The organism is Burkholderia ubonensis, assembly GCF_902833085.1.
Taxonomy (GTDB): Bacteria; Pseudomonadota; Gammaproteobacteria; order Burkholderiales; family Burkholderiaceae; genus Burkholderia; species Burkholderia ubonensis.
This window is the reverse complement of sequence record NZ_CADFEB010000002.1, coordinates 563,173-619,872: the sequence shown is the minus strand read 5'-3', so window position 1 is coordinate 619,872 and position 56,700 is coordinate 563,173. Positions and strand designations below refer to the sequence as shown.

51 protein-coding genes, 2 tRNA genes and 3 pseudogenes (2 of these 56 cut by a window edge) are annotated in these 56,700 nt (G+C 64.5%); 22 read left to right on the top strand and 34 right to left on the bottom strand.

Annotated elements, in window-relative coordinates; all coding sequences use genetic code 11:
• Nucleotides 1-440 carry the beginning of an acyclic terpene utilization AtuA family protein gene (locus HWX31_RS06875; protein WP_174964009.1) on the bottom strand. The gene continues 919 nt to the left of window position 1, outside the view, so the window shows 440 of its 1,359 coding nt (coding positions 1-440); its start codon is at nt 438-440; its stop codon lies beyond the left edge, outside the window.
• Between the two features lie 24 nt (nt 441-464).
• Nucleotides 465-1,769: a CitMHS family transporter gene (locus tag HWX31_RS06870; RefSeq protein WP_174963963.1), complete on the bottom strand. Its 1,305-nt coding sequence runs from the start codon at nt 1,767-1,769 to the stop codon at nt 465-467.
• Between the two features lie 98 nt (nt 1,770-1,867).
• On the opposite strand from HWX31_RS06870, the gene HWX31_RS06865 reads away from it, so the two are divergent.
• Nucleotides 1,868-2,761, top strand: coding sequence for a LysR family transcriptional regulator (locus tag HWX31_RS06865; RefSeq protein WP_174963964.1), 894 nt, complete (start codon nt 1,868-1,870; stop codon nt 2,759-2,761).
• A 35-nt stretch (nt 2,762-2,796) separates the two neighbouring features.
• On the opposite strand, the gene HWX31_RS06860 is transcribed toward HWX31_RS06865, so the two are convergent.
• Nucleotides 2,797-3,909: a porin gene (locus HWX31_RS06860; RefSeq protein ID WP_174963965.1), complete on the bottom strand. Its 1,113-nt coding sequence runs from the start codon at nt 3,907-3,909 to the stop codon at nt 2,797-2,799.
• Nucleotides 3,910-4,108: 199 nt separating this feature from the next.
• On the opposite strand from HWX31_RS06860, the gene HWX31_RS06855 reads away from it, so the two are divergent.
• On the top strand, nt 4,109-4,816 hold the full coding sequence (locus tag HWX31_RS06855; protein WP_174963966.1) for a GntR family transcriptional regulator: 708 nt from the start codon (nt 4,109-4,111) through the stop codon (nt 4,814-4,816).
• A gap of 43 nt (nt 4,817-4,859) precedes the next feature.
• On the opposite strand, the gene HWX31_RS06850 is transcribed toward HWX31_RS06855, so the two are convergent.
• Entirely contained in the window at nt 4,860-6,170 is a 1,311-nt protein-coding gene (locus HWX31_RS06850) for an MFS transporter (protein ID WP_208456074.1), read from the bottom strand.
• A 243-nt stretch (nt 6,171-6,413) separates the two neighbouring features.
• Here HWX31_RS06850 and HWX31_RS06845 point away from each other — a divergent pair, with 243 nt between their 5' ends.
• Complete coding sequence (locus HWX31_RS06845) at nt 6,414-7,280, top strand: alpha/beta hydrolase (protein WP_174963967.1); 867 nt, start codon at nt 6,414-6,416, stop codon at nt 7,278-7,280.
• A complete protein-coding gene (locus HWX31_RS06840; protein ID WP_174963968.1) occupies nt 7,277-7,654 on the top strand; it encodes a RidA family protein in 378 nt (125 codons plus the stop codon). The genes HWX31_RS06845 and HWX31_RS06840 overlap by 4 nt, the downstream gene beginning before the upstream one ends.
• 96 nt (nt 7,655-7,750) lie before the next feature.
• Here HWX31_RS06840 and HWX31_RS06835 read toward each other — a convergent pair whose 3' ends face one another.
• From HWX31_RS06835 to HWX31_RS06815, 5 genes are all read right to left on the bottom strand, one after another.
• A complete protein-coding gene (locus HWX31_RS06835; protein WP_174963969.1) occupies nt 7,751-8,353 on the bottom strand; it encodes a flavin reductase family protein in 603 nt (200 codons plus the stop codon).
• 103 nt (nt 8,354-8,456) lie between these two features.
• On the bottom strand, nt 8,457-9,239 hold the full coding sequence (locus HWX31_RS06830; protein ID WP_174963970.1) for a hypothetical protein: 783 nt from the start codon (nt 9,237-9,239) through the stop codon (nt 8,457-8,459).
• Nucleotides 9,240-9,301: 62 nt separating this feature from the next.
• Complete coding sequence (locus HWX31_RS06825; RefSeq protein WP_174963971.1) at nt 9,302-11,860, bottom strand: TonB-dependent siderophore receptor; 2,559 nt, start codon at nt 11,858-11,860, stop codon at nt 9,302-9,304.
• Nucleotides 11,861-11,927: 67 nt separating this feature from the next.
• Nucleotides 11,928-12,923 carry a FecR domain-containing protein gene (locus HWX31_RS06820; RefSeq protein WP_174963972.1) on the bottom strand — a complete coding sequence of 332 codons (996 nt, stop codon included), beginning with the start codon at nt 12,921-12,923 and terminating at the stop codon, nt 11,928-11,930.
• Between the two features lie 3 nt (nt 12,924-12,926).
• Entirely contained in the window at nt 12,927-13,436 is a 510-nt protein-coding gene (locus HWX31_RS06815) for a sigma-70 family RNA polymerase sigma factor (RefSeq protein WP_174963973.1), read from the bottom strand.
• A 223-nt stretch (nt 13,437-13,659) separates the two neighbouring features.
• Here HWX31_RS06815 and HWX31_RS06810 point away from each other — a divergent pair, with 223 nt between their 5' ends.
• Nucleotides 13,660-14,805: a lytic transglycosylase domain-containing protein gene (locus tag HWX31_RS06810; RefSeq protein ID WP_174963974.1), complete on the top strand. Its 1,146-nt coding sequence runs from the start codon at nt 13,660-13,662 to the stop codon at nt 14,803-14,805.
• Between the two features lie 123 nt (nt 14,806-14,928).
• On the opposite strand, the gene HWX31_RS06805 is transcribed toward HWX31_RS06810, so the two are convergent.
• The 3 genes from HWX31_RS06805 to HWX31_RS06795 form a co-directional block, all read right to left on the bottom strand.
• Nucleotides 14,929-15,414 (bottom strand): hypothetical protein, encoded by a 486-nt coding sequence (locus HWX31_RS06805; RefSeq protein WP_174963975.1) that lies wholly within the window; start codon nt 15,412-15,414, stop codon nt 14,929-14,931.
• 172 nt (nt 15,415-15,586) lie between these two features.
• Nucleotides 15,587-15,910: a hypothetical protein gene (locus tag HWX31_RS06800; protein WP_174963976.1), complete on the bottom strand. Its 324-nt coding sequence runs from the start codon at nt 15,908-15,910 to the stop codon at nt 15,587-15,589.
• Nucleotides 15,911-16,210: 300 nt separating this feature from the next.
• Nucleotides 16,211-16,954 (bottom strand): MipA/OmpV family protein, encoded by a 744-nt coding sequence (locus HWX31_RS06795; RefSeq protein WP_174963977.1) that lies wholly within the window; start codon nt 16,952-16,954, stop codon nt 16,211-16,213.
• A 204-nt stretch (nt 16,955-17,158) separates the two neighbouring features.
• On the opposite strand from HWX31_RS06795, the gene HWX31_RS06790 reads away from it, so the two are divergent.
• A complete protein-coding gene (locus tag HWX31_RS06790; protein WP_174963978.1) occupies nt 17,159-17,884 on the top strand; it encodes a response regulator in 726 nt (241 codons plus the stop codon).
• Entirely contained in the window at nt 17,885-19,210 is a 1,326-nt protein-coding gene (locus HWX31_RS06785) for an ATP-binding protein (protein ID WP_174963979.1), read from the top strand. It abuts the gene before it with no gap.
• Between the two features lie 43 nt (nt 19,211-19,253).
• Here HWX31_RS06785 and HWX31_RS06780 read toward each other — a convergent pair whose 3' ends face one another.
• Nucleotides 19,254-19,877, bottom strand: a complete 624-nt coding sequence (locus tag HWX31_RS06780) for a TetR/AcrR family transcriptional regulator (protein ID WP_174963980.1) — start codon at nt 19,875-19,877, stop codon at nt 19,254-19,256.
• A 136-nt stretch (nt 19,878-20,013) separates the two neighbouring features.
• Between HWX31_RS06780 and HWX31_RS06775 the strand changes: the two genes are divergently transcribed.
• Nucleotides 20,014-21,447, top strand: a complete 1,434-nt coding sequence (locus tag HWX31_RS06775; protein ID WP_174963981.1) for a coniferyl aldehyde dehydrogenase — start codon at nt 20,014-20,016, stop codon at nt 21,445-21,447.
• 25 nt (nt 21,448-21,472) lie between these two features.
• Here HWX31_RS06775 and HWX31_RS06770 read toward each other — a convergent pair whose 3' ends face one another.
• From HWX31_RS06770 to HWX31_RS06755, 4 genes are all read right to left on the bottom strand, one after another.
• On the bottom strand, nt 21,473-22,078 hold the full coding sequence (locus tag HWX31_RS06770) for a hypothetical protein (RefSeq protein WP_174963982.1): 606 nt from the start codon (nt 22,076-22,078) through the stop codon (nt 21,473-21,475).
• Nucleotides 22,079-22,211: 133 nt separating this feature from the next.
• Nucleotides 22,212-22,517, bottom strand: a complete 306-nt coding sequence (locus HWX31_RS06765; protein ID WP_174963983.1) for an H-NS histone family protein — start codon at nt 22,515-22,517, stop codon at nt 22,212-22,214.
• Between the two features lie 91 nt (nt 22,518-22,608).
• Nucleotides 22,609-24,087, bottom strand: coding sequence for a M81 family metallopeptidase (locus HWX31_RS06760; protein ID WP_174963984.1), 1,479 nt, complete (start codon nt 24,085-24,087; stop codon nt 22,609-22,611).
• Complete coding sequence (locus HWX31_RS06755; protein ID WP_174963985.1) at nt 24,084-25,385, bottom strand: MFS transporter; 1,302 nt, start codon at nt 25,383-25,385, stop codon at nt 24,084-24,086. The genes HWX31_RS06760 and HWX31_RS06755 overlap by 4 nt, the downstream gene beginning before the upstream one ends.
• A 164-nt stretch (nt 25,386-25,549) precedes the next feature.
• Here HWX31_RS06755 and HWX31_RS06750 point away from each other — a divergent pair, with 164 nt between their 5' ends.
• The gene (locus tag HWX31_RS06750) at nt 25,550-26,470 is read left to right on the top strand and encodes a LysR family transcriptional regulator (RefSeq protein ID WP_244143668.1); all 921 of its coding nucleotides are present in this window, start codon (nt 25,550-25,552) and stop codon (nt 26,468-26,470) included.
• 45 nt (nt 26,471-26,515) lie between these two features.
• Here HWX31_RS06750 and HWX31_RS06745 read toward each other — a convergent pair.
• Nucleotides 26,516-26,623 (bottom strand): annotated as a pseudogene (locus HWX31_RS06745) (H-NS family nucleoid-associated regulatory protein); the annotation flags it as partial.
• Nucleotides 26,624-26,706: 83 nt separating this feature from the next.
• On the opposite strand from HWX31_RS06745, the pseudogene HWX31_RS06740 reads away from it, so the two are divergent.
• Nucleotides 26,707-27,581, top strand: a pseudogene (locus HWX31_RS06740) (IS3 family transposase); the annotation flags it as partial.
• Nucleotides 27,582-27,780: 199 nt separating this feature from the next.
• On the opposite strand, the gene HWX31_RS06735 reads toward HWX31_RS06740, so the two are convergent.
• From HWX31_RS06735 to HWX31_RS06705, 7 genes and pseudogenes are all read right to left on the bottom strand, one after another.
• Nucleotides 27,781-29,541 (bottom strand): ShlB/FhaC/HecB family hemolysin secretion/activation protein, encoded by a 1,761-nt coding sequence (locus HWX31_RS06735; protein ID WP_174963986.1) that lies wholly within the window; start codon nt 29,539-29,541, stop codon nt 27,781-27,783.
• Nucleotides 29,542-29,564: 23 nt separating this feature from the next.
• The gene (gene bcpO / locus HWX31_RS06730) at nt 29,565-29,747 is read right to left on the bottom strand and encodes a CDI system lipoprotein BcpO (protein ID WP_232427321.1); all 183 of its coding nucleotides are present in this window, start codon (nt 29,745-29,747) and stop codon (nt 29,565-29,567) included.
• A 73-nt stretch (nt 29,748-29,820) separates the two neighbouring features.
• A complete protein-coding gene (bcpI, locus tag HWX31_RS06725) occupies nt 29,821-30,633 on the bottom strand; it encodes a contact-dependent inhibition immunity protein BcpI (protein WP_174963987.1) in 813 nt (270 codons plus the stop codon).
• Nucleotides 30,634-30,647: 14 nt separating this feature from the next.
• Nucleotides 30,648-31,298: pseudogene (locus tag HWX31_RS06720) on the bottom strand (POTRA domain-containing protein); the annotation flags it as partial.
• Nucleotides 31,299-31,322: 24 nt separating this feature from the next.
• Nucleotides 31,323-31,544 (bottom strand): CDI system lipoprotein BcpO, encoded by a 222-nt coding sequence (gene bcpO, locus HWX31_RS06715; RefSeq protein WP_174963988.1) that lies wholly within the window; start codon nt 31,542-31,544, stop codon nt 31,323-31,325.
• A gap of 68 nt (nt 31,545-31,612) precedes the next feature.
• The gene (locus HWX31_RS06710; protein ID WP_174963989.1) at nt 31,613-31,912 is read right to left on the bottom strand and encodes a hypothetical protein; all 300 of its coding nucleotides are present in this window, start codon (nt 31,910-31,912) and stop codon (nt 31,613-31,615) included.
• Nucleotide 31,913: 1 nt separating this feature from the next.
• Nucleotides 31,914-41,306, bottom strand: a complete 9,393-nt coding sequence (locus HWX31_RS06705; protein ID WP_174963990.1) for a hemagglutinin repeat-containing protein — start codon at nt 41,304-41,306, stop codon at nt 31,914-31,916.
• A gap of 419 nt (nt 41,307-41,725) precedes the next feature.
• Between HWX31_RS06705 and HWX31_RS34860 the strand changes: the two genes are divergently transcribed.
• From HWX31_RS34860 to HWX31_RS06685, 4 genes are all read left to right on the top strand, one after another.
• The gene (locus tag HWX31_RS34860; protein WP_232437311.1) at nt 41,726-42,106 is read left to right on the top strand and encodes a hypothetical protein; all 381 of its coding nucleotides are present in this window, start codon (nt 41,726-41,728) and stop codon (nt 42,104-42,106) included.
• A gap of 94 nt (nt 42,107-42,200) precedes the next feature.
• Nucleotides 42,201-42,845 (top strand): DUF4145 domain-containing protein, encoded by a 645-nt coding sequence (locus tag HWX31_RS06695; protein ID WP_174963991.1) that lies wholly within the window; start codon nt 42,201-42,203, stop codon nt 42,843-42,845.
• A gap of 165 nt (nt 42,846-43,010) precedes the next feature.
• Complete coding sequence (locus HWX31_RS06690) at nt 43,011-43,820, top strand: AbiJ-NTD4 domain-containing protein (protein WP_244143667.1); 810 nt, start codon at nt 43,011-43,013, stop codon at nt 43,818-43,820.
• A 48-nt stretch (nt 43,821-43,868) separates the two neighbouring features.
• Complete coding sequence (locus tag HWX31_RS06685) at nt 43,869-44,429, top strand: hypothetical protein (RefSeq protein ID WP_174963992.1); 561 nt, start codon at nt 43,869-43,871, stop codon at nt 44,427-44,429.
• 119 nt (nt 44,430-44,548) lie between these two features.
• Here the strand turns inward: HWX31_RS06685 and HWX31_RS06680 are convergent.
• From HWX31_RS06680 to HWX31_RS34855, 3 genes are all read right to left on the bottom strand, one after another.
• Nucleotides 44,549-44,625, bottom strand: a tRNA-Arg gene (locus HWX31_RS06680).
• 146 nt (nt 44,626-44,771) lie between these two features.
• Nucleotides 44,772-45,602: an undecaprenyl-diphosphate phosphatase gene (locus tag HWX31_RS06675; RefSeq protein WP_174963993.1), complete on the bottom strand. Its 831-nt coding sequence runs from the start codon at nt 45,600-45,602 to the stop codon at nt 44,772-44,774.
• A gap of 225 nt (nt 45,603-45,827) precedes the next feature.
• A complete protein-coding gene (locus HWX31_RS34855; protein ID WP_174963952.1) occupies nt 45,828-46,076 on the bottom strand; it encodes a hypothetical protein in 249 nt (82 codons plus the stop codon).
• A gap of 21 nt (nt 46,077-46,097) precedes the next feature.
• On the opposite strand from HWX31_RS34855, the gene HWX31_RS06665 reads away from it, so the two are divergent.
• On the top strand, nt 46,098-47,009 hold the full coding sequence (locus tag HWX31_RS06665; protein ID WP_174963994.1) for an aldose epimerase family protein: 912 nt from the start codon (nt 46,098-46,100) through the stop codon (nt 47,007-47,009).
• 122 nt (nt 47,010-47,131) lie between these two features.
• Complete coding sequence (locus tag HWX31_RS06660; RefSeq protein ID WP_059614343.1) at nt 47,132-47,848, top strand: peptidoglycan DD-metalloendopeptidase family protein; 717 nt, start codon at nt 47,132-47,134, stop codon at nt 47,846-47,848.
• Between the two features lie 69 nt (nt 47,849-47,917).
• On the opposite strand, the gene HWX31_RS35140 is transcribed toward HWX31_RS06660, so the two are convergent.
• Complete coding sequence (locus HWX31_RS35140; RefSeq protein ID WP_256099587.1) at nt 47,918-48,043, bottom strand: hypothetical protein; 126 nt, start codon at nt 48,041-48,043, stop codon at nt 47,918-47,920.
• Nucleotides 48,044-48,224: 181 nt separating this feature from the next.
• Here HWX31_RS35140 and HWX31_RS06655 point away from each other — a divergent pair, with 181 nt between their 5' ends.
• From HWX31_RS06655 to HWX31_RS06645, 3 genes are read left to right on the top strand one after another with little or no spacing between them, the layout of a single operon-like run.
• A complete protein-coding gene (locus HWX31_RS06655) occupies nt 48,225-49,844 on the top strand; it encodes an acyl-CoA synthetase (protein ID WP_174963996.1) in 1,620 nt (539 codons plus the stop codon).
• A gap of 53 nt (nt 49,845-49,897) precedes the next feature.
• Complete coding sequence (locus tag HWX31_RS06650) at nt 49,898-50,221, top strand: DUF2288 domain-containing protein (RefSeq protein WP_059491409.1); 324 nt, start codon at nt 49,898-49,900, stop codon at nt 50,219-50,221.
• Between the two features lie 10 nt (nt 50,222-50,231).
• On the top strand, nt 50,232-51,611 hold the full coding sequence (locus tag HWX31_RS06645) for an MATE family efflux transporter (protein WP_174963997.1): 1,380 nt from the start codon (nt 50,232-50,234) through the stop codon (nt 51,609-51,611).
• Nucleotides 51,612-51,614: 3 nt separating this feature from the next.
• Here the strand turns inward: HWX31_RS06645 and HWX31_RS06640 are convergent, their stop codons facing one another.
• A complete protein-coding gene (locus HWX31_RS06640; protein ID WP_174963953.1) occupies nt 51,615-51,791 on the bottom strand; it encodes a hypothetical protein in 177 nt (58 codons plus the stop codon).
• Nucleotides 51,792-51,925: 134 nt separating this feature from the next.
• Here HWX31_RS06640 and HWX31_RS06635 point away from each other — a divergent pair, with 134 nt between their 5' ends.
• Nucleotides 51,926-52,096 carry a hypothetical protein gene (locus tag HWX31_RS06635; protein WP_174963998.1) on the top strand — a complete coding sequence of 57 codons (171 nt, stop codon included), beginning with the start codon at nt 51,926-51,928 and terminating at the stop codon, nt 52,094-52,096.
• 226 nt (nt 52,097-52,322) lie between these two features.
• Here the strand turns inward: HWX31_RS06635 and HWX31_RS06630 are convergent, their stop codons facing one another.
• Together HWX31_RS06630 and sixA are read right to left on the bottom strand one after the other, a co-directional pair.
• Nucleotides 52,323-53,129, bottom strand: a complete 807-nt coding sequence (locus tag HWX31_RS06630) for a GNAT family N-acetyltransferase (RefSeq protein WP_010092640.1) — start codon at nt 53,127-53,129, stop codon at nt 52,323-52,325.
• A gap of 150 nt (nt 53,130-53,279) precedes the next feature.
• Nucleotides 53,280-53,741, bottom strand: coding sequence for a phosphohistidine phosphatase SixA (gene sixA / locus HWX31_RS06625; RefSeq protein WP_174963999.1), 462 nt, complete (start codon nt 53,739-53,741; stop codon nt 53,280-53,282).
• Between the two features lie 103 nt (nt 53,742-53,844).
• Here sixA and HWX31_RS06620 point away from each other — a divergent pair.
• Nucleotides 53,845-53,921 (top strand) — tRNA-Pro (locus HWX31_RS06620).
• A 146-nt stretch (nt 53,922-54,067) separates the two neighbouring features.
• On the opposite strand, the gene HWX31_RS34850 is transcribed toward HWX31_RS06620, so the two are convergent.
• Nucleotides 54,068-55,045: a hypothetical protein gene (locus HWX31_RS34850; RefSeq protein WP_244143666.1), complete on the bottom strand. Its 978-nt coding sequence runs from the start codon at nt 55,043-55,045 to the stop codon at nt 54,068-54,070.
• A gap of 2 nt (nt 55,046-55,047) precedes the next feature.
• Nucleotides 55,048-56,313: an NAD(P)/FAD-dependent oxidoreductase gene (locus HWX31_RS06610; protein ID WP_174964000.1), complete on the bottom strand. Its 1,266-nt coding sequence runs from the start codon at nt 56,311-56,313 to the stop codon at nt 55,048-55,050.
• 108 nt (nt 56,314-56,421) lie between these two features.
• On the opposite strand from HWX31_RS06610, the gene HWX31_RS06605 reads away from it, so the two are divergent.
• Nucleotides 56,422-56,700, top strand: partial view of a class I SAM-dependent methyltransferase gene (locus tag HWX31_RS06605; protein WP_174964001.1) — the 5' portion only. The gene runs 441 nt beyond the window's last position; only the first 279 of its 720 coding nucleotides appear in the window; the start codon lies at nt 56,422-56,424; the stop codon falls past the right edge of the window.

The window sequence follows — 56,700 nt, the reverse complement described above, 5'->3', positions numbered from 1 at the left end:
CGGTCGCGATACGCGGCGACGTCGTCGCCGGTTTCCTCGAAACGGAACCGCCCTTGCAGCACGACGTCGAGCACGTCGTCGCCGCCGACCGCCGCGATCTTCAGCCCGCCGAAGCCGAGCGACTGTGCGATCTGCGCGGTCCTGCGTGCGGCCGCGTGCGGATTCGCGGCGCCCATGTTCGACACGATGCGCACGCGCCTCGCCACGGCAACCGGCAGCACGGCCCGCATCCGCGCGTCGAGCAGCGGATCGTAGCCGAGCGCCGGATCCCTGCGCTTCGCCTGCTGCGCGATCGCGATCGTGCGCTCCGCGAGGCATTCGAACACCAGGTAATCGAGCCGGCCGTGTTCGGCGAGTTCGACGGCCGGTTCGATCCGGTCGCCCGAGTAGCCTGCGCCCGCGCCGATGCGTACGCGCTTTCCGGGTTGCATTGCTGACATCATTGCACCGTCATCAGGTAGGACTCACAACGAGAAGATTCCCAGCGCGACGCACGCGACCGTCATGACGATCGACGCGCCGAACAGCAGCGGGAACGTGAATTTCTGGTGCTCGGCGAGCTCGATCCCGCACAGGCCGACGACGAGGAACGTCGCGGGCGTCAGCGGACTGACGGGAAACCCCGTCGTCATCTGGCCGAGCAGCGCCGCCTGCCCGACATGCACGGCCGGCACGCCGAGCTGGCCGGCCACTTCGGCGACCACCGGCAGCACGCCGAAGTAGAACGAATCGGGATCGAACACCATGCTGAGCGGCATCGACAGCAGCCCGAGCACGACCGGGATGTGGCCGGCCATCGACGGCGGCACGAAGCCGACCGCCGCCTGCGCCATCGCCTTCAGCATCCCGCTGCCCTGCATGACGCCGGTGAACACGCCGGCCGCGAGCAAAATGCCCGCCATCATCAGCGCGGCGCGCGCATGCGCGTCGATGCGCTTCCTCTGCATGTCGACGTCCGGATAGTTGACCATCAGCGCGATGCACAACCCGACCATGAACATGATCGCCGGCGGGATCTTCTCGCCCATCACGACCATCGTGCCGAGCACGACGAGCGTCAGCGCGAGGTTGAACCAGAAGTTGCGCGGCCGGCGCAGCGCCTGTTCTTCCGGTGTCAGCTCACGCGTCGGCAGCGGAATCGACGCGTCGTGCCGCGCGATGCCGAGGCGCTTCTCCTCGCGCCGGCCGAGCCAGTACGCGGCGCCGAACACGAACACGAGGCCGATCGCCTGCACCGGAATCAGCGGATTGAACAGCGCCGACACCGGCAGGTGCAGCGACGCCGACGCGCGGATCATCGGCCCCGTCCACGGCAGGAAGTTGATGCCGGCCGCCATCGACACGGCCGCGGCCAGCACGCGCCGGTCCATCTTCAAGCGGTCATAGAGCGGCAGCACCGCCGGAATCGTCACGAGGAAGCACACGGCGCCGGAGCCGTCGAGATGGATCAGCAACGCGAGCAGCGTCGTGCCCATCACGATGCGCGTCGGCCGCGTGCCGACCGCGCGCAGGATGCGGTCGATGATCGGATCGAGCGTGCCGGCATCGGTGATCGTGCCGAAATAAAGGATCGCGAACACGAACATGCCGACGACCGGCGCGAGGTTCTTCAGCCCGTCGACGACGAACTTGCTGGTCTGCAGCCCGAAGCCGCCGATCAGCGATGCCGCGATCGGCACGACGATCAGCGCGACGAGCGGGGACATCCGCTTCGACAGGATCGCGCCGAGCAGGACGGCGATCGTGACGAGCCCGAGTAATGGCAGCATGCTTGTCTCCAACCATTGTCTTTTGTTGGAGACGAGCGTAAGGTCGGCGCAGCGATAGCACAATTGAAATGATTTGATCGCAGCAATTACGACTTGTTATGGATCTGAATCTTCGCGACATTCGTGCGTTCGTCACCGTCGCGCACGCCGGCAACTTCACGCGCGCCGCCGCGCGCCTCCATCTGTCACAGCCCGCGCTGACCGTGCAGATCCGGCGGCTGGAGGAGATCGTCGGCGCGCGGCTGTTCGACCGCAACAGCCGCAGCGTCGCGCTGACGCAGACGGGGCGCGAGCTGCTGCCGCTGCTGCAGCGTTCGCTCGACGACATGGAGCGCGTGCTGCGCGATGCGCGCGCGCTCGGTGAAGGATCGAGCGGCACCGTCCGGCTCGCGTGCCTGCCGACGTTCGCGTCGAGCGCGCTGCCGGAGCTGATCCAGGCGTTCAGGCGGGACGTGCCGCTCGCCGGCTTCGAGATTCGCGACGGCGTCGCGAGTCTCGTCACGTCGCTCGTGCGCAACGAGGAAGCGGATCTCGGCCTGACGGGCGGCGACGCGTTCGATGCGGCGCTCGAGGTGCTGTATGCGGGCTCGGACCGGCTGGTCGCCGTGTGCCCGAAGGATCACGCGCTGGCGCGCAAGCGCCGCGTCACGGCCGCCGACGTCGCGCGCGAGCCGCTCGTGCTGACCGCGCAGGGCACCAGCGTGCGCAGCGTCGTCGATGCGGCGCTCGACGCGGCCGGCTGCGAGCCGGACATCGCGTGCGAACCGACCTACATGACGACGGCCGTCGCGATGGTGCGCGGCGGGCTCGGCGTGACGATCCTGCCCGCGACGGCGCGCGAAGTGCTGACCGAACCGGCGCTCGTCGCGAAACCGATCGACGATCCCGCGTTCGTGCGCCCGATCGCGTTGATCCGCAAACGCGGACGCACGCTGCCGCGTGTCGCGGAAGCGTTCGTCGCGTTGATGTTGCGGGAATTGAAGGCGGTGTGAACGATGCGCCGCTCGCGTGATCAGCGCGTCCGTACTCAGAACTTGTGCCGTATTCCCATCGACACTGAAACCTGCTGACGCGTCGCCGACGGCGAGTTGTAGTAGATCTGCGCATGGTTCGCGTCACCCGCCGCGCGTTGAAAAATGCCCGCCAGGAAGAGATCCGTCCGCTTCGACAGGAACCAGTCGACGCCGGCATCGACCTGATGCCATTTGGGCCGCTTGCCGGCAGGTTCGGAGCGACCGTCGGTAAAGATGTAGCCGATGCCGACCAACAGCGTCGGCGACAGGTAGTCGGTCACCGTCGCCTCGTAGTTGTCGAGCGTCAGCCTCGACCGGTCGACATAGTCGAAACGGGATTGCGTGTATAGCAGCGATACTTTCGCGCTCCCCAGCGCATACGATCCGCCGATGCCGACCATCCGCTGCCGGTCGACACCCGCGCCTGCGTCGCTCGCCACGAACGGTGACGTGAATCCATAGTCGCCCGATACCGCCCCCGCGGTATTCGCCGCGTCGTTGGGGCGATTGACGACGTGATAGGCCATCGCGGCGCTGAACGGTCCGCTTGCATAGGTCAGCGCCGCGTTGAAATCGCGATTGCGGGAAAACCCCGCGGCCTGGTTCGAGATGCCATACGCGGACAACAACTGGAAACCGGCGACGTTCGCGCTCTTGTACTGGATCGTGTTGTTGATGCGGAAGGTCGGAAAGACGTTGTCGTTGTCGCCGATCGGGGGACCGTAGGTCGCGAACTGGACGGCTGCCTCGTAAGCCCCGAGGCTTTGCGCCATCGTGTCGGTCTGCCGACCGAACGTGACCTGCCCGAATCGATCGTTGGCAATCCCGACCAAGGCCTGCCGGCCGAACAGGCGCCCTCCCTGGCCGAGCACGCCGGTCGACAGGTTGAATCCGCCCTCCAGCGTGAAGATCGCGCGCGTTCCGCCGCCCAGCTCCTCCTTCCCGGTCAGGCCGAACCGCGGCGACTGCTGGATGCCGCTCGCCAGTTGCCACTGCGCGTGTCCGCCCGCATTGTTCGTATACATGACGCCTTCCGACAGAATTCCATACAGCGTCACGCTGCTTTGTGCATGAGCCACGCCGGCCAGCGCCAGCGCAAGGCCGGGCAATATCGGTTGTTTGTTCATTCGTCTCCTCGCGCCTGATGGTGGATGACGTGCGCGGCCGCGCACCGTCAGTGCACAAGCTATAATTTATAAATTATGATGTCTATATAAATATATGGGAATTTGCACAAACCATGGTTTCCCCTGACGACATCCCGAATGTGTATACTTCGCGGACGACAACAGGCAGGCCCGCAACAGCGGTTGCGGAGGCAGCACGATGGGACAACGCGCACAATCGCTACAACGGACTGAAGCGGACGCCCCGAAAGCCACGCTTTCGGAACAGGCGTACGACTATCTGCAGAGCGACCTGCTCGCCGGCGTCTTTTCCCCTGGAGAGAAGTTGCGCCCGCAAGCGCTTCAGGAACGGTATGGCGTCGGCATCAGCCCCATTCGCGAGGCGCTGATGCAGTTGAGCTGCGACGGACTCGTGGCCAACGAGGGCCAGCGCGGCTTCAGGGTCGCCGGCGTATCGAAGGAAGACCTCTTCGACATTCTCGAAACGCGCAAGAAAATCGAGAAGGACCTCCTTGCCGACGCGATCAAGCGCGGCGACGAGGAATGGGGCGCGCAGATCACGGCAGCGTTCTACAAGCTGGTCCACACGCCGCTGCCCGCAGACCACGACATCCCTGCCGCCAATCGTTGGGAGCTTGCGCACCGGCGGTTCCACGCCGCGCTGCTCAGCGCGGCCCGTTCGGAATGGTTGCATCGCATCGACGAGCAGCTCGTGCGGCATTCGGAGCGCTACCGCCGGATGCGGATCACGGGGCCGCTGCCGAAGGAAATTCTTGCGCGCGACATCGTGACCGAACATCAGGCGCTGATGGAGGCTGTGCTCGCGCGCGATACGAAGCGGGCGCAGGCATTGCTGCTCGCGCACATCGACGAAACCGCGCAAGTCGTCGCGCAATTCCTGTCCTGACGCGCCAGACGGACAACGGCCGTCTCGGCAACTGCCCGGCCCGTCACCCGATCGAACGCGATGCGGGTTCGACCCGCCCTCCCGGCGCGACCGGAAACGGCAGCACCGCTGCCAGCAACGCGGCGATGGCAACGCTCCCCGCCATGAAGAACAGCGCGTTCGCGAAATCGGGCGAATGGCCGCGAATCCAGCCGATCACGTACGGGCCGACGAACCCCGACAAGCCGCTGATCATGTTGACGAGCGCAAGACCGCCGGCCGCGGCGCGCCCCGTCAGGAACGACGACGGGATCGACCAGAACACGCTCAACGACGCGCCGATGCCCAGCATCGCCACGCATACGCACGCCATTGCGGCGACCGCCGACGGGGCAACCGCGCTCGCCGCGAGGCCGAGACTTCCGATCGCGAGCGGCAACGCAAGATGCCAGCGGCGCTCGAGCGTGCGATCCGAGTGGCGGCCGTTGACGACCATCGCCACCGCGCCGAGCAGAAACGGCACTGCGCTGAACAGGCCGACGCGCATCGTCGACATCTCCGCAATCTGCCTGACGATCTGCGGCAGCCACAACGTAATGCCGAAGAAACCAACCCCGACCATCAGGTAGAGCAAACCGAGCAGCCACACGATCGGCTCGCGCAGCGCGTCGCCGAATCGCTCGGTTCCAATCGACGCGGCCGCCGCACGATCGCGCTGCATCGCGTCGACCAGCCACGCACGCTCCGGTGCCGACAGCCACGTCGCCTGTTGCGGTTCGTCCGACAGGAAGCAATAGGTGACCACGCCCAGCGCGACTGCCGGCACCGCTTCGACGATGAACATCCACTGCCAGCCGGCCAGCCCGGCCGCATGGTCGATCGACATGATCGCCGCGGACAGCGGCGCGCCGACGACGACGGCGATCATGTTGGCCGACATCACCTGTCCGATTGCCCTCGCGCGCCGTTCGGCCGGGAACCAGCGGGTCAGGTAGTAGAGCACGCCGGGCAGAAACCCGGCCTCCGCCACGCCGAGCAGAAAGCGGATCGCAACGAAGCTCGTCGCATCGAAGATGAACGCCTGCAGCGCGGACACGATGCCCCACGTGACGATGATTCGCGTCAGCCAGACGCGCGCGCCGAACCGCTGAAGCGCCAGGTTGCTGGGGATTTCAAACAGGATGTAGCCGATGAAGAAGATGCCGGCCCCGAACCCGTAGAGCTCGGGCGTGAAGTGAAACGCCTTCGTCATGTCGAGCGCCGCGAAGCTCACGTTGACCCGGTCGAGAAAATTGACAAGCCACAGCATGAACAACAACGGCACGATCCTGAGCGTCGTCTTGCGCATGGCGTCGGCGGCCACGAACTGATTCATCGGTGTCTCCTGGTAGTCGTTCGGAACCTCGCGCCGTTCCGGTTCGCGAGGCGCGGACGAATCGCCGGCGCACGCCGCCGACCATCATCCGCTGCACGGATTGTTCAGCCGCAAAAAAACGCGGTCAATATAAATTTTCTATTTTGTATAAATTTTCAGGTTCCCCTATCATACGAATCCTTCAACCCAGCCGCGCAGGCAACCGGAATGCCGAACGCGTGGCGCGATCGACGAGGAGGTCGAATGATCGAGCCGGTTCTTCAACTGGAAAAACAGATGCCGCTCCCCACCGCAAGCGCCGAGGCCTATGCCGAGACCGTGCTGCGCTGGGCACGCGAGATCCCCGCCGACGCCGGCTTGCGCAACATTGCCTATGGGCCGCATCGCCGGCACACGTACGACGTCTTTTACCCGCATGACGCTGCCGGCGCGCCTGTCGTCATCTTCTGGCATGGCGGGGGCTGGACGAACGGTCACAAGGAATACGGCTGGTTCATGGCCGAGCACGTCACGCGCCTCGGCGCCGTGCTCGTCCTGCCCAACTATCGGCTTGCGCCGGAATCCCGCATGCCGGCCGCGCTCGACGACTGCACGCAATTGCTGCGCGCGCTTGCCGAGTCGCGCACGTTCGCGGGCGACATGCGAAACGTATACGTCGCCGGACATTCGGCCGGCGGCCATCTTGCCGCGCTGACCGCGTTGCGCGCCAACTCCCGGCGCGTGAATCCGGATGACGCATGGTCGATCCGCGGCTGTGCACCGATCAGCGGCATCATGGATATCAGCCATCCCGCCCCCGCGCCCGGCAGCCTCGAAGCGCGCGTCTATGACATGGTGCTCGAGCGCGCCGATGACGACGGCGTATGCAGTCCCGCCTGCTGGGCCGCCGGCAACGCCATCCCGTTCGCACTGCACTACGGCGAACGCGATTCGCCGCGCGTGATCCGGTCGAATCGCCGGCTGGCCGCGTTGCTCGCTTGTCAATCCGCACCGGTTTCGTGCCACGTCGCCACACGGCTCGACCATTTCGACACCCATCTGGCATTGCGCGATCCGGATTGTCAGTGGTACGAATCGTTGAATGCACTCATCGGAGGCAGACCGCAATGAAGGAAGAGATCGATACCGGGCTGCCCGCACTCGGCCAGCCGTTTTCGTGGGCCGTGCGCGCCGGAGATCTGGTATTCACGGCGCATGGGCCCGTCAGGCACGACGGCACCATCGAGACGGGCCCGATCGACGTGCAGGCGCGGCTGACCTTTGCCAATCTGCGACGCGCGCTGGAGGCCGCCGGCGGCTCGCTCGACGACGTCACACAGGTGATGATCCAGATGACCGACATCGCCGACATGCCGGCCATCGACCGCGTGTATCGCGAGTTCTTTGCGGCGCCCTATCCCAATCGCTCGAGCGTCGCCGTCCATGCGCTCGTGGTGCCGGGCATGGCGATCGAGATCGTTGCCAATGCCGTGCTCGGGAGATGAGCGAATCCCGGACGGTCTGTTGCGACGCGGCGCGTGCGGTTCGCCCGTATGCGCCGCCCTGTCCGTGTCGCCCCCAGGGCGACGCGGGCCCCGGCGCTACTGCGACGGTGCCGCGTCCCGCGCGCCGGCATCGACCGACAGCGCCTCGCCGATCGCATAGAAATTGCCGCCCGCGATGTAGTGCAGGCTGCGCAATGCCGGATCGGCCGCATCGAAATGCCAGTGGCCGTCGTTGAACACGCGCGTGTCGGACCACGCGCCGACGACCTCGCCGATGAACAGGTCGTAGGTCTGCTGGTTGTGCGGCTCGGGAATCAGCCTGCACGCGAGCCAGCCCGAGCAGCCGGCGACGAACGGCAGGTCGTGCCCTTCGACGTCGAACAGCGTCACGCCGGCTTCACGCAGCTTGTCCGGCCGCTCGGCGAGGCTGTGGCTGCCGACCGCATGCGTGAGCGTCAACTGCGCGGCGGTCGGGATCTGGATCACGAACATGCCGCTGCGCTCGACGAGCTCGCGGGTCTTCGCGCGCTTGTCGAGCACGACCGTCAGCTTCGGCGGCATGAAATCGAGCGCGCAGGCCCACGCGGCAGCCATCACGTTGTCGGTGCCGCCGTGACGCGCCGACACCAGCACGGTCGGGCCGTGATTGAGGAGACGGTAGGCCTTCTTCAGCTCCACCGGAGCGATATGACTGTCCATTCGGATTCTCTCGAAACGATGCGGTGAACGCCCGCATTCTCGCACCCAATGGACCCGGCGGATCGAATCCACCTGCTTGCTTCGCGTGTATTCGCCCGCTTCGTCAGCGCCGCCCGGCCGCCCAGTCGATCGCCGCGTCGAACAGCGCGAGGCCGGCCGGCGACAGATTGACGAACGTGTCGTTGTCGAGGAAGAACATCACGCGCCGCGCCGGCGCGAGCGCTTCGTAGTCCATCGTCGCGCCCTTTTCGTACGCGAAGATCGCGGCCTTGTCCGGCTGCCCGTACACGGTCGCGATGATGCTCGCGCCGAGCCCCGGCTTGCCCCAGCTCATCGGCGCCTGCTTGCCGTACACGTTCGTCACGCCGGCCGGCAGCCCGGCCGCGACCGGATGCGGCGCGTTGACGAGCCACACGTAGCGTTCCTTGCCGGTTTCGCCGAAGTCGACGTCATGACGCTTGCCCGTCATCGCGAGATCGTCGAGCAGATCGTTTTCCCAGGTCACGAGCGGCTTGTCGAGCGTGCGCCAGCCGGCCGCGACGTGCTTCGACGACACGGTCGACGAGATGATCACCAGATCGGCGTCGCGCGCCGCGTCGGGCGTCGCGGCCTGGTCGACGAAACGCACCGCGTAGCCGCGCGTTTCCAGATGCGCGCCGACGCGTTCGTCGACCTTCAGGTTCGGCCCGCCGAGCTGCACGAGCATCGCGACGCGCGTGACGGCGGCCTGCGTGTCGGCTGCGGCGGTCGCGCTAGTCGCGGTGGCCGGCGCAATGCCCGCGACGCTCATCCCCAGCGCGAGCGCGCCGCTCGCGATCGCGCGCAGTGCGCCGCGCCGTGCGCGCGACAGCCCGCGCACCGGTTCGTTCTTCAGGTTCGTGTTCATTGCGATGTTCTCCAGGTCCGCGCGACAAACCGCGCGGCAAGCGGGTAATACGTGGTCCGAAATCAGAACTGCAGCGTCGTCAGCAGCGACACCTGCCGCGCGTCGCCGACCGCGACGAAGTAGCGGTTCGCGCTCGACGGGTAGTACGTGCGATTGAAGAGGTTCTTCACGTTGAGCTGGAACGACAGCTTCTGCTTGCCGATGCGCGTGTCGTACGTCGCGAACGCGTCGGCGAGCACGTACGACGGCAGCGTGAAGCTGTTCGCCGAATCGCCGGGCCGCGCGCCGACGTAGCGCGCAGCGGCGCCGATGCGCAGGTCGTCGCCGCCCGTCAGCGTGCCGACGTCGTACACGGCCGCGAGCGATCCGGTGTGACGCGCGACGTTCCAGAGCCGGTTGCCCGCGTAGAGCGGGTCCTCGATCGTCTTCGCGTCGATGTACGCGTAGCTCGCGATCACGTTCCAGCGTTCGCCGAGCTTGCCCGACACGTCGAGCTCGATCCCGCGCGAGCGCGCCTTGCCGGACGTGCGCCAGTCGGTGAGCTTCGTCGCGTCGTTGAACTGCGACACCAGCACGTTCTTCTTGTCGATGTTGAACAGCGCGAGCGTGCCGGTCACGCCGCCCGGCAGGTCGAGCTTGCCGCCGACCTCCCACGCGGTCGACTCCTCCGGCGGCGTCGCGCCGTCGATCACGAAGCCGGACCCCATCGGCGCGATCGACGACGACGGCTTCAGCGACCGCGAGTAGCTGCCATACAGCGAGAACGCGTCGTTCCACTTGTAGACGACACCCGCGCGCGGCAGCCACTTCGAACCGCTCAGGTCGGTGTTCGCCTTGAACGGCCGGCCGCGGCCCGCGACCTGGTTGTACGTGATGAAGCGCATCCCGCCCGACACGATCCACTTGTCGGTCACGTGGATGCTGTCCTGGAAGAACACCGATGCATCGTGCAGCGTATCGGTCTGATCGCTGTCGCTCGCGGACACCGTGCTCGACGGCGGCAGCAGGCCGTACACGGGATTCAGGTAGCTGAACGGCGTCTTCACGGCCTGCCGCAGCATGTCCTTGCGATAGATGCGGCGGTATTCGCTGTCGACGCCGAGCTGCACGTCGTGCCGCATCCCCGCGAGCGTCAGCTTGCCGTTCACGTACGCGATCCCGTAGCTGTCGGTGCTGAGCGAGCCGTGCGTCGCATCGTTGCTGCGCGACAGCGTGCCTTTCGCGGGATCGACGCCCGTGATGCGGATCTGGTTCGCATCGTAGGTCTCGCGGTTGTAGCTGTAGCCGAAGTGCGCATTCCAGTCGGCGTCGATCCGGTGATCGACCGACAGCTGCGCGAGATGCGATTCGCCGTCCATGTTGTTGAACGGCTCGTCGAGACGGCGCCGCGCGGGAATGTCGAGCGGCGCGTTGGTGCGCGGGTCGAGTGCGGTGCCGCGATCGAACGGCGAATGGAACCGGCGATATTCGTAGGACAGCACGACCTGCGTATCGCGCCCATACCACGCGAGCGACGGCGCGACGAAGGTCTGCCGGTATTCGCCGAAGTTGCGCCAGTACTGCTGGTTCGACTGGTCGACGATCAGCCGGTACGCGAGCCGCGTGTCGCCGACGGGCCCGGTCGAATCGAACGTGACGTTGCCGCCGTTCTTGCCGTGGCCGTAGGTCGCGCCGCCGACCGACACCGCGTTGTAGCGCGTGAGCTGCGGCTGCTTGGCGACGACGTTCACGACGCCGCCCGGGTCCATCAGGCCATACAGCAGCGACGTCGGGCCCTTGAGCACCTCGACGCTGTCGACCGCGGCGTTGAATGAGCGCCCCTGCACGACCGGCATCCCGTTGTGCATGATCGAGCCGTCGCGGTTGTCGCCGAAGCCGCGCTTCATGATCGTGTCCTGCGTGCCCGCGAGCGTGTTGCCCTGCGTGATCCCGCTCACGTTGGCGAGCGCATCGTCGAGATTGCGCGGACGCTGATCGCGCAGCACCTGCGCCGGCACGATCGCGACGGCCTGCGCGGTGTCGAGCAGCGGGATCTCCGAGCGCAGCACGCCGGCCTCCTGCGGCGGACGATAGCTTTCCGCGCGGATCGCGCTGCTGCGCACCGCGATCGTCGGCAGTTCCGCGCCGACGGCGGCCGGCTGGGCCACCGCCTTGCCTGCGCGCTGCAGCGTATAGCCACCGCCCCGCTGGCGCAGCGCGACGAGCCCGGTGCCCGCGAGCAGGCGGTCGAGCGCGCCTTCGACGTCGAACCGGCCATGCACGCCGCCGCTCGTCAGGCCGGCCGTCAGATCCGCGGGAAACGCGAGCAGGATGCCCGCGTCGCGGCCGAAGCGATTGAGCGCCGCCTCGAGCGGGCCGGCCGGCACGTCGAATGGCCGGCGCGATGCGTTCTGCGCGGTTGCGGGCGCGGCGTCGGCCAGCGCGGGCACCGGCAGCAGCGCCGACAGCAGGACGGCGCCGGCCAGCCGCCGAACGAGGCTACGCGGCACAGCGGATGCGGCCGCGCGCGGGCGCGGCGGCTTGGAGCGGAGGGCTGCCGGTCGGCGGCGGGCAAAACGACGAGTGGAAGGCATGATCGAGGTGTGGATAGGCGATGGGTCGGTGCTGCTTTCATCACCCATGTCACGCGAACATCGAAAACAGCTCAGGTCGGCGGAAAATTTTTTCAGCGCGTTTTTCTCGGGCGGCTCACGAACCGGCTCGCACGACGGTCGCCCAGTAGCGGGTCGCATACGCGACGTCGATCGGCAGCGTCGCCTTCAGCGTGTCGAGCACGCGATCGGCGTCGTCGACCGGAAACGTGCCGGACACCCGCAGGTCCGCGACGGATGCGTCGCAACGCAGGCTGCCGCGCCGATAGCGGCCGAGCTCGGCGACGAGGTCGGCGAGCCGCATGCGCGACGCGACGATCATTCCGTCGGTCCATGCGGCCGCATGCGCGTCGAGCGGCGCGCTCGCGCCGATCGCGTCGCGCGTGAAGTCGGCGCCCTCGCCCGCGGCGATCACGCGCGCGCCGGCCGGCGCGCCGTACGGCTGCACGCGCACCGCGCCGGCGAACACCTCGATGCGGCTCGCGCCGTCGCGCTGGCGCACCGCGAAGCGCGTGCCGAGCGGCCGCAGTTCGCCCTCGTCGGTCGCGACGACGAGCGCACGCGCGACCGGGCGGTCGTCGTGGCCGCTCGTCACCATGATCGTGCCGCGCAGCAGGCGCAGCCGCCGTTCGGTCGCATCGAAGCGCACGTCGAGCGCGGTGTCGGTATCGAGCACGACAACGGTGCGGTCGGCCAGCGTCACCGTGCGCCGTTCGCCGACCGCGGTGCGCAGGTCGGCGTGCCGGACCGCCCAGTGCCCCCAGTGTCGATACGGATCGGCCATCCACGTGGCGCCGCCCGCGAACAGCAGTACCGCGAGCGCCTTGACGGCCGCGCGGCGGCGGCCCGGGTGCGGCGGCAGCAGCGCCGCGCGCGCGGCCGGCGCGTCGAGGCCGTCGGCCAGCCGGTTCAGCCGGCCGTGCACGGCCTCGATGTGGCGCCATGCGGCGTCGTGACTCGCGTGCGCCGCGCGCCACCGCGCGAGGTCGGTCGCGAACGCGTCGTCCGTGTTGCCGGCCTGCAGATCGACCCACCACTCGACCGCGCGCTGCGCGACCTGCGGCGCAATCGCCGGCGTTCCCGGGGCGGCCATCGGTCAGGCCGCCATCGCGAAGAAGCACTGCGTGCCGGCCTTCACGAGATAGCGCTTGACCGTCGACAGCGACACGTCGAGCTCGGCGGCGATCTCGGCCTGCGTGAGCCCGTCGAGCTGCGACAGCAGGAACGCGCGCTTGGCCGCGAGCGGCAGGCCGCCGAGCAGCCGGTCGATTTCGAGCAGCGTCTCGAGCACGACGGCGCGCTCCTCCGGTGAAGGTGCGTGAGTTTCGGGGCGCTGCGCGAGCGCGTCGAGATACGCGCGTTCGAGCTGCTCGCGGCGCCAGTGGTTGTACAGCACGCGCTGCGCGACCGTCGTCAGGAACGCGCGCGGCTCGTCGGCGCCGATCGGCTCGTCGCGCGCGAGCAGGCGCATGAACGTGTCGTGCGCGAGATCGGCCGCGTGGTGCGCGCAGCCGAGCTTCCGGCTCAGCCAGCCGCGCAGCCAAGCGTGATGGTCGACGTACAGGGCGTCGATTTCGCGGTAGAGAGGGAGCTTGTCAGCGGACATGGCCGGGTTCCGGGCGCGGGCGCGCGATCACATTTGCAAATGAGAATGATTATTATACGCAAATGCGCAGCACTGCCCGGCGCGCGACGATGGCGCGGTCGGAACCGCAGGTGGGCAAATGCAAAGGAAAGTTTGATGCGAGCCATTTGCATGCGCGCTATGGCACACTTCGCGTTTGCGTGATTTCCTTGCACCGGGTGCCCGGAATGCATCCCAACCTGCCATGCCGCGTCAGACTTACCCTTCGATCCGCAGCGCAACGCTGAAAATCGCACCGATCGTCGCGATTTCGTTCGTGATGCACGGCATTGCCCGCGCCGACTGTCTCGACGACGCCGCCGCCTTCCATCATGTCAACGTCAGCCTGGTGCGCGGCATCGCGATGGTCGAGTCCGGCATGAAGACGAACGCCGTGAACACCAACACCAACGGCACGACCGACATCGGGCTCATGCAGATCAACAGCTCGTGGCTGCCGACGCTCTCGCGCGAGGGCATCAGCGAGCAGAGCCTGTACGATCCGTGCACCAACGCGTTCGTCGGCGCGTGGATCCTGTCGCAGAACATCCGTCAGCTCGGGCCGACCTGGAACGCCATCGGGGCGTACAACTCGGCGTCGCCCGACAAGCGCCTTGCATACGCCCGCAAGGTCTATGATGCGATCCAAACCATTCCGGATACGCCGGACTCTCCCATGCCCATCCTTCCGCCGTCCTATACGCCGCCGCAGTCGTACAACCCGTTCGCGAGCCTGAGCGTCACGGCGCCGCAGGCCACGCGCCCGCGCGCCGCGGCGCCGGCCGCGGCCCCCTCCGGCCCCGCCGGCGCGTACAACTTCGGCTGGACGGTGACCGGCGCGGATCAGGCGAAGCCGATCCAGGTGTTCGACGACGGCGCGAAGGTCTATGTGCAGTTCAGCGACATGAAGCGCGTGCCGGCGATCTTTGCCGACACGCCGGGCGGGCGCGTGCTGGTGCCGTGGGAGCCGCAGTTCCCGTATGCGGTGCTCGCGCGCCCCGCGCAGGCGCTGATCTTCCAGCTCGGAGCCTATGAGGCGCGCGCGCAGCGGGGGACGCCGGGCCCGCTGATGCCGGCCGGCGCAGCCGCGCAGCGCACGGCCGCGACGGCGGCGGCGAGCGCGCCGCCGCCGGCCCAAAGGACGGCGGATACGGCCCGCAGCAACGCGTCGGCCGATGCCCTCTGGTACGTGACCAAGTCGTCGTCGGCCCCGACGCCGTTGCCCGCGGCCGTGCCTGTTGCGTCGGCGGCGCCGTCAACGGCTGCCGTCTCGGCGCCGGCGGCTGCCCCGGCGCCTGCCGCGAAGCCCACGCGCGTCAGCACGGACGCGCTTTGGTACATCTCGAAGTAATCCGCTCGCGTCCGGAACGCTAGCGGGCCGCGGGCGCCGCAGCGCCCGACGGCAGCAGCGCGTGGTACGCATCGGCGACGAAATGGCTGTACACGGCGTCGATGTCGATCTCGGCCGTGGCGCTCACTTCTCCTGCGTCGGTTTCAGTTCGGGTGCGTTCATGTCGTCCACCCACTGCAGCTCGGCGGCGCCGTTCTTCCGGAAATACACGCGCAGGTAGCGCGACGTGGGCGACTCCGGCTGCGGAATCGTCACGTCGATCGTCTTGCGCTCGGGCGGGACGCCGCGCTGGATCGCATCCAGCGGCTGTGCGAATTCCCAGAACAGTTTCACCTTGCGGCCCGGCGTCACCTTGCAGCCGCACGCGAAGCCACCGCCGCCGCCGAACGCTTCGCCCGCTTCCCGCGCTGACGGATTGCCGAAGCACCCCGACTTGTGCGCGTTGTCGAGCCAGAACTCGTGGAGCTTGCGGTCGTACTCGTTGTACCCCGTGACGCATACCGCATGCGGCTGCGCCGCCGCTGCTTCCGCGCCGCCGTGCCTGCCGCACGCCGCCAGCACGCCGAGCCCCGCCAGTGCCAGCGCGCGCCATCCCTGACTGAACTTCATCGATACCTCGCAAACTTGCATCCTTGTCCTGCTGCACCGGTGACGGCGGATCGTAGCGATTCCGCCCGGCCGCCGAAGATGTCCGGCGCTCGCATTACTGCTCGGTCGGTTCGACGGCGGGCAGCGTGTCCATCCGCGCAAATACCTTTCCCTTCATTTCGGCGGGCGACTGTCAACCGCGACGCACCCATATCACCTTGCCGGCCTTGATGCCGAGGTTTCGCCGATCTTCCCGGTAGTCCATCGTTCCCGGCAACGACCGGCCATCACGCTCGCCGACGCGCCACGCGCAACCGCCGAGCATCGCGGCCGCATCCGCTTCCGACTTGCCGACCAATGCCTCGTCAGGCGCAGCGTCGGCCTTGCAGGCAGCGGCCGCTTCGGAACCTCCACGGTTCGGCATCGCGTTTTCTTTCGTGTTCTGGCCGGTGTTCGTACAACCGGCAATCGATGCGCCTGCAACCATCGCGACGACAATCGAAATCAGGTTTTTCATGAGGGTCTCCCTTTCCGGCGCGTGCCGGATTAGACGAACGGTCCGCTCCCGTCCGGTGCGTGAACGGCGCGATGCTCGCCTGTGCGCCGTTGGGCTGCAGTGGCCAGCCGATCGAAGCCGGCCGCCATCATCGCGCATGCTGCCGCTCATGCGGATTCCACGCGAACGTTCACGGCATGACCAGCGCGCAGGACGGATCGAATCTTACAGGACGGCGGTTTTCAACGAAGCACGTGGGGCGCGCGTGCCGCGCATCCGCCGGTGAAGCCGCAGCGTGCCGCTGCGGCCGCCCCATCGCCCTCAGAACCGGTAGCTCACGCCTGCCATCCCGTAGTAGTTGGTGCGCGACTGCACGATCGGGCTGTTGCCGGCTCGGCCGAGCAGCCGCGACACGCCCGCCGTCGCGAGGATCGACCAGTGCTGCGACACCGCGCGCGTCCACGCGGCCGACATCGACACGCTGTCGATCCCGCCGCCCGCCGAGTACGGCCGGAAGCGGCTCGACGCGGCCTGCGCGTCCGTCACGCCGTAGAACGTCTGCATGTAGCGCCCCGACCCGCCGTGCACGCTGCCCGTCACGACGATCTCGTCCTTGGCCGCCTTGAACACCGGCACCGCGAGATCGACCTGCCCGGACACGCCGCGCGTCGTGTGCGTGACGGGCGCATCGAGCCTCACGCTCAGCACCGCATTGCCGTAGAGTTTCACGCCGGCGCGCACGCCGACGAGCACCGATCCGGGAATCCGGCCCATCCCCTTCAGGTAGTCGGAGCCCGGCAGGTCGAAGCGGTTTTCGTCCGCGCGGCCCGGATCGTAGCTCACCGCCGCCGACACGAACACGTCGTGCGGCAGGTTCATCCGGTAACCGACGCCGTCCTCGCCGAGGAACAGGCCGTTGTCGAACGTCGCGGAAAACGACGGCGCGACGACGCCGCGATACTGGCTGCTGCCCTGGTAGCGCGGCGCGAAGCCGCCGCCGAGCGAGATCGTGTATTCGTTCTCCGCGTGAGCGGCGGCGGCAAGGGTCAGGCCGGCAAGCGGCATGCAATAGCGGTAACGGCGGAAGGTTGGGCGCACAATATTCGGATCGAAGTCAGGGAGTCCGAAGTCTAGAAGCCGCCGCATGCCGAAACTGTCCGGAAACTGAAGCAAATCTGTGCGCAATTGTGTTCGATTGTCGTGGAGTGTCGCGGTCGCGCCCCGGCCGCCGGCACGCCGGATAAAATCCGCGTGCATTCCGAGGAGAACATGAACGAAGACCCGCTCAAATACCGCGTCCTGCTGATCGAGGACGACGACCGGCTTGCGCAGCTGGTTCGCGAATATCTCGACGGCTACGAGTTCGCGGTGACGGTCGTGCGGCGCGGCGATCTCGCCATTGCCGCAGTGCGCGAACACCAGCCGTCGCTCGTGATACTCGACCTGATGCTGCCGAATCTCGACGGCATGGAAGTCTGCCGCCGGATTCGCGCGTTCTCGAACGTGCCGGTGCTGATCATGACCGCGCGCGCCGACGTGTACGACCAGGTCGCCGGCCTCGAGACGGGCGCCGACGACTACGTGACGAAGCCGATCGAGCCGCGCGTGCTCGTCGCCCGCGCCCGCGCGCTGCTGCGCCGCGCGCGGCCCGCGATTCCGGCGGCCGCCGGCGCGGCGCCGGAATCGCTCGTGTTCGGCGAGCTGACGATCTCGCCGCCGAACCGCACGGTCACGTGGCGCGGCGAGCCGGTCGACCTGAAGACCGCCGAGTTCAACCTGCTGCTGATCCTCGCGCGCGCCGCCGGCACCGTGCTGAGTCGCGACGACATCCTGAAGCAATTGCGCGGCATCGAGTTCGACGGGCTCGACCGCTCGGTCGATTCCGGCATCTCGCGGCTGCGCCGCCGCTTCGAGGACGCATCGTCGGAGCCGCACAAGATCAAGACGATCTGGGGCCGCGGCTATCTGTTCAGCCCTTCCGCGTGGGATGCGTGAATGCTGCGCTCACTGATCAGGCTGTACCTCATCGTGATCGCGTGCGTCGCGGTCGCGATCCTGTTCATCCAGGTGTCGTTCGACCGGATCTTCTACGAACGCGGCGCGCAGGCCACGCGCGAGTCGCTGACCACCTACGCGTTCGTGCTGAACGATTACCTCGAACGCCATCCGGGCCCGCAGCGGGCGTTCGCGCTGCGCGAACTGGCGCAGCACGGCGCCACCGGCTTCGGCTTCATATCGATGGCCGACGCCCGCGCGCGGTTGAGCGGCATACCGCTGCGCGACCTCGATAGCGGCAAGATCGCGATCAGCTATGACGGCAGCGACTACTACATGCCGCTCGCGGACGGCTCCGTGCTGCACGCCCGTCCGGTCGAGGCGCCGGATCTGGACATCCGCATCTACGCTTACCTGGTGCTCGCGCTCGCGACGCTGTTCGCGGTCGTGATGTGGGTGAATTACCACTGGCGCGACCTGCGCAAGCTGCAGGACGCCGCGCGCTCGTTCGGCGCGGGCCACCTGTCGACGCGCGCCCAGCTGTCGCACAAGTCGAACATCTACGAGCTGTCGCAGCAGTTCAACGACATGGCGCAGCGGATCGAAGCGTCGATCCAGCAGCAGCGCGAGATGATGCATGGCATCTCGCATGAATTGAAGACGCCGCTCGCGCGGCTCGAATTCGGGCTCGCGCTGCTCGCGGCGCCGGACGAGACGGACCGGATGCGCGAGCAACGCGACGCGCTGCTCGGCGACGTGCGGGAACTCGACGAACTCGTCACCGAACTGCTGACGATCGGCCGGCTCGAGCAGGGGCAAAGCGAACTCGCGCCGATGCGGGTCGCCGTGGCCGACCTGATCGACAGCATCGCCGGCAGCATCGCGAACGACATCGCCGACCGCGGGCTCGCGCTCGACGTGTCGACGCGCGACGCACCGGCGAGCCACGAGTGCGACCCGAAGCTCGTCGCGCGGGCGCTGTTGAACCTGATCCGCAACGGCCTGCGCTATGCGGCGAAGACGGTTTCGCTTGCCGCGACGGCCCGCGCCGACGGTGCGCTCGTGCTGACCGTCGACGACGACGGCCCGGGGATTCCGGCGGCCGACCGCGCGCGCGTGTTCGAGCCGTTTCAGCGGCTCGATTCGAGCCGCGACCGCCAGACCGGCGGGTTCGGTCTCGGGCTGGCGATCGTGCGGCGCGTCGCGCTCGTGCACGGCGGCGACGTGCGGCTGGAGGATTCGCCGCTCGGCGGCGCGCGGTTCGTGATCACGCTGCCGGCGCGGGTGGCGGATCAGGCGTGCGGCGCGGTGAAAGCGTCGGCCTGACGCGTCGCTGCAGCAACGGTGACGCGCGACGCGCCCCGCGATTTCAACGCGGGCCGTCGAGCCAGTCGAGAATGAGCTGCTGGGCCGATGCGAGATAGCTGACGATCGGCTGCGTCCGCCCGTCCGCGTACCACTGGCAATACGCGCCATGAAACATCGCGACCATGGTCCGGGCCAGGTCGGGCGGAAACGGCCGTTCAGGCGTACTGAGGAACGACGCGATGGACATCGCATGTTCATGCCAGCCGGCCTGAATCTGCGCCCTCACCTGCTCGGGCACGCCGCCCGAGAACAGCAGCGACAGGATGATCCCCTTGGCCTCGGGATTGCGCGTGAAATACGCGGCAACCCGCTCGAACAGATCGCAGGTGCGCGCCGCGGCCGGCAGCCCCTCGGCGGCCTGAGGCAGCAACTGCGCCTCGATTTCCTGGAACAGGCTCGTCACCGCCTCGGCGAGCAACGCCTCCTTGCTGCCGAAATGCCAGAGCAGGCTGCTCTTCGCCACCCCCGCCGCGCTCGAGATCTGGTCGAGCGTCACCTCCGAGTAGCCATGCTCGCCGATCAGCGCCTTCGTCACCACGAGCACACGTTGCCTCGTCTCGAGACCACGCTTGTTCTTGACCGTCGGCGGACGCGCGCCCGTTTCGTCTGAAGCAGTTTGAGTCATGGGATGGACCGGACAGGTGATCGGCAATTCTAGCTCAGGAGTTTCCCTAGAGACCTTCGCGGCCGATTGACAGAACCGGCCGGGAACCACCATATTACAATTGTACTGAACGCTCAGTACAATTTCTGGAGCGACCATGACGCCTCTTCCCGACCCGGTGCGTAACGATTCCCTGCCGTTGCTGCTGCGCCGCCAGCGCGTCGCGTTCGACGCGCATCCTTATCCCGCGTACGGCGAGCGTCGGCACGCGCTGCTCGGCCTGAAACAGGCGATCATCGCGCACACGCCTGCCCTTGTCGCCGCGGCCGACGAGGACTTCAGCGGACGCGCGCACGCGGAAACCGCGACCGTGGACGTGCTTCCGTCCGTATTGCACATCAATCACCTGCTGCGCCATCTGAAGCGCTGGATGAAGCCTTCGCGCCGGCATACGGAGCTGCTGTTCACGACCAATCGCGCATACGTGACGTATCAGCCGAAAGGCGTCGTCGGCGTGCTGGTGCCGTGGAACTTTCCGATCTATCTCGCGCTCGGCCCGCTCGCCACCGCGCTGGCAGCCGGCAATCGCTGCCTGATCAAGACGTCCGAATTCGCGCCGGCCACGTCGCGCGCGCTGCGTGCGCTGCTGGCGGACGCCTTTTCCGAGGATCAGGTCGCGGTCGTCGAAGGCGATGCCGACGTCGCCCGGCAATTCAGCGCGTTGCCGTTCGATCATCTCGTGTTCACCGGGTCGCCGCAGGTGGGCCGTCACGTCATGCGGGCAGCCGCCGACAATCTCACGCCCGTCACGCTGGAACTGGGCGGCAAATCGCCCGCGCTGGTATCGCACAGCGCGAATCTAGAAAGTGCCGCACGCAAAATCGCGCACGGCAAGACCGTCAATGCCGGCCAGATCTGCGTTGCGCCGGACTATGCGCTGGTGCCGGAACGATCCGTCGATGCGTTCGTATCGGCGGTCGTCAGCGCTGCCAATCAATTCTTCCCGAGCGGCAGCGCCGACTACACGGCGATGATCCACGACCGTGCGCGCCAACGCATGAACGACTTGCTCGATGACGCGCGCTCGCGCGGCGCCCGGGTGATCGCCTGCGCGATGCCGAGCCACGGCAGGCATCTGCCGCTGCACGTCGTCACGGGCGTAACGCCGGACATGCGGCTCGCCCGTGAAGAGATTTTCGGGCCGATCCTGCCGGTGTTCACCTATCGGGCGTTCGACGACGCCATCGCGCACGTCCAGCGCGACACACGCCCGCTCGCGCTCTACTACTTCGGCCACGACAAGCACGAATACCGGACGCTGCTCGAGCGCACGCACTCCGGCGGCGTGACCGTCAACGACTGGGGCTGGCACGTGATCAACCACGATTTGCCGTTCGGCGGCATCGGCACGTCCGGCACCGGCAATTACCACGGTCAGGAAGGGTTCCGGGAGCTGTCGCACGCGAAAGCCGTGCTGGAAGAGCGCCGCTGGTTCCCGATCGAGTTGTTTCACCCGCCCTACGGCAAGGCGATACAGCGTCTCGCGCTGCGCCTGTTCCTTGGCCGCGTCGCCAACAGGCTCGGCGGCTGAGGCCGGCCCGACAACGTTCCGGATCTCAGTCGAAAGCTTCCGGCTCACCCGCGTCGCGCGACGTTTGCGGCGGCGCCGGCTGCAACCAGCCCGCGCGGCGGCTCGGGCGCGGCCACCATGATCGCCCGCACTTCGAGAAGCGGGATTTCTCGCGCGCTTCCGACGCGAGCGAAATGTCGAGCAGATCGCTGGCAAGCAGGCGCGCTTGCTTCGCGAGATCGGCATGGTGCCTGAGCGTTTGCGAAGTGGCGTCGAGACCGCTATCGATTCCGCTCCGAAATATCAGTACGGCGGTATCGGCATGGACCTGTGCGCGCTTCGCGTGCAGCCGTGCCTTCCTCACACGGAACCGCAGCAGTTCAACGCGGGCGTGAGCGCTTGAAAAGCATGCGATTGCCGACATCGCATACCGCCCTTCCAGTTTCTCGAGTTCCGCGGCGCATGCTTCGGCTTCGGCGGCGTCAACGATCGCCGCCTGAACGGAATCGGCGGCGATCGAGTCCGTGACATGCACACCCGACTCTCGACGGTCCGCGTACTTCCGATACCGAGCGGGGATGCACGTGCGAACGCCCGCGCACACGACGCCGATGGCGGCACTGATTCGTTCTTCCCAAGCGGTTTTGGACATGGGATTGCGTGAAGCAGAGTGTGCGTACGTGATGCTCGCGCGACGCCGGGTTGCCTGCATCGCGAGATGTCGAGCAGCAGTACGGGCGAATCATGTGGGGTTCGTTATTCAGGATGTCGAATGTTGCGCCCGCCTATGTCGACGTCGGGATCAGGTACATGTCGCGATCACGACCGGCGATCCACCGGGGCTCCTTCCCGCGCCCGCTCCAGAGCGCGCCCGATGCAGGATCGCGATACTTCGCCGTAGCGGGCGCGCGCCGCCTGATCCGACGTGACTTTCGCGGGATATCGGCAAACAGGTCTTCGGGTTTCAGATCGAATTCGGCGATCAATTCTCGAATCTTCTCGATCGCGACCGAGATTTCCCGCTTGCGTGCGAGCTCCGCCTGAGCCTGAAGAGTACGAATCTGGGCTTTCAAGTCCCGATAGGTTGGCATATCGTGTCTTCCCGATGAAGAGGAATGTGGTGGGCGTGTCGCGTCATGTCAGCCACGGTTCAATAAGATCTGGATTGATTTTCCCTCCCGGTCAAATCCGGCCCTGCCCTTCATATCCCGGAGCGATCCGGACGGAAGGGCTCAGCTTTCGCCACGGCAGCCTGGCGGGATCGGTGACGATGCCGTCCACGGTTCGCGCGACCAGCACCGCCTCGGCGATCGGCTCGAACGCGGCACGAAAATGAACCGAGCTCTTGTTCACCAGAATCGCCATCGCTTCCGGCTGGATGCCGACCATCCGATAGAGGTTGCGATCCAGCAACTGGGTTTTCACGCTGCTCACGACCACGCGCACGCCGTCGATGCGCAGGCACGCGCACGGCCCGAGACGCAAAGTGACATTGCGCATCATCGGTCCTTCCAGCCGGCATTCGCCGTCGGACAGCGCGTCGACGACGAAGGTCGCGTGGAACGCCCGCGGCGTGCCCTCCGCCAGCGTCAGCGCAATGGCGGATCCGACGCCTGCGGCATGAGCCGCCGCCGCCGCGAGCGGATCGCAGATGACCCCGAGCGCCGCGCGCGTCACGCCGTGGCGCACCAGCGCCGCGAGCATCTCTGTCGTGTTCGAGTCTGCGCCGGCACCCGGATTGTCGTGCGTGTCGGCGATCACGACCGGACGCTTCGCGTTCGCCGCGAGCGAGACGGCAGTCTTCACGGCCTCGTCGGGCGACAGGCAGGTGGCTTGCCAGTCGTTCTCGCGGCCCACGAATTGACGGTAAAGGCGATCCAGCGCTTCGTTGAGCGCGGTTTGACTGATGCCGTATCCCCAGATCGTCGGGCCGCACTCGGCGATGTCCGCGGCCGGGAAGCCGAGCGCAATCGACAAGTCGACGCCGAGATCGGCTTCGAGCGCCGCCAGCGCCGCATACAGGTCCGCCGCCGGCGGGCTCGACGTCGCCATCGCTTCGATCGGCACGAGGAACGGCCCGCGCCGGATGCCGCGGTGATGGCTCTCGCGTTCCCGCGCGAGCTTCTTGATCAGGCGGGCCGCGCGCACGCCGGTGTCGGACATGTCGACGTGAGGATAGGTGCGGTATGCGACGAGGCCGTCGGCGCTGCGGAACATCTGAGCCGTCACGTTCGCGTGCAGGTCCAACGCGGCAACGATGGTCACGCCATGCCCCACAGCTTCGCGAACCCGCGTCAGGAGTTCCCCTTCGCCGTCGTCGACGTGCTCGGCAACCATCGCCCCGTGAAGATCGAGAAACACCGCGTCCGCCTGCGCGGTTCGCGCTCCTTCGACGATCTCGCCGACGATGCGCTCGAACGCGTCTCGCGTGACCGGGCCCGACGGCGTCGCGTGCGCCCAGACGCCGGGGATCAGGACGTCCGTAGCGGGATCGAGCGCGCCGATGAAGCCGCCGATGGCGAGATTCGCGTCCCGCAGCGCGAGCATGGCGTCGCCCCTGACGATCGGACCATTCGCGCCGCTCGTGAAGTCGCAGTAGCGGGCGCGCGATGCCACAAAGGTGTTGGTTTCGTGAAGCAACCCGGCAACGTAGAACTTCATGCGCGCGCGCCCTCCGAAGACGCGACGGGACGCACCAGCAGCAGCACCGCGCCGAGCGCGAGCAACCCGACGATCACGAACAATCCGGCGGCGGTGCTGCCCGTCGCCGATTTCAACGTGCCGATGATCGTCGGGCTGAGAAACCCGCCGAACAGGCCGACGGTATTCACGAACGCGATGCCGCTCGCAGAGCTCGAGGCCGGGAGATACTCCGACGGAATGGCCCAGAACACCGCGTAGCCCGCGAACGTCAGCGCGGTCGCAATCGTGATCGCGACGATCGCGATGCCGAAACGGTCGACGAAGATCGCGGCAACCGCCAGCGCGACAGCGGCCGCCGCGGTTGCAACGCCGGCATGCAAGCGCCGCTCGAGCAATCGATCGGAACGCCTTGCCAGCAAATACATCGCCGCCACGGCTGCCGCATACGGAATCGCGGAATACCAGCCGATCTCGGCGACGCTCTTCACGCCGCCCGCTTTCAGGATCGACGGAAGCCAGAAGCCGACGACGTAGACCCCGCAGATCAGGCAAAAGTAGATCGCCGACAGGCGATAGATGCCGGCGTCGCTCAGCACGGCCTTCAGCGATTGCCACCCTTCGCGACTCGACGACGCGGCGTCCAGCCGCTCGATGACCATCCGCTTCTCGTCGGCCGTCAGCCATTGCGCATCGTTAGGCGAATCGCTCAACCACGTGAGCGCGATCATGCCGAGCAGAACGGCCGGAATGCCTTCGATCAGGAACATCCATTGCCAGCCGGCGAGGCCGGCAACGTCCGTCAGGTGTTCGAGCAGCCACCCCGAGATCGGGCCGGCCACGATGCCGCCGATCGGCGCGGCGCAGAGCAACAGCGCCGTCGCCCGGCTGAGGCGCTCGCGCGGGTACCAGCGCGCCAGATAGAAGAGCATGCCGGGCGCGAACCCGGCTTCGCACATGCCGAGCAGAAACCGGATGACGTAGAACGAGGTGGCGTCGGTGACGACCAGCATCGACATCGATGCGATGCCCCACAGCAGCATGATGCGGCTCAGCGTTTTGCGCGCGCCGATCCGGGTCAACAGCTGGTTGCTCGGAATCTCGAACAGCATGTAGCCGAGAAAGAACAGGCCTGCGCCAAAGCCGTAGGCGGCGTCTCCCAGCCCGAGATCCTGCTGCATCTGAATTTTCGCGAAGCCGATATTGACGCGATCGATGTATGCGATGGAATAGCCGACGGCGAGGAACGCGAGTACCCGGCGATCTATTTTTCGGTATGCGGATTGCACGCCGTCAGCGGCGTCGAACGCGATTGACATTAATTCCCTCGGAAGGTTTGAGCGCTTCTCTATGCCAGCGACAACTGGTTGTATTCAAACTGTACCGGCAAATGATATTGGATTGGATATCATCCTGCGTACCGGGGTGTTGCGCTTTATCTCAACACCTGTCGTTATTGACAGTTGTTTTCTTGAGCATCGGAATGGAAATCCCGACCCAACGCCAATTGCTGTATTTCGAAGCGGTCATGGCTGAACGATCCTTTCGCAAGGCGGCGGACAAACTGCAGGTTGCGCCGTCCGAAGTGAGCCGTCAGATTCAGCGCCTCGAAAGCGAGACCGGCTTGCACCTTTTCGACCGCCATATCTCGGGCGTCGTCGCGACGGAACAGGCGGAATGCCTGCTTCGCTACCATCGGGGATGCGAAGCGACTTACGAAGTGCTGCAAAGCGAACTCGATGCGCTGCGTTCGCTCACGACGGGATACGTCGCGATTTCCGCCAGCGAAGGCGTGATACCTGCGCTGACGAATGAAATTCTGTGGGAATTCGGGCGGCGATATCCGGCCGTGCGCCTTTCATTGAATATTCGCGCGACCGGGGAAATCGTGGACGAGGTGCGCAAGGATATTGCGCATATCGGCATCGCCTATAACCCGCCGACTTCCGAGGGCATCCTGGTCCATCGGAGCGTCATCCATCATGTCGTTGCGGCGGTGCGACCCGATCACCCGTTGGCTTCGCACCCCGGGCCGATCACGTTCGGACGGGCGATCTCGTATCCGTTTGCCACCATGCCGCCGATGTATGGACTGGGCAGCACGATCGACATGCTGGCTCGCGGAGAGAGCATGCGCTTTCAACCGCGTCTGGTCGGCAACACGCTCGACATGCTGCGCCGGTTCGCGCTCGCGGGGATGGGCGTCGCATTTCTGACGGATTATTCGATCGCGACTGAAGTGGCCGAAGGCCGCCTGGTCGGCAAGCGCATCGACCACCCGCTCCTCGGGCGCCAGAGTGTCCAGCTGCTGGTGAAAGCCGATCGGACGTTGCCCCATGCGGTGCAAGTGCTTTTGCAATGCATCGAGAGCCGGATGGCGATCTTCGAGATGGGGGATGCGTGACTACCGACGGTCAAACGGTTCGAACGCACCGAAGCCTGTATTTCTCTATGCCAACGTGTGGATCAAAAACTTCTCCCGATCTTGTCCGGCAATCCAATGAGGTGTCCGTCCACGCCCACTCCAGACAGCGCCGGACGCAGGGTCTCGATATTTCGTGACCCTGACCCAAGAAATAGTCCGGTTCAAAAGTAGAGAAATTCGGCATGATGTGTCCAAGCGGACACGAAGGCCATGCCATGAAGACGAGCAAGTTTACGGAAGAGCAGATCGCATTTGCACTGAAGCAAGCCGAGCTTGGGACGAAGGTCGAAGAGATCTGCCGCAAGCTCGGAATTAGCGAGGCGACTTTCTACAACTGGAGGAAGAAATTCGGAGGGTTGGGGCCTTCTGAGTTGCGCCGATTGCGCCAGCTCGAAGAGGAAAACGCGAAGCTGAAGCGGCTCGTGGCGGACCTGAGCCTGGACAAGGCCATGCTGCAGGACGTACTCGCAAAAAAGCTCTGAAGCCTTCCCGTCGGCGCATGTTGATCGATGAATTGCGTGATCGCTATCGAACCAGCCTGACGAAGACTTGCGCGTTGTTTGGCATGTCTCGTTCGCTGTATCGGTATCAGTCAGTCGCGCGCGATTCGTCGGCGCTGCTCATGCGTATCAAGGAGATCACCACCACGCGCGTGCACTACGGGTATCGACGCGTTCACGTGGTCCTGCGACGGGAAGGCTGGCGAGATAATTGCAAGCGTGTCTACAGGCTGTATCGTGCGGAGGGCCTCTCACTGCGGCATAAGCGACCACGACGTAACAAATCGGCTCGGCTGCGACAGCCTAAGCACATCGTGACCGCGATCAACGAAATCTGGAGCATCGATTTCGTTGCAGATGCACTGTTCGATGGACGACGCCTTCGGACTCTGACCGTCGTCGACAACTACACACGGGAATGTCTAGCCATCGAGGTCGGACAAAGTCTGAAGGGAGAGCATGTGGTCGAAGCGCTGACGCGTATCACCGCTATGCGCGGACACCCTGCCACGATCAAGGTCGACAATGGTAGCGAATTCATCTCGAAGGCAATGGACCGGTGGGCGTATGAACATGGCGTTGACCGGGACTAATTCTGGGTCAGGGTCATGCCTACGCGAGTGAAGTCATGGCCCGATTCGCAGCGGAATTCATAGTAGGACTTCAGCCCGCGCCATTCGAGCGTCAGAAGCGTAAGTCCCCGTTCGGCGGCAACCTCGACCAGACGGGCATATGCAACATCGGGCTTGCGACGTGTACGTGTCGGAGAAGTGCCTTGGCTCATTGCCTTCAGAACTGAGCAGTCACCTGAAAACCGAGCGCCACACGCGCGGTCGGAAAACCCGACGGCTTGTAGACAGGCGTACCCGCGAAGACATCGTACGCATAGGCTCCGAATCGCGTGCCCACGCTGCCCTTTATGCCGATCACGGCGCCGACCAACTGCGTCCCGACAAGGACGACAGGCTGCGGGCCCCATACGCGACCATAGTCGAGTCCCGCATAAACTGCCTGCCCCGTCTGCCCGATCGGCGCCTGCAGTTCATTGCGCCAGTAGAAGCCGCGCGCCGCGGCGAGCATCGTTTCGCCATCGAAACCACGCACTGTATAGCGACTGCCAATCGTCAAGTCGTCGATGTAGTACAGCGTGTTCCCGGTGTACTGCCCGTGGAATGTGCCGACATAGCGGAATGGCTGCTTGCCGATCGCGAACGGCACCGACAGGTTCGCGTCGAACACCGCCATCTTGAAGCGATAGGTCGGCTCACTACCCGCCGCCAACGTATCGTCCTGAGCGCCCAATCCACCGACGCCTTGACGATATGCAAGTGAGCCGTCGAACTGCGCGCCGCCGAAGTAGTGGCGATCGGTCAGGCCGAGTTCGATCATCGTGTTATTGCGGCGCTGCTGCGAGATCTCGGTGTCTTCGATAAAGCTTTGTCCGAAACGACGCGACAGGCGAACGTACGCACCGAACACATCATTCTGACTACGCGACAGCACGCGGGCCAGCTTGAAATCAACCATCTTGGAATTGCCGCTCGCGACGAATGTCTGGTTCACGCCGGCGATCTGCTGGTAGTACGTGTTCGTGTATGCGGACAGCGTGGCCGTCCAGTAGCCCCACGGGATCGAATAGAAGCCGTTCCAGCCGTGCGAGCCGAGGCGCTTGTCTCCGAATTCGAGATCCTGGCTGACGCCAACATTGAAGACGTCGTTCAGACCCAGCGGGTTATCGATACCGAACGACAGGTTGCCTTGCAGCTTGCCGGTCGCACGCGTGCCTGAGTTGTCGACGGACGCGACAACGGTCCACGGCTTGCCACGTTTTACATCGAGCACCACATCGCTTTCGCCGGGGAGATCGCCCGGAACGAGTTGCATCGAGACGTCCTGACTCGTCACGCGTTTCATTTGCTCAAGACCTTGTTCAAGGTCGCGCAGGTTCAGCAGCTCACCGTTGCGCGTCGGGAACGCGGTTTTCCAGGTGCCGCGCAACTTCTCATCAGCGAAGCGCACATGACGAATCACGCCCGGAATCAGCGACAGTTTGAGCGTACCGCTCGATAGATCTTGCTCGGGCAAAAGCACACGCGTCGTAACGTAGCCACGCGCCAGAATCGCTTGCGTCAGTCCCTTGACGAGCACGTCGAGGCCTTGCTTGCCGACGCACGAACCCGCGTAGTGTTCAAGCCACTCCCGTGCGAACGCGAAACGATCCATGGGCAGCTCCGACGCGGCTTGGACCTTCACAGCGTCGGGCAACGAGCTCGGTACATCAAGCACAAATCGACCGATGCGGAAACAGGGCGTTTCCGTAGGCAGCGCCGGATAGGCGCCGACGTGCGGGATCTCCGATCGCACGGACGGAGCTTGCACGACAGCCTCTCGCTGCTGCGCCTCTCGCTGCTGCTGAGCCTGGCGATCCTGTTCCGCATTCGCACGTGCAGCAACTGCACGATCAACGGGCGTAGGGGCTTGTTGAGCAGACGCGGTGATTGGCACAAGCCATGCGGCTGACAGCAGTACAACGAACGTGCGGTTAATCATGCTGTGATTACGTTAATTTTTATTTATGGCTTCGGCGCCAGATGGCCCGGCACCCAAACCCACTCCGAACCGCCCCATTTCCAATAGCCCATGACCCAAATTACACTTGACCAAGACGGCAGCACGGGCTCCATCTCGGCCTTCGGCGGGGGGCGTGGCGGGGCATCCGGCGGCACGGTCTCGCACGCAGTGAGAAACACTGACATGACTAACGCCAAGACCACTGGCCATTTGGCTCTTTTCATCATTCCCTCGATGTCGGCTCGACGCAATCAGAGATCACGGCTTAAACCAACGGGAAACGCGACCGATCAGTCCTTGCTGAGGGGGCACCCACCCCGGCTTCAGAAAGTCGTAGACGTCATCGTAGTGATCAAGAGGCTTGACCGGCATCAGCCCCATCGGCACCAGCGGATGATCGACTTCAATTGGGATGCCACGACGCCAGCAGATCTTTGTCTCAAGCGTCCCAAGGTATGAGATGAAGTCCTCTAAATCAGGCCAAACGCTTTTGATGTTTGCGTGCCGCTTTTCGATCAACGCCCTTAGCCCAGCAGCGTCGCGCGATAGAAGCAATGAGAAAAAATATTCGCCGTTTGAAATAGCCTGTCGATCAGCCTTGGTTCCTTTCCTCCTCACTTCCTCGATAAGCGCCTCCAACTCCTGATCCTTGCCCAAGATCGCGAGCTGGAATCTGTATTGGAACGCTGCCGCCGATTTTGGATCATTTCTTCCATTCAACAGCGCTGATGTTTCCACCCGCGCCGCCGCCTCGATAACACTTTCGTTATCAGACAAGATTGCACAGAGCATCTCAAGCCCTGTGGCGAAGCTAGCACCACCATCCAAACCACAGCTCTCTATGGACAACTTTGATGAAAGATAGAAATTCTGTTTGCTAGCCGCGATATTTTCTTTTCCAAAGTATTCGTATACTGCCTGCGCTCTTGCACGACTAGCCAGCCCCTCGTAAACCGCACCAAGACGAACCTTAGTCCTTCGATACAATATCGTATTCAAAAAATCCGGAATTCTCTCCTTCTCGCGATTTACAAAATTGGCAAGCTCGTCTATTTCGACTCTACTTATCATTTCGAATCCCTTGAGATTTTGACAATCACCATTTTACTAGTCACGCATTTCATTTGCTCAAGACCTTGCTCAAGGTCGCGCAGGTTCAAGAGTTCGCCGCCACCGGTTGGAAATGCGGTTTTCCACGTGCCGCGCAACTTCTCATCAGCGAAGCGCACACGACGAATCACGCCCGGAATCAGCGACAGTTTGAGCGTACCGCTCGCTAGATCTTTCTCGGGCAAAAGCACACGCGTTGTAACGTAGCCACGCGCCAGAATCGCTTGCGTCAGTCCCTTGACGAGCACGTCGAGGCCTTGCTTGCCAACACACGACCCCGCGTAGTGCCCAAGCCATTCACGCGCGAATGCGAAGCGATCCATCGGTAATGCCGGTGCGCCTTGCGATTTCAGGGAAGCGGGCAGCGCATCGGGTACTTCGAGCACGAAACGCTCGATCCGAAAGCAGGGCATTTCGGAAGGCAGCGTTGGATACTCAGCACTTCGCACCACTTCCGATCACACCCCGAGCGCGGAGACTGCCCGTTCCCGCTCTCGTGCCTCTTCCTGCTGTCGGGTTTGCTGGTCGTTGCCCGGAATGATGAGACGGGGGGCTTCTTGCGCCGACACTGCCATTGGTATCAGCCATGCGGCCGACAGCAGAACGGCCGGGGTGCGGATTGTCATAGATGTGGTGTTGTTAGTTCGATCTTATGGCTTGGGTGTAAGGTGTCCCGGAATCCAAACCCATTCGGTGCCGCTCCATTTCCAAAAGCCCATAACCCAGATCGTGCTCAACCAAGAGGGCAACACTGGTTCCATTTCAGGCTTTGGTGGAGGACGCGGAGGTGCGTCTGGTGGCACCGACTCACAAGCCGCGAGAAGCGCCAATATTGCTAATGACTGGACCGTCAACACTGACCTAAATCTCATTGTGATTCGCCCTCTGGTTCCACCTGCACCTCATTGCGCGGTTTGTAATTTTCTGAAAATCGAGACGCTCATTCACTCTTCTTGCTTCGCTCTCCCATCCCCGACCACCATGGATTTGAAATCAGCATCCACCGAATTTCGCCTCTTCCTTTTTCGGTCTTCAGAAGATCAATCGGCTTTCTCTTCTTCAATATTGGAGCTTTGTAGTCCAACCACGTGATGGCCCCCTCTTTCAAACAACCCCAAATGGCGACTGCAATTTCAGGATCGCGCACCAGATTAGATAATTCTTTAGTAAGATCGTTTTCCTCCCATGACGGGCGGAGCGCATCCACGAATTTCCCCCATCCTTCTGGAATATCTTCCATATTAGTGTTTCCCCAACGATTTAAATGAAATCAAGTTGACGCCACCTGGCAATTGCGCAGAGGGAGCCAAAATTGCTTGGTAACCTTGTTCCCTGGCCCATGTGCTAATTGCTTGCGTGGTGTCGTAAGCAGCACCACCATGACTGGTCTGCGTAAGCTGATCGACCGTTACTCCCAACGCTTGCCGCGCTGCCGAATTCGTCAAATCCAAAACGTTGTTAATAACGAAATTCTTGGTCACCAACACCTGCCCCTTCAGAGGCTCATAGCTAGTGATTTCAGCCAGCGACGTCTGAGGGGTGGTTCCAGCGTAAATTGCACCAACCCCCGGTGGCGAATATCGATGGTTAGCATCGATGTTCCCTTTGTAGAGATTCCACGTTCCCTCGGCGTATTCCGGCATCGTATAGCGATAGAGCTCCCCAGAATATTGAGCGCTACTTGATCCATTATAGGTTCCTCGCGCCCAAGCATTCGCCGCTGCAGCAGCATCGACAGCACGACCAGTTACCACGACTTGAGCCGCAGCCCCACCGAGGTTAAGCGCGCCGTATACCAGTGCCGCTCCCGTTGGGCTCATACCGAGGCTTTGCAAGGCTTGCTCGCCATAGGTCGGCGTCAAATTGCCCGATATCATCTGGGTGAAACCTGACTTCGCGAAGTCAACTGCTCCGACCGCAACAGCCGCTCCGAGCGCACAGCCTGCCACTGACGCACAGCCGCCCGTAACCGCGCCTGCCGCGACTGCGACACTGCCAACGCCTTGCACCGCTCCCACAAGACGATTGGAGACCTGGTTTCGATCATAGGTATCAAATAACCGGTCCAAATCTCCGTAGCCATCGAATGCACCGGCTTTCTTCAGTATGTTTTGTTCGTACGTGTACTGTGCACCATCGTTCTGAATCTTTTGCAACGCGGCCTTATTCGGGTCATTGTCCGGAATATTGTCCGCACAATGCACGAGTGCACATTCGGCGGCTGCGAGTCTGTACTGTTGCTCGGGGCTTTGCCCCTTCTGAAGCTGCTTGAGCTTGTCCGCTTCGCTCCGGTGAAGTTGCCGATTGTAAAGTTCATTGTTGCCGGCCGAACCCGCTCCGGCGAGAGCACCCGATGAGCCGCCACCCGCGAGTGCTCCGCCCGCCGCACCGCCGGCCGTCGCCACGATCTCGTTCAGCGCATTCCGCGCGGCGGCTTGCGCACTCAACGGCAACTGGCTCACCGTCTGATCGATGATCGGCTGCGCCAGGGATTGCAACACATCGCCCGCCAACGAACCAGCAACCGCTCCGCCAATGTTGCCGCCCGACAGCGCTGCCCCAATCGCCGCCACTGCAGCGTGCAGCGCATCGCGACCCGCACCGCCCTCGCCGAACAGAGCCTTCATCTGCGGACTGCTATTTTCCAGCTGCGTCGCCGCCTCCGCCACCGCGAAAGTCGCGACCTTGCCGAACGCCTGCGCGAAAGCCATATTGTTCTGGACCTTCTGCAGGTTGAACGTATTCTCGACCGTCTGGTTCGCGTTCGCGGTGTCGCGCGACAGACCGGACGTACTGTCCGTGCCGTTCCGCTCATCCGATTTGACGACGATCTTCGCTGGGCTGACCGCGGCGTGCGTGACACCGCTTGCACTATCGCCCGTCTGCGCGAAGCTCGGCCCACCCGACGTCGAAAACCCTTCCGACGATCCCGAGTACGACATCTTGTTCTGGATGTCGGTAAATCCAAGACTGCCGGTCGTCAGCGTATTGCTATCGGTCGGCGCGGCACTCGCGATCTGCGCACCGTTGAGTTGCGTGTGGCCTGCCACGTTGACATCGAACCCTTCCTTGCCAGCCACGATGCCAGTTTGCTGGTTCACCGACGCATAGTTCGCGTCGATACTGGTATGACCGATTGACGCGTCGACGCCGCCACCGTAGCCGAATGTGAAGCTTCCGCTCACACCGGTATTGTGCTGGTTGCTGCTGTAGTTCGACGTATCCTGAAGGCTCGTCATCGTCAGGTCGCCGCCGACATCCACCTTGACCTTATCGCCCGACACCCGCGCGCCCGAAAGCGTGGTATCGCCGCCCGACGTCATCGTCAGCGTGTTGCCAGCCGCCACCGTCGTGTTGGTTTGTGTGACGCTGTCGCCGTTACCCTGGCCGTGGGCGTTCGAACCATTCGCGAAGACGCTGATCCCGGTGTTCTTGCCCACACCAATCGCCACGCCCGCATTCCAGCCGGTCGAACTGTTGGAGCTGGTGCTCTGCTCGGTACTCTGCGCGCTCTGCAGCATAATCGCGTTGTTCGCATCGAGTGCGACGTTCTTGCCGAGTACCGACGCCCCGGTCATCGCAATGTTGCCAGTACCTGCCTGAGCATTTCCGTTCGCGTCCGGCGTGCCGGTCGCTGTAATGGATACGTTGCCATTCCCGATGATCGACGAGCCCTTCGCCTCCGAGATCGATGTCGTCGCATTGCTGCTGCTATGGCTCGACCCGATGCTGAGCTGTACCTGAACGCCCTTGGCGGCCTCGCTCACGTTTCCGTTCGACAGGGCATTGGCCGCATCCTTAATCCCGCCTCGGTTCTGGTATGCCTGTTCGGCTGCCGCCACGGCTTGCACCGCCGCGAGGCGCGTATCACCCGACTGCTGCCCCTGGCGGACCGCGCTCGCCATCGACTGCCCGAGTCCGACCAGGCCACCGCCCAATCCGACGCTCAAACCCGACTGACTGAACTGCTGCGATTGCGCGTCCTTGTAGGTGTCGTACGCGGCGTTCACGGTCACGTTCTGAGCAGCGATTCCAACATCCTGTCCCGCGACAATCGTGCTACCCGTAATCGTCGCATCCTTGCCGGCCTGGATCGTGACATTGCCCTGCGACGATCCAATCACGCTGCCATGATTCGTCACCGAGCTCGCTTGATCCTGCTGTGCGGTGGAGCGCGAACCTACCGTCACCGACAAACCACCATTCGTGAGGAGACCCGATTCCTTCTTCTCGTAATAGCTGGACGATTGAGTCGTGTCCTGCGAGGTCTTGATGTTGACGTCGCGCTTGGCCTGCAACGTGACGTCGTTCGTGCCCACGACGTTGCTGCCGGTCACGTTGATGTCTCGATTGCTGATGATGTTGACGCCGTCGGCCGACACTGTGCTGCCCTGACTATAAGTCGCCGTCTGGTCGATCCCGCTCGCGATCTTTGCGCCGCTGACAACATTGCTGTGGCTGTGCGTTTCGTGGGAATTCAGCTCATGCGTCTCCGTTGCCGCACCGATATTCACATCGCCGCTCGCCATCAGATTCGCATTGCCTCTATCCAGGCTGACCGTGCTGCCACTGATTGTGAGATCCTTGCCCGACGCAATCGTGACGGTGTCGCCCCCCTTGAGCGTCGTTCCAGTGAGCGCCTGATCGGACGTATGCAGCGTTTCCGCGTAACTGCCGTGACTGTCGCTGCCCGAACTGTTGCTGTTCACCGTCGACGTCGCACTCGCCGCGCCGAGCGTCACGTTGCCCTTGGCCGCAATCGTGCCGCCCTGGCCAAGGTCGATCTGCGCACCCTTGGCAGTCAGGTCTCCGCCGACGCCGATGCTCGATTGCCCGCCAACCGTCACTGAGCTGCCGGTGACCTTGTTGATGTCGGTGTTGGAAACGCCGTTCGCGCGCTGCACGATCTTGTGCTCGCCCGTCTGGACCGCACCGAGATCCCAGTTGCCGCCGACGTTCATCCCGAGGTTACCGCCAACCGACAGGTTGCCCGCGTTCTGCTGGAAGTTGCCGCCGGTGACGATCGACGCGTCGCCCGCAACATCCAGCTTGGCGGTCGGCCCGAGCGTGGTCACCACGCTCGTCGCGCCATCGCGACTCACCCGCGTGTTCGTCTTCGTCGCCGTATCGAGAATCAGGTCCTTGCCGGCATCAAGCTGAAGGCTGCCGGCCTTCACATTCGCCGACGTCAGATCGATGTTGTTCTCGGTCTTCAGCGACATCAGCCCGCCGCTTTGCAGCGCGCCGAACGCGTTGTCGATCTGCTTGCCCTGGATCGCCAGCGTATTGTCCGCCTTGATCGTGCCGCTGTTCGTGAATGACTGCGCGTTCTGGAGGTCGATGTTCGTTGCAGAAATCAGCGGGCCATTGACATTCTGCTGGCTGGCCTTGGCGAGATACACGACCGGCACGAGCACCGACTGCCCGTCGACCACGCGCGTTTCCATCATGATCACGTTGCTCGTCAGCTTCGACACCTGATCGGCCGACAGGCTCGCGCCGATCGGTAAATCAAGCGACTTCGACAAATCTGCGCCCGCTGCCATCAGCGACTGATACATCGTCTGCAGGTCCGCATACGGCCCGAGCACCGCCTTGCCCGTCAGCGCGGTAACTTCGTTGCGCACGAGCTGCTGTTCGTAGAAGCCGTCACCGAGTCGCTTCGGGATGTGCGTGAGGTCGACGCCGAGCTGACCGAAGAAGTAGTCGCTCGAAATGAAGTTCTTCTGGTTCGTGAACGCAGGATTCGTCTCGATCACGTAGTTCGCATTCGGCGCGGCGGTCGGTTTGAACAACCCGCCCTGCGGAATCGTGAGGTTGTTGAGTACGTTCAGCGCGGTCGCACTCGCGATGATTGGGTCGACAGGTGCCGGCGGACCGCCATGCACCGACGACGCCCCCGACTTCGCTCCGCTCGCATTACCGCTCAAGTTTGTCGGTGTGAGACCCGGCACGGACTGCCCCGGCAGCAAGCCGAGCGACGGAATCGATGCGTTGCCCGCCGTATTGTTGACGCTGACGCCCGTGCCCGAAATCGTGCCGTTCGAGCTCATCGTCGAAAAGTAGCCCGGCAGCGTGTAGTCCTTGATCGACGCCGGTGCCGCCTGCGTATAGCCGCCTGGACGCCCGGTCACGAACGGCGCATTGCCGAACGGCAACTGCCAGTCGTGTTCCGTGTTGTCGTAGTTGTTGTAGTGATATTGCCCGGAGTACGACACCGACACGCCCGGCAGTTTCTGCCCGGACGCCGCCCAGCCGTCGGCGTCGTAGTGGGCCGGCATCTTGATGTCGCCGACCGCCGCGATGTTGCTCCAGTAGTTTTGCAGCGTGCCAACCGACGACGCATCGATCCTGCCGCCCGACACGATCTGCGCGGCCGGACTGACATCCGTCACGGTCGTCGCCGTCGCGTTGTCCGCGTAGTAGGTCGTGAACTGATACGAGCTGTTCCACTGACCGCCATGAGGCGGCTCGGTGTAGACGCCGCCGATGCTGTCCGGATCCTTCACGCCAACCTGACCAGTACGGCCGCTGATCGGAATACCGAATTGCGCGAGCAGCGACGGATCGATCGAGCTTGTCGAGGTCTTCATCACGCGCCGCATGCTCGTCACCTTGTCCGCGTGCAGCTCCATGTCGCCGCCGGACTGGATCAGCGCCGACACGTTGTTGACCAGCGCGGCGTTCGTGTACTGGCCGCTCGCGTCCTTGCCGCCTGCCAGCACCACCTTCCCCATGCCGAAGATGGCCGTCGTCGCCATCGAATCGGTGGCCGTGGTGTCGTCGCGGTTCTCGATGTTGTGCGCGAGGATTTCGAGCGTGCCGTTGCTGTCCGATGCACCGATCAGCGCGGTCGGCCCGAGGTTCGAGATCGTATTCGTCGCGTTGAGCGACGCGCTGGCGCCCACGAGTGCGCCGGTGTTGGTCAAGTTGGTCGATTGCGTGCGCAGCAGGCCGCCTGCCGCCAACGCACCCACGTTGACGATGTTGCCCGCATTGACGCTCAGATTGTTGACCGACTGCAGGTTCGCATTGTTCGTGAAAGTGCCAGGCAACGTGAAGGCAAGATCGTGGCCGACGTTGAACTGCGTATCGGACGCCGTCGTGTAATCGCCTTGCAGGTTCACGTTGGCGTCATGCGTCGCGCTATATGTACCGCCGCCTTGCAGCGTGGCCGCCACGACCGACAGGTCGTGCGTCGAGCTGATCTGGCCGTTCGTGTTCGTGATCGCGCCGGTCGTCGTGACATTCACGTCACCGTTCGAATTCGTGACGTTGCCAATAGTGCCGCCGCTGTTATCCAAGGTGTTGCCCTGGACATGGAGCGATGCGCCGCTGAGCTGACCGCCTCGCGTGTTGCTAATCGACGCTGCGCTGACCGTCACATCGCCGTTGCCGGTAATCGCACCCATGCCCGATACGCCGCCGGCATGGCTGTTCGCGATCTGACTGCCGCCTTGCACCGTCATCTTGCCCGCACCGAGGTCGACGATGGCGCCGTCCGCGTTGTCGATCGACGCCGATTGAATATCGAGCGTGCTGGTGTCGCCCGCGGTCGATTGCCCGGCCTGAACGTGGCCGCCCCGGTTCGACAGCGCACCGCCGTTCTTCAACGACAGCGATGCGTCCGATCGCAGCAAACCCTGCGCGTTGTTCACGTCGCCTGCAATGGTCGCGTTGATGCCGCGCTGCGCCGCAAGAATACCGCTCGCGTTGTTCCAGGAAGCCGCGTTGACGATCGCTTGTCCCTTCGTTACGATGGTGCCCGCCGCGTTGTTCAGCGCGCTGGCGCCGTTACCCGGTGCGATCATCAGCGTGCCCGTGCCTGCGTGCGTAATCGTGCCGCCGGCATTGTTCAGCTCCGCGGGCTTGAGCGTGAGGTCCGTGCTGTTGGTCTGGATCACGCCGGCGGCCGAGTTGTCCAGCGTGCCGCTGACGTTCATGTCCATTGCCGACGAACCGTACTGCGTGATCGTGCCGCCGTGGTTCACGAGATTCGTGCCCGTCAGCGCCAGTTGATTGGCCTCGAGCTTGCCGCCGCTGTTGTCGAGCGTCGAATCGGCTATGACCGACAGGTTCGGCGCGACGATCGAGCCGCCCTGATTCGTCATCGAGCCTGTGTGGATTACTGCGTTCGTACTCGCCCCGATCTGGCCGCCGCCGTTCGACAGCGTGCCGCTGAAGACACTCACGTCCGTGTTCGACAACAGCTTGCCGCTCGCGTTGTTCAGCATGCCGGCGACGGTTGCCGTCAGTCCGTTCTGCGCGTTGATCGATCCCGACGCGTTGTTCAGCGCGCCGGTTTGCGCGACGACGCGCCCGTTGCTCGCGATCGAACCGCCCACGTTCGACACCGAACCCGTACCGCCGCCAAGCGTCAGCTTGCCATTACCGGCATGCGTGATCGTGCCGCCGTCGTTGACGAGCGCCGTCGGTGCGAGCGTCAGGTCGGTACTGTTGGTTTGTAGCGTGCCGCCATTGGAATTGTCGAGCGTGCGCGACACATTGACGGCCATCGGCCCAGTCCCGGTCTGCGTGATCGTGCCGCCGTGATTCACGAGGTCAGTCGCGTTCAACGACACCTGGTCGGCGTGCACGGCGCCGGCGCTGTTGTCGAGCGTCGTTGCGCTGACCGTTGCCGTCTGGCCGACGATTGAGCCGCCGTTATTGATCAGGCGCACGCCCGCATCGACAGCCACCTTTTGCGCAGCCTGCAAAGCGCCACTGCCGTTGTCGACCGATTGTCCCGAGACACGCAGATTCGTATTGGACGTGATCGTCCCGCGGTTGGCGACATTGCCGCCTTGCACGGTGACGTCGCCGTTGCCGCCGATCACGCCGCCTTGCGCGCCGTTCGCGGTGGTGCCTGCTGCGTTGGTCAACTGGCCACTGGTCGTCACCGACAGGCCGTCGCCATTGAGCGACGTGATCCGGCCCGCCGTGTTGTCCAGCGACGCGCCGGCCACCGTCATGCCGGCCGCGCTTTGAAGAGTGCCCTGGTTGTTCGCGATGGCGCCGCCACGCACGTCCGCCGTACTTTCGGATACCAATTCACCGGATTGGTTGGCGACCTGGCCGACAACATTCACCGTCAGCGGGCCCTGCGACGAGACCTTGCCGCCCTGGTTCGACAGGTTGCCGCCGGTCAGCGTCGTGCCGCTGCCGCTCGACAGGCTGCCGTGATCGTTGATCACCGTGCCGGACGCATTTGCCTGAATGGCGCCTTGCGCGCTCGTCGTCGCCTTCGACACGTTCACGTCGCCGGCCGTCGCGTTCAGCGACAGATTGTCGTTCGCTGCGGTCTGACTACCAGCGAGGTTCACGCCAGCGCCCGTCAGTGACGCGTTGCCGCCCGCCACATTCTGGCCGGTTGCGCTCAACTGGCCCGAGGCCGTTACGGTCAGATCGCCGCTGCGCCCCACGGCCCCGTCGTTGTTCACGCCCGCGCCGAGCGTACCGGTCGAATTGACGCTGCCGGCGTTCACCGTAGTATTCTGCTGCGCGGCCAGCGTGCCGCTGTTCGCGAGGTCGGCGCTTGTGCTGGCCGACAGCGATTGCTGCGCGTACGTCGTGCCGCCATTCTGGATGCCGCCCGCAGCCGACAGCGCGAGGTTGCCGCTCGCGGTTGTCTTGCCGGTCAGCACCAAGCGGCCGTCCGATTGCAGGGTGAGGTCGCCCGCTTGAGCAGCGATCGTGCCGGCGTTCGCGACACCAACACCTGCAGAGTTGCCAACCAAAAACACCCTATTGGCATACATGCCGCCTAACTGCGCCACGTCAATCGCGACGGCCGGGGCAGGACCGTCGCCGGCGATCGGCGTCGCGGCAAGCGTGTCGTGATTGACCTGATTTGTACCGGCGATGACATTCAGGTTCTTCGCATAGATCGCGGCATTAGCCTGTACAGCACGGGCGATAATGTCAGTCTGATCAACATTCGAAGTATCGAGGCCCGCACCTTGCACGGTCACGAGGCCCCGATTGACATTGAAGCCCGTCAACGATCCGTCCGCGCCAAACTGCGGCACGCCGGTTGTCAGGACGGCGCGCGAGGTATTGATGAACCCGCCGCCGTCCACGACGATACCGGCAGGGTTGGCCAGCACAATCTCAGCACGGCTTCCCGCGACCTCGACATACCCCTTGATCTGACTGGCCGCCGTGCTGTTGACCTGGTTGACGATGATGCGCGCCGCCTGCCCCGCACTCAGGTTCGGGTTGCCGTTGATATAGCCCGCTTGCTGCGTGTTGACCATCGTCGGCGAGTTGTTCAGGATCGCGCCGTTCTTTTGCACATCGAACTGGTTGTAGGTGTTCAGCGAAACACCAGCGCCGCCCGGCTTGTTGATGTTCACTTGCGGCAGGCCATTAGGCGTCTGAATGACTGACGGCGCGTTCGGCCCCGCTCCGACGATTTGTGCGTGCGCCCACATCGGCATCACACCCGCGGCAATCAGCGCACCGAATGCGGCAACGCGCAACGCGAACCGCGTCGCCCCATGCACACCGCCGTGACTGGCGGTACGCCGCGTTTCACCCGTGCTTGCTTTCCCCGCCGAGCTGGCCGTTTCTTCTACCGCGACCAACATACCGTGCACGCGGCTGAATACCAGCCGATAATGGTTTTTATTCATAACCTTGGTCTACTCGCGATTTTTGTTCGATCCCGCCCTCACGGCCTTGAACATCGCATGAAATCTAATCGAACCGCTGAAAGGCAGCGTCAAAGAGTGTCAATCGTTGCCGAGATGCGACGGACAGGACAGTGGATTGCATCACGCTATTACCGCAGTGCCAGCCCGGTTATCTCGATTTCTTAAGCGAAGCAACGTACTTCGCAAGCTGCAACTATCAACGGCTTTTGTGACAATCCGCGCGGATATTACCTCATCACTCGGCATCTCAAAAACCCCTGACAGAATTACGAGGGTGCAAATGCGCACTGCATTTGTAATCCACTTTTTTCATTCACATATCACTTTCCTGAACCCGGCCAGCTACGGCCGCTCCGTCGGTGCATTTCCGCATCTGCGCACTTCGCTCAGGAGTTTCCGTGATCTCTGATCCCCCTACCTTTGTGCTGATCGGGCTCGGCCTCGCGCTCGTCGCCATGTTCGCGGTGGGCTTCTACTGGCTCGCCACCAAGGACCGGCCAACACGCCGGCACGCCCCCGTCGCTCCCCCGCCGACTCACGGCGCTGCCGACCCGCGTTCCGTCGACGTCGATGAATTCGATGAATGGGAGGCGTTCGCGCCGTACCCCGATCACGTTGTCCACGCCGCACATGAAGCCCGCGCCGAATCGGTCGATAGCTATCCGCCGTTCAGTCGGCGTGAAGAACCCGCCTACGCATCCCCTGGGACCGAGGCTCGCCACGACCTGCACGATGCGATTGAATCGTTGATGGGCGAAGGACTTTCTATCCAATCATGACGTGCCGAATCCACTGGACACTTAACGAACGTTTCCTTACCGGACATAAAGAACATCGCCTCGGATACAGTGCTGGTTTAAGCGGAGAACCAACATGCAGAAGCGTATCGCTGCGAAGTTCAAGCTCGGTGCTTTCAACTGCCCGAGGTGCGACGTACTCGCACAAATGCGATGGGACCAGTTTCATCTCGGAGACAACTATGTCGAGGTACACCGAGCGACTTGCATCAGTTGTGTGCAGCCAAGCTACTGGTTAGAAGCGAACGACAAGTACAGCTCAAATCGTGGCGCGATGATTTACCCAAAATTCGTGAGTGCTGCAATCGGCCACCCAGACATGCCCGAGTCTGTAGCAACAGACTATGAAGAAGCACGTAACATCGCTTCATTGTCCCCGCGTGGCGCATCCGCACTCCTGCGGGTATGCATTGAGAAGCTCTGTGCCGAACTACAAGCCAAGGGCAACAACTTGAACGAGCAGATTGGCTGGCTTGTCGCTAACGGCCTCCCCGTGCAGGTCCAACGTGCGCTCGACGCAGTCCGCGTCATTGGGAATAACGCCGTTCATCTGGGCAAGATGGACTCCGAAGATGTATCGGAGGTATGCGATAGCCTTTTCGCGCTCGTAAATCTGATAGTCGAGGACCGCATCACACGGCCCAAGATGGTTGATGCTGTGTTCTCGTCACTGCCCGAAGGCGCGCGCAAGGCGATAGAGAAACGGGACGGTAGTTCCTAGCCGATCTCCGCCAGGGATACGCGCGCACCCACGCGCGGGGGAGCGCGGGCGCGAGCGGGCGGCGTAAGTCCGCGCAGATAAGCGTATCAAATTTAGGCCCGAGTACAATCCGATACCACGTGCCGCTCTTGTCCTCGGAACCATCTCCGCATCCAAGGCTATTAAATGCCACTAAAGTTCAGCCAACGCTTGGGAATAACACCGCTGCCCGAAGCAATAAAACCCGACACGATGCCCGATGAGCTACGAAGCTCACTATGGAATGCATTCTTGGATTGGCAGCATCGCCAAAATGACGAGACGCTCTTGAACCTCATCTGGCGACACTTTTGGAAACGTCCCGCTGACACGATTCCAATCCGTCGCGGTTATGGAGGTCCGAGTTTCCACGACGCATGGAAGCTCGTGCGAGATTATTTCTTCGATTCGGACTGGCACGGCGTGTACGACTTCCTAGAGTTCCTTATTCGGATAGGCTATCCCGGCGAACAACTCGGACAAGCTGTAGACAAGGTGCTCGCCCGCGAATTGGCCGCGTATCGCATCGTGAACAGTCAAATTGTCCCGGTCACTTCAACGCAAGAAGTACAAGCGCTAGAACAAGCCTTGTCAGACAAGGGACCATTCGTAGCAGCCAGCGCCCATTTATCCACGGCACTCGGACATCTAAGCAACCGGCAAAATCCCGATTATCGCAACTCGATCAAAGAATCTATTTCTGCCGTTGAGGCAGTTGCCAAAGTCGTCAGCGGGAAAGACAAGGCCGAGCTTGGTGACGCTTTAGCAACGCTGGAGAAAGCCGGCAAACTCCACGCGGCGCTTCGGAAGGGCTATTCTGCACTGTACGGCTACACCAGCGACGCTAACGGTATTCGCCACGCGCTAATGGATGAACCAAACCTCAATGCGGAAGATGCCAAGTACTTCCTCCTGGCCTGCACCGCATTCGTCAATTACTTGAAGACGTTAGCCTGAGCCCGTTTCGGGAAATAACGTAACTGAGCCGCGTACCTAGGAATTCTCATGAGTAAGACCAACAGCCAAGCGACCACTCAGGATGGGGAGCATGCCAAGCAGTCCGTGCGCCCAGATTTGCCGCCTATGTTTGGGCCAGTCGCAGATGGGAAGATTGAATGGAAGCGCCTTGAAACGATTGACTACGACTTAATGGGGTATTTGCTCTCGTGCCATCTAATTATTGAGCATTACATGGACGAGTATTTGAAGGCCGAGTTCCCCAGCTTGGATTGGAACGTTGCGAAACTGACATTTGGGCAGCGAATCTCACTTCTGAGCACCCAGAACGTTGGAGGCAAGTTCGATTCAACTCCTGCTATTAAACATCTAAACTCGCTACGTAACCGATTCAGTCACCGCATCGACTACACGTTGGTGGCGGAGGACATGCTTCCGTTCGTCCATTACATAAAATCCGTTACTCCAGACGCGGACCCGCCGCACACACCCAAAGCCATTCTCAGCACATTCACTTGGACGTGCTGCGCTGCGTTCGCCGGGAGCGTCAGCTACATTGCAAGGACTAAAGGAAGACGGCACCACGACCATAGTCAAAGCCCCCGCTGATTGCACGTACGCTAGAATCCCGCCACACTCTCGCCACAGCGGGAGTGCAGCAGACCCGTATCCGATCCCAACCAAGCGGTTAAGGCGAGATTGTAAGTACTTGAATAAGCGAAGAATTCTGGCCCGCCCTACACGATTCGAACGTGTGACCTACGGCTTAGAAGGCCGTTGCTCTATCCAACTGAGCTAAGGGCGGTCTGGGGAAGAAGACACGGGCTCGACACCGGCCGCCCGCGCAAAAGAGGAAAAAAAGCACCCTCAACAACAAAACGGGCCCGGCGAGAACCGAGCCCGAAATTATACCCGATCCCCACGAAAGCCATGAAGGATCGACCCACCGCGTCACACCGGCTGCGGATGGAACATGAACCAGCCGAGACAAAACACCCCAGCAATCGCGCAATAGATGCCGAACGACGCCAGCCGCCCGCGCCCTTCGAAATAGCGCATCAGGAAACGCACGCTCAGGTAGGCCGCAACCGCCGTCAGCACGCCGCCGAGCAGCGCGTCGGCAAGCTGGTCCCGCGCATGAAACAGCTTCGGCAACTCGAGCACGCCCGCAGCGAAAATGATCGGCGTGCCGAGCAGGAACGAGAATTCCGCCGCCTTCTCCGCGGTCAGCCCCGCCGCGTTGCCGGCGATCATCGTCAGGCCGCTACGCGAAAAACCCGGAATCAACGCGCCCACCTGCGCAAGCCCCACGAAAAACGCCTGCTTGAACGTCAGCTTCTCCGGCGGCTGATGCGCGCGGCTGCGCTGGATGCGATCGCCGATCCACAGCAGCACGCCGTTGACGATCAGCGCGATCGCGACGATCCGCAGATCGTGAAACACGCGCTCGATGCGCTTCTCGAGCAACAGGCCGACGAGCCCCGTCGGAATCGTGCCGATGATGAGCGCCCACATCAGGTGCCCCTCATCGTTCTTGCGGCCGCCGAGCGACGCGAAGAAGCCGCGGATCAGCTCGACCCAGCGCGCGCGGAAGTACCACAGCAGCGCCAGCGCGGTGCCGAGGTGCAGCGCGACGAGAAACGGCAGCAACTGCGGCGCGTGCTTGTCGATATGCATGCCGAACAGCGCCGGCACGAGCAACGTATGGCCGAGACTGCTGACGGGAAAAAGTTCGGTCACGCCCTGCAGGACGCTCAGGAATGCCAGAAACGAGAGACTCACGCGTCGGTCCTCTAAAAAACAGATCAAAAGCGGAAAGGAATTCCGGACGACGCGGTGGGCCGCCCGGAAGCGCGGCCCCGATTATGCCGAGCACACATTACTGCGCCAAGGCATTTGGCAGGATATTGCTGCGATGCATACAAACGCTTGCAATTCGTAAGCAATCAGAAAGCAAAAAGCCCGCCATCTGAATGGCGGGCTTACGAAATTCGGCAGATTTTGCCGTCAGCGGCCAAGCTGGTAGAAAAACAGCACCGTGCTGCCGGTGAACATCCCAAACAGGGCGATACCCATTGCCATTGCCAGATCCATGGCCCCTCCTCGAAGTGTCATGACCCGGCAACATGACCGGTTCAGGCCATTATCCAGACGCATTACAAATTGCAAAGCTCGCAATTTCCCCAGAAGGGTTTTCCCCGACGCCCGCGCGGCCCGATAATGGAGCGCGCCGCCCTGCGGCAGCCCGTCTTCCAACCCCGTCCACTCCCGATTCCCATGCCGATCTTCCAGCAACACGAGATTCACGAACTCCACGCCGGCGCGTCTCTCGTCCGGATCGCCCCGCAATTCGGCGGACGACTGCTGTCGTGGCACGTCGACGGCGAACCCGTCGTCTTCTGGCCGGACACCGCGGACTGGAGCCAGCTCGCGCGCGTGCGCGGCGGCAATCCGCTGCTGTTTCCGTTTCTCGGCCGGCACCGCGTCGACGGCGAACTCGGCCGCTGGCGCGACGCGTCGGGCGTGGTCCGCGACCTGCCGATGCACGGCTTCGCGCGCGACCTGCCGTTCGCGGCGCAGCCGTCCGCCGACGGCACGGCGCTCGCGATGACGCTCGACGCGAACGACACACTCAAGGCGGGCTATCCGTTCGACTTCCGTTTCGAAGCGGCCTACCGCCTCGTCGACTCGCACACGCTCGACGTCGCGCTGACGACGACCAATCGCGGCGACGCACCGCTGCCGTACTACGCGGGCCATCACTTCTACTTCGCGCTGCCGCACGCGGAGCGCGCCCAGACGACGCTCGAACTGCCGCCGACGCATCGGCGCGAACAGCGCCCCGACGGCGCCATCAGCGCGCCGGAGCCCGGCGAAGCGCGCTACGCGCTCGACGACGCGCGCATTCTCGACCGCTTCCACTGCCTCGACGGCGCGCCGTCCGCCCCCGTGCGGATCGTGATGCCGGGCCGCCGCCGCACGATCGAGATCGCGCTCGACGTGCCGGGCTCGATCCCGTGGTACGCGGTCACGACCTGGACGGAGAAGCCGGAATCGGACTTCTACTGTGTCGAGCCGTGGCTCGGCCTGCCCGACGCCATCCACAACGGGCTCGGGCTGCGCATGCTCGCGCCCGGCGCGACCGAAACCGCGGCGCTGCGGATTCGCGTCAGCCCGCTTGCGGCCTGACATTTCGCGCACCGAACGGATGCCCCGCGGCGCCAAACTGCAGGCCGCAGGTCGAACCCGTTAAAATCTGATGTTTTGTGTCACCTGCCGCGCCCGCGCTCGGCAGGGTTTTGCGAGGTTCAATGTTCGGAACAACCACGAAGCGATTCATCGCGGCGTCGTGCGCCGCCCTGCTCGCCGCCTGCGGCTCCGCACCGGTCGGCCCCGGGTTCTACCGCGTCGAGCGCGGCGACACGCTCTACAAGATCGCGCGCGACAACCGCCAGTCAGTGCAAAGCATCGCGCGCTGGAACCAGATCTCGAACCCGGATGCGATCGAAGTCGGCCAGGTGCTGCGCGTCGCGCCGCCGCCCGGCACGACGACATCGTCGTCGGCGAGCGTCGGCACCGGCAGCGCGGGACGCAGCCGCCCGACGCCGTCCGCACCGTCCGCGACATCCGCGCCGGCCCAATCGCCCGTGAAGCCGGCCACCAGCATCGCGCTGATCTGGCCGGCCGCCGGCAACGTGGTGCGCACCTTCGACGGCGCGAAGTCCAAGGGAATCGACATCGCCAACTCGGCGGGCACGGCGGTGAACGCGGCGGCGCCAGGTGTCGTCGTCTACGCGGGGAACGGACTGCGCGGCTACGGCAACCTGATCATCCTCAAGCACAACGCGGATTACCTGACCGCGTACGCGCACAATCGCGCGCTGCTCGTGAAGGAAGGCCAGTCGGTGACGCAAGGGCAGACGATCGCCGAGATGGGCAACACCGACAGCGATCGCGTCGCGCTGCATTTCGAACTGCGCTACGGCGGCCGTTCGATCGATCCGTCGCGCTACCTGCCGGCCCGCTGACGGCGCGACCGCCAGCGCCGGCGCGCATCAGGTGCGGTCGGTCTACATGCATGTTTGGGAAGAGGCGAATCAGCGCTTGCGCAGCCGGTCGAACACGCGACCGGACAAGTGGCCGGACAACGGGTCGACGTGGCGTGCGAACGCCACCAGCGCCCCGATTCCGATCAGGCTGAACCCCGCAGCTATCAGAAGCATATCCGTGGTCATTACAGGTATCAGCAGCGATCTTATGCGCCATTTCGGAATCGTGCATCGAGCTGCGCATGCCGGGCGAATCGGCATCGCCCTGAAGATCGCTTACAGTGTGATCCAGGACGCATGAAGGCCAGTGCAAGTTCACCCCCGGCCGTCACGATCCGCGCCACGGAGACACCCGATGCTGCCCGCCGCCGACTGCTACGACACGCTGCTCTCCCGCTTCGCATGGGCCGTTCCGGCCCGCTACAACATCGCCGTCGACACCTGCGACAAATGGGCGGACGGCAGCGGCCGGCTCGCGCTGATCCACGAAACCGCGCAAGGCGACGTCTCGCGGCTGACGTTCGACGATCTGAGGAACGCCTCTAATCGGCTCGCGAACAGCTTCGTGCGCGCCGGCCTGCGACGCGGCGACCGGATCGGCATCTTTCTCGCCCAGGGCCCGGAAACGGCCGTCGCGCATCTCGCCGCGTACAAGCTCGGCGCGATCGCGGTGCCGCTGTTCACGCTGTTCGGCGCCGACGCGCTCGAATACCGGCTCGCGAACAGCGACGCGGCGGCGCTCGTCACCGACGCCGCCGGCTACGCGAAGATCGCGCCGCTGCGCGCGCGGCTGCCGGCGCTGCGAACGCTCTACTGCATCGGCGACGATGCGCCCGACGCTGCCGGCGTGCTGCGCTACGACGCGGCGCTGGCCGCCGAATCCGCCGATTTCACGCCGGTCGACACGGCGGCCGACGATCCGGCGCTGATCATCTACACGTCCGGCACGACCGGCAAGCCGAAGGGCGCGCTGCATGCGCACCGCGTGCTGCCCGGCCATCTGCCCGGCGTCGAGATGTCGCAGCAGTGCTTTCCGCGCGATGCGCGCCTGTTCTGGACGCCCGCCGACTGGGCGTGGATCGGCGGCCTGCTCGACGTGCTGCTGCCGTCATGGCACCACGGCGTGCCGGTGCTCGCGCGCCGGTTCGAGAAGTTCGACGGCGCAGCGGCATTCGATCTGATGGCTCGTCACGGCGTCACCCACGCATTCCTGCCGCCGACCGCGCTGAAGCTGATGCGCGCCGTGCCGCATCCGTGCGAGCGCTATGCGCTGGCGCTGAAATCGGTCGCGAGCGGCGGCGAATCGCTCGGCAGCGAGCTGACGGCCTGGGGGCGCGACGCGCTCGGCGTCACGATCAACGAGTTCTACGGGCAGACCGAATGCAACATGGTGCTGTCGTCGTGCGCGGCGCTGTTCGCGCCGCGGCCGGGCGCGATCGGCAAGGCCGTGCCCGGCCACCGGGTCGCGATCGTCGACGCGCATGGCGCGCCGGTGCCGCCCGGTGTCGAAGGCCGCATCGCGGTGCGCGGCCCGGATCCGGTGATGTTTCTCGAATACTGGCGCAACCCCGACGCGACGCGCGACAAGTTCATCGGCGACTACCTGCTGACCGGCGACACGGGTGTGCTCGATGCCGACGGCTTCGTGCGCTTCGTCGGCCGCGACGACGACGTGATCACGAGCGCGGGCTACCGGATCGGCCCCGGTCCGATCGAGGACTGCCTGCTCACGCATCCCGCGGTGCGGATGGCGGCCGTCGTCGGCGTGCCCGACGCGACGCGCACCGAGATCGTCAAGGCGTTCGTCGTGCTGAACCCGGGCTACACCGGCGACGACGCGCTCGTGCAGGCGCTGCAGGCGCACGTGAAGACGCGCCTCGCGGCGCACGAGTATCCGCGCGCGATCGCGTTCGTCGACGGCCTGCCGATGACGGCGACCGGCAAGATCGTACGGCGCGCGCTGCGCGACGCCTGAGCCCGCGACCGGATGGTTTATAGTGGCGCACACGCAGTTTTTTGCAGAAATCCATGTCCTCCGAACACGAATCCGCTGCGGGCGCGTCGCATAGCCCGCTCTACGTCAAACTCCTCGGCGAAACCGCGAAGATCGACTGGTGCGATCTGGAGCGCTTCTTCGCGCAGGGCAAGCTGCTCGCCGTTGCACGCGATCTCGATCTCGTGAGCGTCGCCGAGGCGATCGCCAGCGACGACAAGGAACAGGTCACCCGCTGGCTCGCCGCCGGCCACGTCGCCCGCATGGAGGCGGACACCGCCCAGGACTACGCGGCACGCAATCCGGAACTGTGGGCGGTCGTCGTCTCGCCGTGGATCTGCGTGCAGGAACGCGCCTGACGCGTTCGCCATGTCCGACTCCGCCTTGTCGCCCGCGGCCGGTGCGCGCCCGACCGATGTGTCGCATCGGCGCGTGCTCGCGCTTGCCTTCCCGATCGTCCTCGCGAACCTGACCCAGCCGATTCTCGGCGCGGTCGACACGGCCGTCGCCGGCCACCTCGACGGCGCGCAGTATCTCGGCGGCGTCGCGCTCGGCGGGCTGGTCTTCAATTTCGTGTTCTGGGGCTTCGGCTTCCTGCGGATGGGCACGACGGGCCTCGTCGCGCAGGCGCACGGCGCGCGCGACGACAACGGCATCCGGCTGAACGTGCTGCGCGCGCTGATCGCCGCCTTTGCGCTCGGCACCGCAGTGCTGGCGCTGCAGGCGCCGCTGCTGTCGATCGCGCTCACCGCGCTGGGCGGCAGTGACGCGGTGCGCGCCACGGCGCTGACGTACGGCCACGCGCGGATCTGGAGCGCCCCGTTCGCGCTCGCGAACTACGTCGTGCTCGGCTATCTGCTCGGGGTGCAGCGGGTCCGGCTCGCGCTCGTCGCGCAGGTGTTCATCAACGCGGTGAACATCGGCGCGGCGCTGCTGTACGTGTACGGCTTCGGCTGGGGCATCGCCGGCATCGGTGCCGCGACCGCCACCGCGGACGCGTGCGGCTTCGCGCTCGGCGCGTGGATGCTGTTGCGGCTGCGGCCGCGCGGCCTGCCGCCGCTCGCGGCGCGCGCGCTCGTCGATCGCGCCGCGCTCATGCGCCTCGTCGCATTGAATCGCGACATCTTCATCCGCACGCTGTGCCTGCTGACCGCGTTCGGCTGGTTCGCGCACCTCGGTGCGCAACAGGGCGACGCGACGCTCGCGGCGAACGCGCTGCTGCTCAACTTCCAGACCTTCATGGCGTACGGCCTCGACGGCTTCGCGCATGCGGCCGAAGCGCTCGTCGGCGCGGCGGCCGGTGCGCGCGATCGCGCGGCGTTTCGGCAGGCGGTGCGCGTCACGCTGTTCTGGTCCGCGCTCGGCGCGCTGGCGTTCACGCTCGTCTACTGGACGGCGGGCGGCTGGATCGTCGCGGGCCTGACCGACCAGGCCGCGATCCGCGCGGTCGCGGTTCGCTATCTGCCGTGGGCCGCGCTCTCGCCCGTCGTGTCCGTGTGGGGATTCCTGCTCGACGGCGTGTTCATCGGCGCGACGCAGACCCGCGCGCTGCTGCGCGCGATGGTCGTGTCGTTCGCGGTGTTCGCGGCCGCCGCGCTCACCCTCGTCGGCCCGTTCGGCAACCACGGGCTCTGGCTCGCGCTGCTGCTGTTCATGGCCGCGCGCGGCGCGACGCTCGCGCGCTACCTGCCCGGCTTGTCGGCGCGGATCGGCGGCGACGCGCGAGCGGCGCCGACATCCGCCGCATAGGCGTTACTGCGTGGCGGACGGTGGCTCGGCCAGCATCGACGGCGGCGTCATGTCGGTCGGCACGCCGTGATAATCGGCCGGGTCCTGCGGCGGGTGGCCGCGGCGGGCCTGGCGGGGGTCGCTCGCGCAGCCGGCGAGGATCGATGCGGCCAGCACGGCCAGCACGAAACGGGTCATCACGTCTTGCTCCGGAAAGGAACGCGCGCCTGCTGCGCGCTCGGGTCGGGCGAGTCTAACGGATTTCCGCCTTCGAAGCGGCGGCGCGCATGTCCTACTATGTACTGATGGCGCTGTGCCGTTGAAAGGAGGCTGCCATGTCGTCTGAGGAAATCGCCGGCCTGATTGGCCTGTTCATCGGCCTGATGGTGCTGGTCGCCCTGTCGTACTTCGAGGCGCGCGAATACAAGCGCACTCACGGCGGCGAGGGCATGATCCACCACTGGATGGCGGAGCACCACCTGCTCGACTGGCGGCGCAAGCACTAAGCCGTCCCGCCGCCCTTCCCGTCCCGACCCGCACTGAAGCGAGGTCATCCTGTGCCGTGCCGTTTGGGCACGGAGGGTGCGGTGCGTCGCGCAAAACGAGAGGCCCGGATTCGCCGTCACCGGCGCTGAAAGGACAAGCGGACAAAAAAACGAACGCCGCCGTGCGGTCTGCCGCCGGCGGCGTTCATGCGTGCGCCCGCCGCGCGGGCGCACGTCGGATCGATGCTCAGCCCAGGAAGTGGCGGGCGTAGCGCGCGTTGATGTCGGACAGGCGGAACAGCGTCAGGAAATCCGCGCAGTTGAAGTCCGGATCCCAGGCGGGTGCGCCGCAGATCTTCGCGCCGAGCCGCAGGTAGCCCTTGATCAGCGGCGGCGGCGCAACGGCGACGCCGGTCTGCAGCTCGTCGACCGGCAGCGCCGTGTGCGGGAACGCACGATATTCGGGATCGGTCAGTGCGCTGGCCGGCAGCGACTGGTACAGGTTCGCCGCGTAGTGGCCGCCGTCGGCCATCGACACGCTCGCGCAGCCGAGCATCGTTTCGTAGCCGTTCTGCATCATGTACGCGCCGAGGCCGCCCCACAGCGCCATGATGACCGCGCCACTGCGATAGTCGCTATGCACGCACGAGCGGCCGACCTCGACCATCTTGCCGCGCAGGTGCGTCAGGCGCGACAGGTCGAATTCCCCTTCCGCGTACAGGCGGCCGACACGGGCGGCCTCGTGCGGCGGCAGCACGCGATACGTGCCGACGACCTTCAGGGTGTCGAGATCGCGCACCAGCAGGTGGTCGCAATAGGCGTCGAAAGGATCCACGTCGAGACCGGCGGGACCGCTGACCTGCGCGCCCATCTCTTCGGCGAACACGCTGTAGCGCAGGCGCTGGGCCTCGCGCAGCTCGTCTTCCGTGCGCGCCCACGCGGCGCGCAGGCGGAACTCCGCCGTGACGGTTTCAGCGGCGCGCGGCAGGTGGCGCCGCGCCGAGTCGAGGGGCAGCGAGGCAAAGGGGAGCGTAGGCGTCGGCAGTTCTCGCATTAGGGCTTTCCTGATCGTAAGGAATAAGACGACATGCCCGCCAATTTAGTAACCGGCTGTGACCGTTACGTGGCAAGTCCGTGTCCGTTCAGTGACGTGTCGCCGAACTGACTTTAGCAGAAAGCCTGCCGAAACGTATGATCAAACCCTTCAAACCAGATCGGGCGTCATGACGGCGCGCAGCACTGCCTGCCGGTTGCCGTTCCGCGTGCGGCTCGCGAGCCAGACGATACCGCCCTTCTTGACGCTCCAGCTGTCGTCGCTGCCGGCCACCAGCCGCGCGGCGACGCTGCCGAGCGTCGGCTGGTGGCCGACGATCACCACCGTCGGCGCGATGCCGTCCGGCCAGCCGGCGGCCGCGAGCACGTCGTCGACGTCCGCGCCGGGCGCGAGCGCGTCGACGGTCCGGTACTGGTCGGTCAGCGCCTCCACCGTCTGCACGGTGCGCGCCGCCGGGCTCGCGAGGATCACGCTGCTGGCTTCCAGCCGGCCGCGCAGCCATTTCGCCATCGTCTGCGCCTCCTTGCGCCCGCGCGCGGTCAGCTGGCGCGCGAGGTCGCTCGCCGCGTAGTCTTCGGCCTCGGCGTGGCGCCACAGGATCAGGTTCATCATGGTTTTCTCCGTGGTGCGTGACGGGTTTGCACCACCACGGCACTCGAACATGCATCGTGCGATTGACCTGGCACGCTATTCAACGATAGAATCTCTGGCTCGTCGGAGCGTAGCGCAGCCTGGTAGCGCATCTGATTTGGGATCAGAGGGTCGTAGGTTCGAATCCTATCGCTCCGACCAAGGAAATCAAGGGGTTACGGTTAATCGCCGTAACCCCTTTTCCATTTCCGGATTCTTGACCCCAACATTGCCCCGAACGGACCAGAATCTTGGCCGGTTGCAGCCGGAGACGATGGACCACCCTCCACCGCCCCCTTCCAGCGACATCAATCGAAGTGAATATCGGTCGACAGCACATTCTTTGAATCAACACGAACGACGCAGTGACGTGCAGTCTCCACCGTATTGAGACTCACATAGCGCTGCTTCAACTGCTCACGCGTCGCTTGCGGTTCCATGCTTCGCATCGACTCGATCTGGGATTCGGTGACCTCCTCCGGCGCCGACAAAACGGGCGTGCACGTCAGGTTGACCGGCCTCCCGCCATAGGAGCCATTGACCCCGCCGGTCGTCTCGTCGTCGATGCCCTTCACGACAACCGCCCCATCGACCTTCACTTCATACTGGTCGTGAGCAAAATGCCCTTTCTTCACGCATAGCGTGAGCGAACTGCCGGACGCATTCGGCATGCTCTCGCCCGGCGTGCAGAAATCCTTGCCCGCACCCGGCTCATCAGCGACCTGGGGCGGCGCCTCTTCCTTGATCTCGTAGGACGGGTTGCGCGCCCAGCGGCCGAGGTCCCTGCCGATCACGACGGTCGTCCGTTCGAGAATCGAGCACGTTCCCTTGAACGCGCCCCACACGCCACCCACCGACCAACGGTTGATCTTGGTATGACGGGTGACCTTGCCGTCCTCGATCAGATCCGCGGTGACGGTCGTTGCCTTGGGTCCGCTCCATGCACCACCGCCGACACCCAGTACATGGGTGATCTGCAGCCTGAGAACCTTGGCATCCCCTGCCTCGGCCTGCGACGCCACAGTGCCGTCGCCGCCTCTGTTGATCTTGCGAAGTACGTCGCCGACGTGGCGTGTCAGCATGTCTTCGATGTGGCATTCATCCTTGACCCGCTGGACGACGCCGGCATCCGGCGCGTAGGTCACCGGGGTTTCGAGCAGGATCTGGCTCGCCGCGAAAGCGGAACTGGTTGAGAGGCACAGGCCGATGAGGAATAAGCGCTTCATTGCTTGATAAATAGTTGTGTCTGTCGAATGACCCGGGATCATGACGCCCGGCTCACGCATGCTCAGGACGCCGCGTCGCCAAGCCCGGCCGGACGGCAGATTTCCGCCAGCACCTCGAGACGCCGAACCGGATCGCGCACGAACGGATTCGATTCGTCCCATGCGTAGCCGGCGAGGATCGCGCAAACCATGCGCTTCACTTCCGGCGCCTTGTCGTCGTGGAAGACGATGTCCTGCAGGTCGCCCGAATACCATTTCTCGACGAACGCGCGGAACGTATCGATGCCCTTGCGCAGCGCGACGTCGTAATCCCGCTGCCAGTCCACCGCCTCGCCCCGCCACTGCCGTTCGAGCGCCTGCACCGCCAGATGCGACGAGCGCATCGCGATCGTGACGCCCGACGAGAAGATCGGATCGAGAAACTCGCCGGCATTGCCGAGCAGCGCATAGCCGGGGCCGTGCAGCCGCTCGACGTTGGCCGCATAGCCGCCGATATGGCGCACGGGCATCACGAACGGCTTCTCGCCGACGAGACGGGCAAGCGTCGGCTCCGTCCGCAACAGCTCGCGCAACTGCGCTTCGCGCTGCGCTTCCGGCACATCGAGGAACGCCGCCTCGGCGACGCAGCCGACCGACGAGCGGCCGTTCGTCAGTGGAATCATCCAGAACCACACGTCGCGCCGCTCCGGATGCACCGCGATGCAGATCTTGTCGCGATCGGTCGACCCCGCCGGCAGGCGATCCTCGACGTGCGAGAACAGCGCCGCGCGCGTCGGCATGCGGGTGGGCGCCTCGAGATCGAGCAGCCGCGGCAGCACGCGGCCGAAGCCGCTCGCGTCCAGCACGAACGACGCGTGCACGCGATAGTCGCGCCCCGCTTCGTCGACGACGTCGAGCTGCGGCCGCTCGCCCGGCATGAACGCGCGCACCGTATGGCCGAACCGCACGTCGGCGCCCTGCTGCGCGGCGCACCGGATCAGCAGGTCGTCGAAGGCCGCGCGCTCGACCTGGTACGCGGTGCCCCAGCCCGGCGTCGTCTTCTCGCGGAAATCGAACGACGACATGCGATCGCGATGCACGAAGTACGCGCCGTTCTTGAACTGGAATCCCGCCTCCACGACGGCCTGCAGCATGCCCGCCTCGTCGAGGTAATGCATGCTCTGCGGCAGCAGGCTCTCGCCGATCGAAAAGCGCGGGAAATGCTGGCGCTCCAGCACGAGCACCGACCGCCCCGCCTTGCGCAACAGCCCCGCGGCCACCGCGCCGGAAGGCCCGGCGCCGATGATCGCGACGTCGACGTTCAATTGCTCCGATTTCATGTCATTCATGTGTTGCCCGTCCGTTTGAATCGATGGGACGTGACGGCTTTGCGCGCCGCACTTCCGTAATGCCATTTACAATGATCGCCCGAAAAAACGCATACGATCGAGGGGTTCATGTCGTCATCCCGCACGCACGCCGCAGCTTACGTTCCCGAAACGGCCTTCGGCGTCTGGTTCCTGCGCACGCACACCTGGGAACATCACGTGCTGCGGGTGGCCATCAACGACCTGAAGCGGCTCGTTACGACGCCGCTGCCGGCCGCCCCGGTCATCCTCGACGCGGGCTGCGGCCAGGGCAAGTCGTTCAGGCTCCTGAACGATGCGTTCTCGCCGCGCCAGATCGTCGGCATCGAATGCCACGACGAATCGCTCGTCCATGCGACGGAGGCGGCC

Bases quoted from the DNA above. Each gene is read 5' to 3' on its own strand.
- HWX31_RS06870 (WP_174963963.1), bottom strand. From the start codon at position 1,769: ATGCTGCCATTACTCGGGCTCGTCACGATCGCCGTCCTGCTCGGCGCG.
- HWX31_RS06865 (WP_174963964.1), top strand. From the start codon at position 1,868: ATGGATCTGAATCTTCGCGACATTCGTGCGTTCGTCACCGTCGCGCAC.
- HWX31_RS06860 (WP_174963965.1), bottom strand. From the start codon at position 3,909: ATGAACAAACAACCGATATTGCCCGGCCTTGCGCTGGCGCTGGCCGGC.
- HWX31_RS06855 (WP_174963966.1), top strand. From the start codon at position 4,109: ATGGGACAACGCGCACAATCGCTACAACGGACTGAAGCGGACGCCCCG.
- HWX31_RS06850 (WP_208456074.1), bottom strand. From the start codon at position 6,170: ATGAATCAGTTCGTGGCCGCCGACGCCATGCGCAAGACGACGCTCAGG.
- HWX31_RS06845 (WP_174963967.1), top strand. From the start codon at position 6,414: ATGATCGAGCCGGTTCTTCAACTGGAAAAACAGATGCCGCTCCCCACC.
- HWX31_RS06840 (WP_174963968.1), top strand. From the start codon at position 7,277: ATGAAGGAAGAGATCGATACCGGGCTGCCCGCACTCGGCCAGCCGTTT.
- HWX31_RS06835 (WP_174963969.1), bottom strand. From the start codon at position 8,353: ATGGACAGTCATATCGCTCCGGTGGAGCTGAAGAAGGCCTACCGTCTC.
- HWX31_RS06830 (WP_174963970.1), bottom strand. From the start codon at position 9,239: ATGAACACGAACCTGAAGAACGAACCGGTGCGCGGGCTGTCGCGCGCA.
- HWX31_RS06825 (WP_174963971.1), bottom strand. From the start codon at position 11,860: ATGGGTGATGAAAGCAGCACCGACCCATCGCCTATCCACACCTCGATC.
- HWX31_RS06820 (WP_174963972.1), bottom strand. From the start codon at position 12,923: ATGGCCGCCCCGGGAACGCCGGCGATTGCGCCGCAGGTCGCGCAGCGC.
- HWX31_RS06815 (WP_174963973.1), bottom strand. From the start codon at position 13,436: ATGTCCGCTGACAAGCTCCCTCTCTACCGCGAAATCGACGCCCTGTAC.
- HWX31_RS06810 (WP_174963974.1), top strand. From the start codon at position 13,660: ATGCCGCGTCAGACTTACCCTTCGATCCGCAGCGCAACGCTGAAAATC.
- HWX31_RS06805 (WP_174963975.1), bottom strand. From the start codon at position 15,414: ATGAAGTTCAGTCAGGGATGGCGCGCGCTGGCACTGGCGGGGCTCGGC.
- HWX31_RS06800 (WP_174963976.1), bottom strand. From the start codon at position 15,910: ATGAAAAACCTGATTTCGATTGTCGTCGCGATGGTTGCAGGCGCATCG.
- HWX31_RS06795 (WP_174963977.1), bottom strand. From the start codon at position 16,954: ATGCCGCTTGCCGGCCTGACCCTTGCCGCCGCCGCTCACGCGGAGAAC.
- HWX31_RS06790 (WP_174963978.1), top strand. From the start codon at position 17,159: ATGAACGAAGACCCGCTCAAATACCGCGTCCTGCTGATCGAGGACGAC.
- HWX31_RS06785 (WP_174963979.1), top strand. From the start codon at position 17,885: ATGCTGCGCTCACTGATCAGGCTGTACCTCATCGTGATCGCGTGCGTC.
- HWX31_RS06780 (WP_174963980.1), bottom strand. From the start codon at position 19,877: ATGACTCAAACTGCTTCAGACGAAACGGGCGCGCGTCCGCCGACGGTC.
- HWX31_RS06775 (WP_174963981.1), top strand. From the start codon at position 20,014: ATGACGCCTCTTCCCGACCCGGTGCGTAACGATTCCCTGCCGTTGCTG.
- HWX31_RS06770 (WP_174963982.1), bottom strand. From the start codon at position 22,078: ATGTCCAAAACCGCTTGGGAAGAACGAATCAGTGCCGCCATCGGCGTC.
- HWX31_RS06765 (WP_174963983.1), bottom strand. From the start codon at position 22,517: ATGCCAACCTATCGGGACTTGAAAGCCCAGATTCGTACTCTTCAGGCT.
- HWX31_RS06760 (WP_174963984.1), bottom strand. From the start codon at position 24,087: ATGAAGTTCTACGTTGCCGGGTTGCTTCACGAAACCAACACCTTTGTG.
- HWX31_RS06755 (WP_174963985.1), bottom strand. From the start codon at position 25,385: ATGTCAATCGCGTTCGACGCCGCTGACGGCGTGCAATCCGCATACCGA.
- HWX31_RS06750 (WP_244143668.1), top strand. From the start codon at position 25,550: ATGGAAATCCCGACCCAACGCCAATTGCTGTATTTCGAAGCGGTCATG.
- HWX31_RS06735 (WP_174963986.1), bottom strand. From the start codon at position 29,541: ATGATTAACCGCACGTTCGTTGTACTGCTGTCAGCCGCATGGCTTGTG.
- bcpO (WP_232427321.1), bottom strand. From the start codon at position 29,747: ATGTCAGTGTTTCTCACTGCGTGCGAGACCGTGCCGCCGGATGCCCCG.
- bcpI (WP_174963987.1), bottom strand. From the start codon at position 30,633: ATGATAAGTAGAGTCGAAATAGACGAGCTTGCCAATTTTGTAAATCGC.
- bcpO (WP_174963988.1), bottom strand. From the start codon at position 31,544: ATGAGATTTAGGTCAGTGTTGACGGTCCAGTCATTAGCAATATTGGCG.
- HWX31_RS06710 (WP_174963989.1), bottom strand. From the start codon at position 31,912: ATGGAAGATATTCCAGAAGGATGGGGGAAATTCGTGGATGCGCTCCGC.
- HWX31_RS06705 (WP_174963990.1), bottom strand. From the start codon at position 41,306: ATGAATAAAAACCATTATCGGCTGGTATTCAGCCGCGTGCACGGTATG.
- HWX31_RS06695 (WP_174963991.1), top strand. From the start codon at position 42,201: ATGCAGAAGCGTATCGCTGCGAAGTTCAAGCTCGGTGCTTTCAACTGC.
- HWX31_RS06690 (WP_244143667.1), top strand. From the start codon at position 43,011: ATGCCACTAAAGTTCAGCCAACGCTTGGGAATAACACCGCTGCCCGAA.
- HWX31_RS06685 (WP_174963992.1), top strand. From the start codon at position 43,869: ATGAGTAAGACCAACAGCCAAGCGACCACTCAGGATGGGGAGCATGCC.
- HWX31_RS06665 (WP_174963994.1), top strand. From the start codon at position 46,098: ATGCCGATCTTCCAGCAACACGAGATTCACGAACTCCACGCCGGCGCG.
- HWX31_RS06660 (WP_059614343.1), top strand. From the start codon at position 47,132: ATGTTCGGAACAACCACGAAGCGATTCATCGCGGCGTCGTGCGCCGCC.
- HWX31_RS35140 (WP_256099587.1), bottom strand. From the start codon at position 48,043: ATGCTTCTGATAGCTGCGGGGTTCAGCCTGATCGGAATCGGGGCGCTG.
- HWX31_RS06655 (WP_174963996.1), top strand. From the start codon at position 48,225: ATGCTGCCCGCCGCCGACTGCTACGACACGCTGCTCTCCCGCTTCGCA.
- HWX31_RS06650 (WP_059491409.1), top strand. From the start codon at position 49,898: ATGTCCTCCGAACACGAATCCGCTGCGGGCGCGTCGCATAGCCCGCTC.
- HWX31_RS06645 (WP_174963997.1), top strand. From the start codon at position 50,232: ATGTCCGACTCCGCCTTGTCGCCCGCGGCCGGTGCGCGCCCGACCGAT.
- HWX31_RS06635 (WP_174963998.1), top strand. From the start codon at position 51,926: ATGTCGTCTGAGGAAATCGCCGGCCTGATTGGCCTGTTCATCGGCCTG.
- HWX31_RS06630 (WP_010092640.1), bottom strand. From the start codon at position 53,129: ATGCGAGAACTGCCGACGCCTACGCTCCCCTTTGCCTCGCTGCCCCTC.
- sixA (WP_174963999.1), bottom strand. From the start codon at position 53,741: ATGATGAACCTGATCCTGTGGCGCCACGCCGAGGCCGAAGACTACGCG.
- HWX31_RS34850 (WP_244143666.1), bottom strand. From the start codon at position 55,045: ATGCGTGAGCCGGGCGTCATGATCCCGGGTCATTCGACAGACACAACT.
- HWX31_RS06610 (WP_174964000.1), bottom strand. From the start codon at position 56,313: ATGAATGACATGAAATCGGAGCAATTGAACGTCGACGTCGCGATCATC.